General features: G+C 51.5%; 59 protein-coding genes (2 of these 59 only partly in view). 57 read left to right on the top strand and 2 right to left on the bottom strand.

From position 1 onward, the window contains the following. From BMX22_RS02385 to BMX22_RS02250, 28 genes are all read left to right on the top strand, one after another. Positions 1 to 308, top strand: partial view of a YdcF family protein gene (locus tag BMX22_RS02385; RefSeq protein ID WP_074740327.1) — the 3' portion only. Its footprint begins 457 nt before the window's first position; the window shows 308 of its 765 coding nt (coding positions 458-765); the start codon falls outside the window, past its left edge; the stop codon is at positions 306 to 308. Positions 309 to 323: 15 nt separating this feature from the next. After that, the gene (locus BMX22_RS02380; RefSeq protein ID WP_081349023.1) at positions 324 to 2,741 is read left to right on the top strand and encodes a lectin like domain-containing protein; all 2,418 of its coding nucleotides are present in this window, start codon (positions 324 to 326) and stop codon (positions 2,739 to 2,741) included. Between the two features lie 606 nt (positions 2,742 to 3,347). Continuing rightward, positions 3,348 to 4,805: an ABC transporter substrate-binding protein gene (locus BMX22_RS02375; RefSeq protein WP_074740325.1), complete on the top strand. Its 1,458-nt coding sequence runs from the start codon at positions 3,348 to 3,350 to the stop codon at positions 4,803 to 4,805. A 105-nt stretch (positions 4,806 to 4,910) separates the two neighbouring features. Next, positions 4,911 to 5,975: a carbohydrate ABC transporter permease gene (locus BMX22_RS02370; protein ID WP_074740324.1), complete on the top strand. Its 1,065-nt coding sequence runs from the start codon at positions 4,911 to 4,913 to the stop codon at positions 5,973 to 5,975. Further along, positions 5,972 to 6,865, top strand: a complete 894-nt coding sequence (locus BMX22_RS02365) for a carbohydrate ABC transporter permease (RefSeq protein ID WP_074740323.1) — start codon at positions 5,972 to 5,974, stop codon at positions 6,863 to 6,865. The genes BMX22_RS02370 and BMX22_RS02365 overlap by 4 nt, the downstream gene beginning before the upstream one ends. Positions 6,866 to 6,975: 110 nt before the next feature. Continuing rightward, positions 6,976 to 7,872 (top strand): ATPase, T2SS/T4P/T4SS family, encoded by an 897-nt coding sequence (locus tag BMX22_RS02360; RefSeq protein ID WP_074740322.1) that lies wholly within the window; start codon positions 6,976 to 6,978, stop codon positions 7,870 to 7,872. A gap of 1 nt (position 7,873) precedes the next feature. After that, positions 7,874 to 8,377 carry a stage III sporulation protein AB gene (locus BMX22_RS02355; RefSeq protein WP_074740321.1) on the top strand — a complete coding sequence of 168 codons (504 nt, stop codon included), beginning with the start codon at positions 7,874 to 7,876 and terminating at the stop codon, positions 8,375 to 8,377. Between the two features lie 13 nt (positions 8,378 to 8,390). Continuing rightward, positions 8,391 to 8,588: a stage III sporulation protein AC gene (spoIIIAC, locus tag BMX22_RS02350; RefSeq protein WP_074740320.1), complete on the top strand. Its 198-nt coding sequence runs from the start codon at positions 8,391 to 8,393 to the stop codon at positions 8,586 to 8,588. Next, complete coding sequence (locus BMX22_RS02345) at positions 8,582 to 8,971, top strand: stage III sporulation AC/AD family protein (protein WP_074740319.1); 390 nt, start codon at positions 8,582 to 8,584, stop codon at positions 8,969 to 8,971. Before spoIIIAC ends, BMX22_RS02345 begins: the two co-directional genes overlap by 7 nt. An 8-nt stretch (positions 8,972 to 8,979) precedes the next feature. Further along, positions 8,980 to 10,080, top strand: coding sequence for a stage III sporulation protein AE (locus BMX22_RS02340; RefSeq protein ID WP_074740318.1), 1,101 nt, complete (start codon positions 8,980 to 8,982; stop codon positions 10,078 to 10,080). A gap of 4 nt (positions 10,081 to 10,084) precedes the next feature. Beyond that, positions 10,085 to 10,546 (top strand): hypothetical protein, encoded by a 462-nt coding sequence (locus BMX22_RS02335; RefSeq protein WP_074740317.1) that lies wholly within the window; start codon positions 10,085 to 10,087, stop codon positions 10,544 to 10,546. Next, positions 10,530 to 11,060, top strand: a complete 531-nt coding sequence (locus BMX22_RS02330) for a hypothetical protein (RefSeq protein ID WP_074740316.1) — start codon at positions 10,530 to 10,532, stop codon at positions 11,058 to 11,060. Before BMX22_RS02335 ends, BMX22_RS02330 begins: the two co-directional genes overlap by 17 nt. Positions 11,061 to 11,070: 10 nt before the next feature. Then, complete coding sequence (locus BMX22_RS02325; RefSeq protein ID WP_074740315.1) at positions 11,071 to 11,634, top strand: SpoIIIAH-like family protein; 564 nt, start codon at positions 11,071 to 11,073, stop codon at positions 11,632 to 11,634. Between the two features lie 101 nt (positions 11,635 to 11,735). Then, positions 11,736 to 12,071, top strand: coding sequence for an Asp23/Gls24 family envelope stress response protein (locus BMX22_RS02320; protein ID WP_074740314.1), 336 nt, complete (start codon positions 11,736 to 11,738; stop codon positions 12,069 to 12,071). A gap of 20 nt (positions 12,072 to 12,091) precedes the next feature. Continuing rightward, a complete protein-coding gene (nusB, locus tag BMX22_RS02315; RefSeq protein WP_074740313.1) occupies positions 12,092 to 12,502 on the top strand; it encodes a transcription antitermination factor NusB in 411 nt (136 codons plus the stop codon). Beyond that, positions 12,495 to 13,451, top strand: coding sequence for a peptidase M22 (locus BMX22_RS02310; protein WP_074740312.1), 957 nt, complete (start codon positions 12,495 to 12,497; stop codon positions 13,449 to 13,451). Before nusB ends, BMX22_RS02310 begins: the two co-directional genes overlap by 8 nt. Then, positions 13,442 to 14,632: an exodeoxyribonuclease VII large subunit gene (gene xseA / locus BMX22_RS02305; protein WP_074740311.1), complete on the top strand. Its 1,191-nt coding sequence runs from the start codon at positions 13,442 to 13,444 to the stop codon at positions 14,630 to 14,632. The genes BMX22_RS02310 and xseA overlap by 10 nt, the downstream gene beginning before the upstream one ends. A gap of 4 nt (positions 14,633 to 14,636) precedes the next feature. Then, positions 14,637 to 14,849, top strand: a complete 213-nt coding sequence (xseB, locus tag BMX22_RS02300; RefSeq protein ID WP_074740310.1) for an exodeoxyribonuclease VII small subunit — start codon at positions 14,637 to 14,639, stop codon at positions 14,847 to 14,849. After that, on the top strand, positions 14,842 to 15,696 hold the full coding sequence (locus BMX22_RS02295; protein ID WP_074740309.1) for a polyprenyl synthetase family protein: 855 nt from the start codon (positions 14,842 to 14,844) through the stop codon (positions 15,694 to 15,696). The genes xseB and BMX22_RS02295 overlap by 8 nt, the downstream gene beginning before the upstream one ends. A gap of 37 nt (positions 15,697 to 15,733) precedes the next feature. Continuing rightward, entirely contained in the window at positions 15,734 to 17,629 is a 1,896-nt protein-coding gene (gene dxs / locus BMX22_RS02290) for a 1-deoxy-D-xylulose-5-phosphate synthase (protein WP_074740308.1), read from the top strand. Continuing rightward, positions 17,616 to 18,401 (top strand): TlyA family RNA methyltransferase, encoded by a 786-nt coding sequence (locus BMX22_RS02285; RefSeq protein WP_074740307.1) that lies wholly within the window; start codon positions 17,616 to 17,618, stop codon positions 18,399 to 18,401. Before dxs ends, BMX22_RS02285 begins: the two co-directional genes overlap by 14 nt. A gap of 12 nt (positions 18,402 to 18,413) precedes the next feature. Beyond that, positions 18,414 to 19,262, top strand: coding sequence for an NAD(+)/NADH kinase (locus BMX22_RS02280; protein ID WP_074740306.1), 849 nt, complete (start codon positions 18,414 to 18,416; stop codon positions 19,260 to 19,262). 18 nt (positions 19,263 to 19,280) lie between these two features. After that, a complete protein-coding gene (argR, locus tag BMX22_RS02275) occupies positions 19,281 to 19,724 on the top strand; it encodes an arginine repressor (protein WP_074740305.1) in 444 nt (147 codons plus the stop codon). A gap of 12 nt (positions 19,725 to 19,736) precedes the next feature. Continuing rightward, complete coding sequence (gene recN / locus BMX22_RS02270; protein WP_074740304.1) at positions 19,737 to 21,398, top strand: DNA repair protein RecN; 1,662 nt, start codon at positions 19,737 to 19,739, stop codon at positions 21,396 to 21,398. Then, positions 21,395 to 21,931: a histidine phosphatase family protein gene (locus tag BMX22_RS02265; RefSeq protein WP_074740303.1), complete on the top strand. Its 537-nt coding sequence runs from the start codon at positions 21,395 to 21,397 to the stop codon at positions 21,929 to 21,931. The genes recN and BMX22_RS02265 overlap by 4 nt, the downstream gene beginning before the upstream one ends. Positions 21,932 to 21,949: 18 nt before the next feature. Next, entirely contained in the window at positions 21,950 to 23,920 is a 1,971-nt protein-coding gene (locus BMX22_RS02260) for a beta-galactosidase (RefSeq protein ID WP_074740302.1), read from the top strand. Positions 23,921 to 23,923: 3 nt separating this feature from the next. Then, complete coding sequence (gene dtd, locus BMX22_RS02255) at positions 23,924 to 24,358, top strand: D-aminoacyl-tRNA deacylase (RefSeq protein WP_074740301.1); 435 nt, start codon at positions 23,924 to 23,926, stop codon at positions 24,356 to 24,358. 46 nt (positions 24,359 to 24,404) lie between these two features. Continuing rightward, positions 24,405 to 26,006: a peptidoglycan D,D-transpeptidase FtsI family protein gene (locus BMX22_RS02250; RefSeq protein WP_074740300.1), complete on the top strand. Its 1,602-nt coding sequence runs from the start codon at positions 24,405 to 24,407 to the stop codon at positions 26,004 to 26,006. Positions 26,007 to 26,036: 30 nt separating this feature from the next. Here the strand turns inward: BMX22_RS02250 and BMX22_RS02245 are convergent, their stop codons facing one another. Next, positions 26,037 to 26,729: an NPXTG-anchored protein gene (locus tag BMX22_RS02245; RefSeq protein ID WP_074740299.1), complete on the bottom strand. Its 693-nt coding sequence runs from the start codon at positions 26,727 to 26,729 to the stop codon at positions 26,037 to 26,039. A 350-nt stretch (positions 26,730 to 27,079) separates the two neighbouring features. Between BMX22_RS02245 and BMX22_RS02240 the strand changes: the two genes are divergently transcribed. The 29 genes from BMX22_RS02240 (at position 27,080) to gltX (ending at position 57,365) form a co-directional block, all read left to right on the top strand. Next, positions 27,080 to 27,799, top strand: a complete 720-nt coding sequence (locus BMX22_RS02240) for a hypothetical protein (RefSeq protein ID WP_074740298.1) — start codon at positions 27,080 to 27,082, stop codon at positions 27,797 to 27,799. A gap of 351 nt (positions 27,800 to 28,150) precedes the next feature. Continuing rightward, the gene (gene alaS, locus BMX22_RS02235; protein ID WP_074740297.1) at positions 28,151 to 30,781 is read left to right on the top strand and encodes an alanine--tRNA ligase; all 2,631 of its coding nucleotides are present in this window, start codon (positions 28,151 to 28,153) and stop codon (positions 30,779 to 30,781) included. 9 nt (positions 30,782 to 30,790) lie between these two features. Then, entirely contained in the window at positions 30,791 to 31,147 is a 357-nt protein-coding gene (locus tag BMX22_RS02230; protein WP_143055456.1) for a histidine triad nucleotide-binding protein, read from the top strand. A 10-nt stretch (positions 31,148 to 31,157) separates the two neighbouring features. Continuing rightward, positions 31,158 to 31,697, top strand: a complete 540-nt coding sequence (locus tag BMX22_RS02225; RefSeq protein ID WP_074740296.1) for a phosphoribosyltransferase family protein — start codon at positions 31,158 to 31,160, stop codon at positions 31,695 to 31,697. Positions 31,698 to 31,789: 92 nt separating this feature from the next. Next, positions 31,790 to 33,742 carry a ComEC/Rec2 family competence protein gene (locus tag BMX22_RS02220; RefSeq protein WP_207645871.1) on the top strand — a complete coding sequence of 651 codons (1,953 nt, stop codon included), beginning with the start codon at positions 31,790 to 31,792 and terminating at the stop codon, positions 33,740 to 33,742. Next, entirely contained in the window at positions 33,742 to 34,842 is a 1,101-nt protein-coding gene (gene holA / locus BMX22_RS02215; protein WP_074740294.1) for a DNA polymerase III subunit delta, read from the top strand. Before BMX22_RS02220 ends, holA begins: the two co-directional genes overlap by 1 nt. Further along, positions 34,839 to 35,438 (top strand): toprim domain-containing protein, encoded by a 600-nt coding sequence (locus BMX22_RS02210; RefSeq protein ID WP_074740293.1) that lies wholly within the window; start codon positions 34,839 to 34,841, stop codon positions 35,436 to 35,438. Before holA ends, BMX22_RS02210 begins: the two co-directional genes overlap by 4 nt. Beyond that, positions 35,428 to 36,810, top strand: coding sequence for a hypothetical protein (locus BMX22_RS02205; protein ID WP_074740292.1), 1,383 nt, complete (start codon positions 35,428 to 35,430; stop codon positions 36,808 to 36,810). Before BMX22_RS02210 ends, BMX22_RS02205 begins: the two co-directional genes overlap by 11 nt. Positions 36,811 to 36,821: 11 nt before the next feature. After that, entirely contained in the window at positions 36,822 to 37,922 is a 1,101-nt protein-coding gene (locus tag BMX22_RS02200) for a DHHW family protein (protein ID WP_074740291.1), read from the top strand. A gap of 5 nt (positions 37,923 to 37,927) precedes the next feature. Continuing rightward, on the top strand, positions 37,928 to 38,713 hold the full coding sequence (locus BMX22_RS02195; protein WP_074740290.1) for an SDR family NAD(P)-dependent oxidoreductase: 786 nt from the start codon (positions 37,928 to 37,930) through the stop codon (positions 38,711 to 38,713). After that, a complete protein-coding gene (locus BMX22_RS02190) occupies positions 38,703 to 39,242 on the top strand; it encodes a hypothetical protein (RefSeq protein WP_074740289.1) in 540 nt (179 codons plus the stop codon). The genes BMX22_RS02195 and BMX22_RS02190 overlap by 11 nt, the downstream gene beginning before the upstream one ends. A gap of 229 nt (positions 39,243 to 39,471) precedes the next feature. After that, positions 39,472 to 40,869, top strand: coding sequence for a pyruvate carboxylase subunit B (locus tag BMX22_RS02185; RefSeq protein ID WP_074740288.1), 1,398 nt, complete (start codon positions 39,472 to 39,474; stop codon positions 40,867 to 40,869). Between the two features lie 14 nt (positions 40,870 to 40,883). Next, positions 40,884 to 41,288, top strand: a complete 405-nt coding sequence (locus tag BMX22_RS02180) for an OadG family protein (protein WP_074740287.1) — start codon at positions 40,884 to 40,886, stop codon at positions 41,286 to 41,288. Between the two features lie 2 nt (positions 41,289 to 41,290). Further along, complete coding sequence (locus tag BMX22_RS02175; protein WP_074740286.1) at positions 41,291 to 41,692, top strand: biotin/lipoyl-containing protein; 402 nt, start codon at positions 41,291 to 41,293, stop codon at positions 41,690 to 41,692. A gap of 12 nt (positions 41,693 to 41,704) precedes the next feature. Further along, positions 41,705 to 42,925 carry a sodium ion-translocating decarboxylase subunit beta gene (locus BMX22_RS02170; protein WP_074740285.1) on the top strand — a complete coding sequence of 407 codons (1,221 nt, stop codon included), beginning with the start codon at positions 41,705 to 41,707 and terminating at the stop codon, positions 42,923 to 42,925. A gap of 650 nt (positions 42,926 to 43,575) precedes the next feature. Next, entirely contained in the window at positions 43,576 to 44,541 is a 966-nt protein-coding gene (locus BMX22_RS02165) for a D-alanyl-D-alanine carboxypeptidase family protein (protein WP_074740284.1), read from the top strand. Between the two features lie 78 nt (positions 44,542 to 44,619). Next, positions 44,620 to 45,756 carry a D-alanyl-D-alanine carboxypeptidase family protein gene (locus BMX22_RS02160; protein WP_074740283.1) on the top strand — a complete coding sequence of 379 codons (1,137 nt, stop codon included), beginning with the start codon at positions 44,620 to 44,622 and terminating at the stop codon, positions 45,754 to 45,756. Positions 45,757 to 45,899: 143 nt separating this feature from the next. Next, complete coding sequence (locus BMX22_RS02155; RefSeq protein WP_074740282.1) at positions 45,900 to 47,234, top strand: glucose-6-phosphate isomerase; 1,335 nt, start codon at positions 45,900 to 45,902, stop codon at positions 47,232 to 47,234. 61 nt (positions 47,235 to 47,295) lie between these two features. After that, positions 47,296 to 47,703 (top strand): hypothetical protein, encoded by a 408-nt coding sequence (locus BMX22_RS02150; RefSeq protein WP_074740281.1) that lies wholly within the window; start codon positions 47,296 to 47,298, stop codon positions 47,701 to 47,703. 101 nt (positions 47,704 to 47,804) lie between these two features. Next, entirely contained in the window at positions 47,805 to 48,260 is a 456-nt protein-coding gene (locus BMX22_RS02145) for a YceD family protein (protein ID WP_074740280.1), read from the top strand. A gap of 24 nt (positions 48,261 to 48,284) precedes the next feature. Continuing rightward, complete coding sequence (rpmF, locus tag BMX22_RS02140) at positions 48,285 to 48,470, top strand: 50S ribosomal protein L32 (RefSeq protein ID WP_031560699.1); 186 nt, start codon at positions 48,285 to 48,287, stop codon at positions 48,468 to 48,470. Between the two features lie 103 nt (positions 48,471 to 48,573). Continuing rightward, positions 48,574 to 49,875: a DUF512 domain-containing protein gene (locus tag BMX22_RS02135; protein ID WP_074740279.1), complete on the top strand. Its 1,302-nt coding sequence runs from the start codon at positions 48,574 to 48,576 to the stop codon at positions 49,873 to 49,875. A gap of 9 nt (positions 49,876 to 49,884) precedes the next feature. Next, positions 49,885 to 50,661: a TraX family protein gene (locus tag BMX22_RS02130; protein ID WP_074740278.1), complete on the top strand. Its 777-nt coding sequence runs from the start codon at positions 49,885 to 49,887 to the stop codon at positions 50,659 to 50,661. 10 nt (positions 50,662 to 50,671) lie between these two features. After that, the gene (locus BMX22_RS02125; RefSeq protein ID WP_074740277.1) at positions 50,672 to 51,304 is read left to right on the top strand and encodes an SMI1/KNR4 family protein; all 633 of its coding nucleotides are present in this window, start codon (positions 50,672 to 50,674) and stop codon (positions 51,302 to 51,304) included. A gap of 28 nt (positions 51,305 to 51,332) precedes the next feature. After that, positions 51,333 to 52,661 (top strand): ribosome biogenesis GTPase Der, encoded by a 1,329-nt coding sequence (der, locus tag BMX22_RS02120; RefSeq protein ID WP_074740276.1) that lies wholly within the window; start codon positions 51,333 to 51,335, stop codon positions 52,659 to 52,661. After that, the gene (plsY, locus tag BMX22_RS02115) at positions 52,661 to 53,335 is read left to right on the top strand and encodes a glycerol-3-phosphate 1-O-acyltransferase PlsY (protein ID WP_081349020.1); all 675 of its coding nucleotides are present in this window, start codon (positions 52,661 to 52,663) and stop codon (positions 53,333 to 53,335) included. The genes der and plsY overlap by 1 nt, the downstream gene beginning before the upstream one ends. 17 nt (positions 53,336 to 53,352) lie before the next feature. Beyond that, a complete protein-coding gene (locus BMX22_RS02110; RefSeq protein WP_074740274.1) occupies positions 53,353 to 54,345 on the top strand; it encodes an NAD(P)H-dependent glycerol-3-phosphate dehydrogenase in 993 nt (330 codons plus the stop codon). A 14-nt stretch (positions 54,346 to 54,359) separates the two neighbouring features. Then, complete coding sequence (locus tag BMX22_RS02105; protein WP_074740273.1) at positions 54,360 to 55,898, top strand: asparagine synthetase B family protein; 1,539 nt, start codon at positions 54,360 to 54,362, stop codon at positions 55,896 to 55,898. 18 nt (positions 55,899 to 55,916) lie between these two features. Continuing rightward, positions 55,917 to 57,365, top strand: coding sequence for a glutamate--tRNA ligase (gene gltX, locus BMX22_RS02100; RefSeq protein ID WP_074740272.1), 1,449 nt, complete (start codon positions 55,917 to 55,919; stop codon positions 57,363 to 57,365). Between the two features lie 68 nt (positions 57,366 to 57,433). On the opposite strand, the gene BMX22_RS02095 is transcribed toward gltX, so the two are convergent. Further along, positions 57,434 to 57,671, bottom strand: the end of a protein-coding gene (locus BMX22_RS02095; RefSeq protein ID WP_074740271.1) for a class I tRNA ligase family protein. It continues 1,781 nt past the right edge of the window; only the last 238 of its 2,019 coding nucleotides appear in the window; its start codon lies off the right edge, out of view — the gene reads right to left on this strand; it ends in the stop codon at positions 57,434 to 57,436.

The following is a 57,671-nucleotide window of genomic DNA, read 5'->3' as shown; positions in this document are numbered from 1 at the left end:
AGTGCATGAGAGACTATCTCATCGGGCGTGGTATAGCTCCTGAGCGTATCTTTGAGGAGGACAAGTCCACTACCACTGACGAGAACCTACGCTTCTCGCACGATATCATCAGGCAGGAGGGGCTTCCCGAGCACATAACGATAGTAACTGACGGCTTCCACCAGCTTCGTTCGGATATGAAGGCGAAAAAGCTCGGTATGGAGGCGTATAATATATCTGCGCATACCCCATGGTGGCTCGCGCCGACATACTGGGTGAGGGAGTGGTTCGGTATCGCTTACTACACCGCGCGCGATGTCATTTCCTGACAAGGGAGGTAAGTTATGAGAGCTTTTCTGAAACGTGCATTTTCAGCGGCGGCAGCTCTTAGCCTTGCCGCCTCATGTAACGGTGGTGTCGGTTTTGCGGAACTGCGAGCGTTCGCTGATGATGGCGTATCGCGTGGGTATGCACTGTCTCAGCCTGTGCCGTATATGAGAGTCAAAGGAGCAGACGGAGCTTTGGAGCTCGTTCCGCAGGCGAGTGCTTTTACTGCTGATACGGGAGAGACGGAGTTCCCGAGCAGCTTCAGTATGCGTGAGAGCTGTCCCGTATCGCCCGTGAAGACTCAGACTCCATATGGTACGTGCTGGGCACATTCTGCGATAGCGAGCGCTGAGAGCAGTGTAATACAGAGCAATATGACGGTCGACCTGTCCGAGTTCCACACGGCGTATTACGGTGCGCTGTCGGATGAAGCCTATGTCACCGACAAGGCGGGTGTGAACGAATTGCTCAACAGCGGTGGCAGTGCTCTTGTTGTCACGAACCTGTGGGCACAGTGGATAGGTCCTGCGGATGAGAGCGTTATCCCGTACGGGGATTTGTCTGCTTTCGAGAACAGCGGCGCGCTTGATGATAAGCGCGGTGAATGCGCTTATCATCTCCGAAATGCCTACAGCTTCGATTACGACAGAGAACGCACGAACGAGGCTGAGGTCAACTCGCTGATCAAGCAGTTCGTTTATGACGGACACGCTGTAGATGTTTCATTCTACTCAGACGCTGTGAAGAATTACAGCTCCGAGTTCTCGTCGTCAAATACGTACAGGAAACCGCGTTTTGCAAATCACTCGGTCGCTATAGTCGGCTGGGATGACAGCTTCCCGAAGGAGAATTTTACCAATCCTGCCGCTCGGGACGGCGCTTGGCTCGTCAAGAACAGCTGGGGCGATTCTTACGGCGAAGACGGCTTTATCTGGATATCCTACTGCGACAGGTCGCTGACGGAGTTCGCTGTGTTCGAGCTCGGTGATAAAGATGACTATACTGAGCTGTATCAGCACGACACCTATCCGCAGCTGCAAAGTCTTTCCGCATATGATGATATCGACGAGATCCGACCTTCGTATATGGCGAATGTCTTTACTGCCGACGAGGACACGCAGATAGCTGCGATAGGCACGTATATCGTTTCTCCAGATACCAACTACGAAATAACGATCTATACCGACCTCTCGGATACGGCTGACCCTTCCTCGGGAACGGCTTCATCCGTGACGAAGGGAAGCTGCGGCTATACGGGCTTTATGACGCTTGACCTCGACAGATGCGTCGAAGTAAGCGCGGGCGAAACCTTTGCGGCGGTTGTGAAGCTCTACTGCGCGGATACCCCGTTCGTAGTTCCTCTGGAGACTGTAATGTACGTCACAAACGACGAGAGCGGCGAGATCACGAGCCTCGGCAGCTATACTACCTATGACGGCATCCTCGCCTCGACAAATGCGGGTGAGAGTTTTTACAGCCTCGACGGTACGGAGTGGGTGGACGTAGTCTCGGACAATATTGTCTACACCGACGAGGAGGAGCAGGAGCTCCTTGCCGCGGTCAAGGACGACCTCTACGACGGACTCGAGGAGACTGATACCGATGAGCTAAAAGCAGCAGAGATGGCTTATGCAAGCATGGAAATGCTCTTCTCGGAGGGAACTGTCGCGATAAAGAGCGGAAATATCTCGATGAAGGTATTCGGCAGAGAGAAAGGCTCGGTCGGATTCTCGCATATGAGCGGGGCAGTGCCCGCAGGCGAGAGGGTGGAGCTCATTTCTCCCGACGGCGGTGATGTGTACTACAGCACGGGCAGAGAATACAGTCTGTATACAGAGCCGATAGAGATAACGGAGAATGTTACGCTCAGGGCGGCAACTGCTCCCGACGGCAGCGGCTGCGTATCACAGAGAAGCTTTTACCCCGAGAAGCCCGAGCTTTACTATATGAAATATGTAATATCGGACGGTACGGGCGTGACCAATAAAAAAGACGCAGGTTACCGTGCGGGGCAGGAGGAAGTTTTGCTGACTGTGCCCGAGGATACTGTCGACGTGTATCTCTACACCGATTCGTTCGGTGAGGTCGCGTGCGGTACGAACGCGGTAATGAGCTCCGAGAAGATACGAATCCCCGTCAGCAGTGCGGCTGCTTCGGCGGAGATAAAAGTTCAACGCGAGGGACTTGCTGACAATATAATAAGGATAAGAGTTATCGGAGACGCGTACAAGCTCGGCGACGCTGACGGCAGCGGTATGGTCGATGCCAAGGATGCGAGCCTTGTGCTTATGCACTATTCTTCACAGTCTACAGGCGGATCGGGAGCGCTCCCCGATGAAATGGAGATGTATTCCGATTACAACGGTGACGGCGAAATAGACGCACGTGACGCCAGCGGAATCCTCGCGTACTACTCACTGATTTCCACGAGGTGAATATAGACAAAAACGGACTTGACTGTTTTGTACCATATTGGGATATTTAGGCAATAGGTATAAAAGAAACGCGCCGTTTATGTGTAATAAGGTCAAAATACACTTTTACCGTTTTGTAACTTTTAGATTTTACAGCCTGTAATTATGTAAAAACTAACAAAAGAACGGTGTTGAAAATGTACAGAATGTTCAAAAAACGTTTACAGAACTATTCAAAGCATTGACTTTAGCTGTGAAATACGGTATATTGTAAATGCAAAAGCAATACTCCTGCAATATAGAAATAAGGCAGTTACGTATAACAACGCTCGATGATGAGGTGCCCCACAAGCGGAGGACGTCCGTCGGGGAACCGATACGGTGAGCGATGGTGTACGGATAGCGGAGGACTTCCGCAGAAAGTGTTGCTCAAACATTATTTACAGAGGCATCAGCCTTTAGTAATAGTCCTTACGGACACTACGGCAGTTCTGACGAGACGCTATGCAGCGGCGAGGACAGTCGTCGTGCGGAACAGAACGAAAGAGACAGCCACACAAATCCATCTAAACCAAAGCGTATTATATTTTTAAAATATAATATACATATTTAAGGAGGAAAATTCTAATGAACACACTTAAGAAGACATTAGCATTAGTAGCTACACTTGCAATGGCTGCAACAGCATTCGCAAGCTGCGGCGACGACGAGAGCTCCAGCTCTTCATCCAAGGAGACAACAACTAAGGAGGCTGCTTCTGAGGGCGAGACCACAACAGGTGCTCCCGAGGAGTCAACAGGTGAGATCGACGCTTCTGTTAAGACAGGCGGCGACACATTCACAGTTGCAGCTTGGAACGCAGACGACGTTCCTACTCTTATCGCTCAGTGGAAGGGTCTTTCCTATGACACAATCAAGGACGACCTCGCTGATGACAAGGTAGACGGCATTCACTTCATCTCCTTCGGTGTTGGCGGCGGCGACGCTTCCGAGCGTTATGACCAGCTCTTCAACGACGGCGGCGACCTCGACGTTTACTTCTGCGAGGCTGACTGGGCTCTCAAGTACATCAACGATGACTCCAAGACTCTTGCTCTCAGCAAGCTCGGTCTCGGCGACAGCGATTTCGCTAACATCTACAAGTACACAGATGAGATCGGTAAGGATTCCAACGGCGTTCGTAAGGGCGTTTCATGGCAGGCAGCAGCAGGCGGCTTCGCTTACAGAGCTGACCTCGCTAAGGATTACCTCGGTGCTTCTACACCCGCTGAGATGCAGGCTAAGGTTGCTGACTGGGATAAGTTCGTTGAGGCTGCTAAGACAGTTCAGGATAAGTCTTCCGGTAAGACAGCTCTCGCTGATACAGTTGGCGGTATGTGGCAGGCATTTGCTTGCGGCCGTACACAGCCTTGGGTTGTTGATAACAAGCTCGTTATCGATGACTTCTGCCAGAACTTCGCTGATACAGCTAAGGCTCTCTGGGATTGCGGCGGCGTAACAAAGAACAGCCAGTGGACAGATGAGTGGACTGCTGCTGGTTCTAACGATGCTTGCATGGGTTACTTCGTATCTACATGGGGCTTCGGTGGCTTCTTCCTCGACGCAGCAGGCGGCGAAGGCGGCGCTACATACGGTAAGTGGAACGTTTGCCAGGGCCCGCAGGCATTCTTCTGGGGCGGTACTTGGATCGTTGTTAATCCCGCAACTGACAACGGCGAAGAGGCTCGTGACTTCATCATCTCTGCAACTTCTGACGAGGCTCAGATGTCTGCTTACGCTAAGAACAAGCCTGAGTATGTAAACAACACAAAGGTTATGGATGACCTCATCTCTGCTAACACAGTATTCAACGAGAAGATCTCCAACAACTTCGCTGACAAGCAGAACTACTTCGCAGAGCTTGCTAACAACGCTAAGACAATCAACTTCAATGGTCTTATCACTCCTTACGATGCAGCTGTTAAGGGCGAGTTCCTCAACGCTGTAACAGACGAGTACCTCAAGGGTGGCAAGTCTTGGGATGATACAGTTGTAACATTCAAGAAGAAGGTTGTAGAGGCTGTTCCTGGTATCACAGTTGAATAATCCCTTAAAACAACATAACATTTAACACAAATTATGCCTACGGAATACTTATGTATTCCGTAGGTGTATATTTGTTACTAATCAATTCACGAGAGGGTGTGTGTTATGGCAACAGCTGCTCAGCGCCGCATTAAATCTATAAGCTACGCTAAGTATGGCTATATTTTCATACTGCCATTTTTTATTGTTTATCTCTTCTTCCAGTTCTGGCCGTTGATCAATACGTTCATCGTATCTTTCCACGGTAATAGTGACACAGGTCTCGATACTTTTGTCGGTGTCAAGAACTACACAGACCTTTTATTCGGTTCCAAGAACCAGTTTGCTCTCGCTACTCAGGTTCATGAGAGCTTCCTCAGAACTCTTGGCAATACGGTTATCCTTTGGGTGGGTAACTTCATTCCTCAGATCATTCTTTCTCTTTCCCTTGCGGTTTGGTTCACCGAAGCAAACCTCAAGATCCCGGGCAAGGAATTCTTCAAGATAGTTATGTATCTTCCCAATATCATCACTGCTGCTTCAGTTGCCGTACTCTTTGTACAGCTCTGCGGTCAGTCTGAGACAAACCCCGGTGCGATCAACTCCCTTCTTAACAAGATCGGTATCGTAAAGTCGCTTCCCGGTAACAAGGTCGATTGTATCCCCTTCATTGAGGGTATTTGGCCTTCACGTATAATCATCATGTTCATCCAGACATGGATGTGGTTCGGTAATACCATGATCATGCTCATGTCCGGTATCCAGGGTATCAACCCCTCACTTTTCGAGGCTGCTGCTATTGACGGCGCAAGCTCGGGACAAGTTTTCCGCAAGATCACTCTGCCCCTCCTTACTCCCATCATGGCTTATACTCTTGTTACATCTATGATCGGTGGTCTTCAGATGTTCGATATTCCTTACCTCTATAATAAGGACGGTAAGGTCGGCGAGCACGTTGAGACTATTGCTGCTCTTATTTACAGCTACTTCCACGTTGCTGACCTGAATCAGAGTAAGCTCGGTTACTCAGGTGCTGCGTCAATTCTTCTGTTCTTCATCACTCTTATCCTCGGCTGTATCGCGTTCTATATGACTCGTGATAAGGACGAGATCGCTAAGAAGAAGCAGAGAAAGAAGATCGCAAAACAGCTCAAGGCAGAAAGTAAACAGTTTGGAGGTTTTTCAATATGAGTAAAATGAATTCAGTCTATGGAAAAACCAAGGATAACTACAGAACAAAGATCATTCTCAAGTCGGCTATCCTCTTTATCTGGTTCACTATCCTTACAATCATCTGTTTATTTCCGATATATATCCTTCTCGTAAACGCAACACGTGACCATACTTCTATTGCTAACGGTATCAGCTTCATTCCCAGCACTCACATCTTTGACAACTACAAAATGGTTACAAGTGCCGACTACAGACTGAACTACCGTGCTCTTTATGGTTACAGAAACAGCTTGATTATCACTTGCTGTTCGTGCTTCCTTACTGTTTTCTTCTCAGCTCTTACAGCTTACGGTATCCATGTTTACGATTTCAAGCTCAAGGAGATCTCCTATGCGGTTGTTCTTCTTGTAATGATGGTTCCTATGCAGGTAACATCAGCAGGTTTCCTGAGCTTCATGTCCAAGATCCACCTCACAAATACATACTGGCCCCTTATTCTTCCCTCTATTGCAGCTCCGGGTGTAGTATACTTTATGAGGTCGTATATGAAGTCTTCATTCCCGCTTGATATCGTTGAGGCTGCTCGTATCGACGGCTGCGGCGAGTTCAGGACATTCGTTTCTATCGCTATCCCGATGATGAAGCCCGCTATAGCTGTTCAGGCTATCTTCGCTTTCATCGCAAGCTGGAACAACTTCTATACTCCTAACATGATCCTTATCAATGTTAAGGTCAGCAAGAAGACCCTTCCTATGATGATCTCGGCTATTCAGTCGTCTGACCGATTCAATGATTACGGTGCTATTTACCTTGCTATCGCAATGGCTATCATCCCGATCATTATCGCTTACGTATTCCTCTCGAGATTCATCATCGCAGGTGTTGCTCTTGGTGGTGTAAAGGAATAATTTCACTTATAAACAGCGTACTTTGGTACGCTGTTTTTTTTTCGCCTTGATGCTCTCTTTGTTCTATTACTCTTTTGCTCTGCATACACTGTAGTAAAGGAGCGATGAAAATGAATGAACGTACAAGCCTTGAGATAATTGCAGATCACCTCAGCGAGAGGCTGAGAGTGACGCTTTTGCGCTCAGTCGGAGCTATAAGCAGCGAAGTTACGGAGATACGGCTTTATCTGGGACAACCTGTTGCCGCTGTCTTTCCTGACAGGATAGCTTTCCTTACGGGGAACTCTCTCACCGCAAGCAGCAGCAATACCTCCTGCGTGAGGTGTACTGCTGAGGATATTCGTAAGACCATTGATTCCGTCACACATTTTTCATTCCACAGTCATGTCAGCGAGTTCAGGCAGGGTTATTTTATCGTAGGAAATGGTATTCGTGCGGGTATATCAGGCGTGTATAACTTGGACGGAATAATAACTGAGGTCACGGGTATCAGTTTCCGTATCTCACGCTGTGTTATTGGCTGCGCGGACGAGCTTGTCGGTCTTATTGACGGCGGGCTCCTCATCTGCGGAGGTGTGAACTCGGGCAAGACTACGCTTCTTCGTGATATCAGCCGTATGATCGGCAGACGAAAGAAAGTCGCTCTCATTGATGAGCGCGGTGAGATAGCTGCTGTTTCGGGCGGACAGTTTGGCAGCGATGTCGGCGTGCTTACAAATGTGATGAGCGGTTGTCCGCGTAATATAGGTGTTGTCTCTGCTATACGCTCTCTCTCGCCTGACTGGATCATATGTGATGAGATAGCCGATGATTCCGATACCGAGGCTATGCTCGCGGGGGCGGGCTGTGGGATCAGCTTCATCGCGACTGTCCATGCGAACAGCTTCGAAGCACTGAAACGCCGTCCCTTTGCGAAAAAACTCCTTTCAGCAGGTCTCTTCGCAAGAGCAGCTTTTCTTGCGGGCGCGTCATCTCCCGGGAAAGTTCTCGATGTGAGGGAGCTCTGATATGATGATGAGATTTGTCGCTTCCGCTGCATTTGCGGCTGCGGGCGGGATAGTCGGCTTTGCGTTTGCAGAAAAACTTCGACGCGAGCAGAAGTTATGTGCGCTGATAGTTAGGTTGCTGCAAAGGACAGCTTTCCTTGTCGGCTACAGGTGTGATGATGTCTACTCTGTGTGTGCGGAACTCAGGCGTGACAGCGAGCTCTCGGCACTCACGTTTTTGGAGTCTTTGCCTAAGAGCTTCGAGAGTGGAGAAAACTTTCGCATTTGCTGGGAAAATGCAGTCAGGTCGGCAGGATTTGCTGATGACGAAGAAGATGTACTTCTCAAACTCGGCAATATAATTGGTCGCAGTGACAGCGAAAGTCAGGTCGATTCGATTCGCTGGCTCGAGCACACGCTCTCAGAGACCGAAAAGAAAAGAAGCGAGGCGTACCTCCGCAAAGGGAGACTCTACCGCAGCGTGGGGCTTCTTTTCGGCGTTATGGTCGGTATCCTTGTGATATGAAAGGACGTTGGCAATGGACATAGACCTTATTTTTAAAATTGCAGGAGTGGGGATAATCGTTGCTGTGCTCAATCTCGTTCTGAAGCGCGCAGAGCGTGAGGAACAGGCAATGATGACTACTCTTGCTGGACTCATTGTTGTGCTCCTTATCATCGTGCGGGAGATAGGCGGGCTGTTTGACACTGTGAAATCTGTTTTCGGACTATGGTAGAGAATGCTTTTTCAACTGCTGTTTTCTGCGTTGCTTCTGCGATATTGGCTGTTCTTCTGCGGCAGTATGTACGCGAACAGTCGTTGTTTATTTCTCTTGCAGCTTGCGTCGCAGTTACCGGAGCTCTCTTTGGGATGCTCACACCCGTGCTTGACGATATTCGTGATATCTTCCTCGATTCGGGGCTCCCCGAGAGCTACATATCACTTGTTTTTAAGGCGACTGCAATCTGCCTCATCACGCAGATAACCTCCGACCTGTGCAGGGACAGCGGTGAGACTGCTATCGCTTCAGCGGCTGAACTGTGGGGGCGGGGAGCGGTGACTTTCATCAGCCTTCCTCTCGTTAGGACTCTTATTTCGCGTATCACCGAGATTTTGTGAGGTGTGGCATGAGAAATACTATTATTGCGGCTTTGAGCTTTGTGCTCTTGCTGGCGGTTGTCGTGCCGTATACTGCGATTGCGGACGAGCCCGATGAAGTCTATGCAGAAGTAACAGAACAGCTTGATGATGCTCTTGCGGAGTTTGACCTCGGTATCGGCTATGACGACATTTCTTCGCTAAGCTTCGGTGAGCTGGCGTCTGTCGTTAGTGACAGGGTCGAAGCTCGTCTTGCTGCTCCGATAAGGCTTCTTTCCGCGATCATGCTTGTTATCGCGGCAGCTTCGGTGCTCCGAGCTTCGGCAGGCAGCACACTTGGAGGTACATCGGGCAGTAACTATGATATGGTCTGCGTTACGGCAGCAGCGGCGGTGACTGCTCCGCAGCTCATAGACGTTTATCGCTCTACCGTTGAGGAGATAGAGCTTTGCGGCGGATTCATCATAGTCTTTGTTCCCGTGTTTACAGCTGTATCGGTGATGTGCGGCGGGGCGGCTTCCGCTGGCGTGTACCATATGCTGATACTCGGCGCTTCGGAGCTCATAACCGAATTGTCCGAGAGCTTGCTCATGCCGATACTCGGTGCGACTACTGCACTCTCCGTGACGGGGAGCGTTTTTCCCGATTCAGCGCTCGATAGCGTGGTCGGACTGCTCAAAAAGGCGCTGACTTGGAGCATCACCCTTGTTATGGGGCTCTTTACGGGATTTGTAACGCTCAAATGCACCATAGCGGGAAAGGCTGACGGAGTTGCAGTGAAGGCTGTAAAATCACTTATTTCGGGAGCTGTGCCGATCGTCGGCGGAGCTGTTTCCGATGCATATGCCACAGTCAAGGGCAGCTTTGAGATTATCGGCAGCACCGTCGGTGCGGCAGGTATTATCGGTATCATCTTGCTACTTCTTCCGAAGGTACTGGAGCTGTTCGTGTATCGCGGCGTAATGCTGCTCGGAGCTGCCGCAGCAGATATGTTTGGTGCACCGTCGGTGTCAAAGCTGCTTAAAAGTCTTGACGGAGGTCTTGCAGCGGCGCAGTGTGTACTGGTGTGCTATTCGCTGATGTTCGTGATATCATCGGCGATACTGACACAGTCTATTGGACAGGGGTGAGTTTATGGACATAAAAGCAGCAGTGCTTGCAGTGTGTTCGGTCACGGCGGCAAAATGCCTTATTGGTCAGACGGCAGGCAGCTTAAAAATGAAGGGGCAGCTCAAGCTGATACTGGACATACTCCTCGCGCTTGTGATAACAGCGCCTTTCGTGAGCGGCTTTTCTGATCTTGCTCTTCCGGAGATAGGTGCATATGAGCTCTCGGATACGGAATATCAGCAGGAGCTGTATGACCGTGCTCTCGCAGAGCAGACTGCCACGAATGTGGAGAATATCCTTATAGAGCAGTTAGCCGCCGCAGGGATAGACTGCAAAAAAATCTCAGCGGAGGTTAATATTTTGTCTGACGGGAGCATATCTATTAGTAGAGTGACGGTGGACACAGAAGATATCGCGGGCGCAGCGGAGGTCATACGATGCACGCTCGGGGACGAAACGGAGGTCGTGAATGAAGAAATTTGGTAAGCTCGGAGAACTGCTCGGGAGCAAGAATTCAGCGATAGCCGTCACAGCTCTCGGGACAGCGGGGCTGCTTCTGATACTTATATCATCTTTTCTGTCGGACAAGAAGCAGACCTCGCCGCAGCTTCCCGAGTCTCCTGTTTCAGCGGCGTCACAGTCTGAGAGCTACTGCCGTGAGACCGAGAACAGGCTGCGTGACTTCCTGCGCCGTATAGACGGGGCGGGAGAGGTAGAGGTGTATCTCACGGTCGGGACGGGCGAGCGCTATGTCTATGCTGCCGAGGGCAGGAAGAGCAGTCAGGATAACAGAACGGAGGAGGAGAAAAAATATGTTATGACAGGAGGGAGCGGGCAGCGCGAGCCGCTCGTTGAGATGGTGGAGGTACCTGCTGTAACAGGAGCCGTGGTCGTATGTACGGGCTGCGGCGACCCTGCGGTCGAGGAGCGGATATATAAGGCTGTATCGGCTGCTCTGGGAATATCCACCGCAAGAATATACGTTACTAAGATGAAATGAGGAGCAAACTATGAAAAAACCAACTATAATCATCGGAAAGAAGCAGATAATCATGACCTGCCTCACGCTCATGCTGGCGATAGCGGTCTACATAAACTATACGACAACACCTGCTAAGTTCACTAAGAATGGCGAGTCGGTGAAGGTCGCGGAAATGGGTGATACGGTCAACTACGGCGATACCGAGTTCGTGAACGCGACACCGGAGAGCGGCGAGGCTCAGCAGGTCGATTACTTCGCGCAGGCAAGGCTCGACCGCATGAACGGACGTGATGAAGCTGTACAGACTCTCCAGACAATAATCGGCGGAGGCGACCTCACCGAGGACGAAATGGTGGTCAATGCTCTCGACGCAGTGGAGGTCTCGAAGCTGATAGAGAGCGAGGGAACTATCGAATCCCTCGTAAAAGCACAAGGCTTCGAGGACTGTGTGGCCTATCTCGACGGTGAGTCCGCGAAGGTAGTGGTCAAGACCGAGGGGCTCGATAAAGCGCAGGCGGCAGCAATAAAGGACATTATTCTCGGCGAAACAGAAATTTCTTCTGAAAATATAAGAATTTTTGAGGTAAAGTAGTTGAATATTCTGAATTTTTTTGGTATAATATAGAAGCGGGAGTGTATATTATACTTTAATTAAAAAATGCACTCAAATCTTCGCGCAACGGAGGTACAAAAATGGCTGATGTTAAAAAGAGCGCACAGAGCAAGCTCAGCATCTCGGAAGATGTTATCATCACCGTTGCCAGACTTGCCGCCCTTGAGGTAAAAGGTGTGGCAGGTCTTGACGGTGATATAACCAAGATGAGCAAGCTCAAGAAGAACGGTCCGATAACCGTAGGTGTCATCGGGGACGTCGCGGCTCTTGATATAAAGATAAAGGTCAAGAACGGCTACAAATCTATCGCAGTGGCGGAAGATGTGCAGACCGCGGTCAAGGAGGACGTTCAGAATATGACGGGCGTTGCGGTGGCGAGAGTCAACGTCATCGTTAACGGCGTGGTATTTGAATAAAAAAGAAAAGGAGAGATGAAATGTCAAGAAGAGATGTGAGAGACAGCGCGTTCAAGCTCGTTTTTGAACAGCTTCTGCGCGACGATGATATTCAGGAGCTCTATGAGATAGCTGAGGAGATAGATGAGATAACCGTGAATGACGAGGTAAAACAGCTCGTTGACGGCACACTCGTTCATGCGGAGGAGCTCGACAGTATCATCGGGAATTACAGCAAGTCAAGAAAGCTTTCACGTATTTCCAAGCTCAATCATGCCATACTGCGCATTGCGCTGTATGAATGCATTTACGATGAGAATACTCCTATGAGCGCGGCTATAAGCGAAGCAGTAAAGCTCGCGATGACCTACACCTACAAGGAGGATGCCTCCTTCATCAATGGTGTGCTCGGAGCTTTCTCCCGCGACCGCGGAGAGGCTGAAAATGCCTGAACATATCGGTATAGACACCAGTAATTACACGACTTCGGTCGCAGTGTACATCAGCGGCGAGAACCGCGTTATACAGCGGAAAAGACTGCTTCCTGTGAAGGAGGGCGAGCTCGGGCTCAGACAGAGTGACGCCGTTTTCCATCACACGAAGCAGCTCCCTGAGCTTATAGAGGAGCTTTGCGGCGAGTATCGTCCCACAAGGTCGGCAACTGTTGCGGCGTCTGTAAGACCACGCAACGTCGAGGGCTCATATATGCCGTGCTTTCTCGTCGGAGAGGGCTACGCAAGAGCGTATTCGGCGTCGACAGGCACCGAGCTGTACACGACTTCTCACCAGATAGGGCATATCCTTGCGGCACTCTATTCCGCTGACAGGCTCTCACTCGTCAGAGAACGATTCATAGCCTTCCACATCAGCGGCGGTACGACAGACTGCCTGTTGTGTGAGTCTGACAGCGACAGCGTTCTCAGTATCACTGAGGTCGGTAATTCGCTCGATCTGAAGGCGGGACAGGCTGTTGACAGGGCGGGAGTTATGCTCGGACTTCGCTTCCCGTGCGGTGCGGAGCTCGAAAAGCTTGCAATGAATGCGGATAAGCGGTTCAAGGTCAAGCCCGTCATCAAGGACGGCTGCTGCTGCCTTTCGGGTGTCGAGAACAAGTGTCGGGAGATGCTCGGGAACGGTGAAAAGCCCGAAAATATTGCGAGGTACTGCCTCGACTTCGTAGCCGAGACCATTCTCGCGATGACCGATCGTGCTATCGAAAGATTCGGCAGTCTGCCGCTCGTTTTTGCGGGAGGCGTTATGTCGGACAAGCTCATACGCGACAGGATAGTTGCCCGTTATCCGTCAGCGAGCTTCGCAGCTCCTGAGTTTTCATGTGATAATGCTGCGGGAGTCGCGATATACGGTTATCTGAGACAGGCAGGTGATGATGTATGCCTGTAGTAACGGTAACACAGGTCAACAGGTATATCGGGTCTAAGCTCAAAGGCGACAGGATATTGCAGGGCATTATGGTCAAGGGCGAGATATCGAACTTCGTCAGGCACTTCAGGAGCGGTCACTGTTACTTCTCGCTCAAGGACAGCGAGAGCTCGCTTAAAGCAGTGATGTTCGCGGGGGCTGCTTCTCGGCTGAGATTTCTTCCCGAGGACGGTATGTCCGTTGTAGTTTCGGGAAGCATATCGGTGTTTGAACGCGACGGAGCCTATCAACTCTACGCTAACGATATCATTCCCGAAGGTGCGGGCAAGGCGAGCGTTGAGCTCGAACAGCTGAAGCGCAGGCTCGAAAAAGAAGGCATCTTCTCGGAGGAGCACAAGCGTCCGCTGCCGCATATGCCCAAGAAGATAGGCGCGGTCACATCGCTCAGTGGCGCGGCTGTGCGCGATATCATCAATGTGCTGACGCGCCGCTATCCGCTGTGCGAGCTGTACGCAGTCAATGCGCTCGTGCAGGGGGAGGGGGCTCCCGAATCAATATGCAGAGGTATTCTCAGAGCCGAGCAGGCGGGCTGCGACGTGATAATCGTCGGACGCGGCGGAGGCTCGGCGGAGGACCTGAGCGCATTTAATTCAGAGCAGGTAGCGAGGACGGTATACGGCTGCAAAGTTCCTGTTATATCAGCGGTAGGTCATGAGGTAGATTTCACTGTCTGTGACCTTGCAGCGGATATGAGGGCACCGACTCCTTCTGCGGCGGCGGAGCTTGCGGCTCCCGAAATAGGGACGCTCAGGGAGACGATAGAGCAGTACGTCCGCAGAGCTGAAAAGGCGGTAAAGTCGTTGTACGGCAGGTCGGCTGAGAGATTCACGGCAGTCAGTGCAAGGCTGACGGCACAGTCTCCCGCGAACAGGCTCGTGCTCACGGAAAAGAACCTCGACCGCTGTGAAGAACGGCTCGGAGCGGCGCTTGAAAAGCTCATGGACAGGCGCGGTGCAGAGCTCAGCGAGAAGATGGCGCGGCTCGAAGCGCTCAGTCCGCTGAAGGTGATGGCTCGCGGTTATTCGCTCGTATACAGCGGTGATGAGCTCGTACGGAGCTCGGAAACGCTCAGCGCGGGAGATACCGTAACGCTTCGTTTCGACAGCGGCGGTGCCGAGGCGCAGTTAACTAAAAAATGGTGAATGTATGAAAAAAGACACAAGCTTTGAAGAAAATCTGAAATTGCTCGGCGGCATTGTTGCTGAGCTTGAAAAAGGCGATATACCACTCGAAAAAGCAGTCGAGCTGTACGGAGAGGGAGTGAAGCTCTCAGCCGTTTGCAGGAAGCAGCTCGACGAAGCGAAAATAAAAATAACGGAGGATGACGGAACTGCACCGTCGAATGAGAAAAATGGGTAACTTTGAAGAAAAAAAGGCGAAATACCTCAAACTGACAGACGAAAAGATATTAAAGTACAACAACTACAGCAACGACAACCGTCCGCAGATGGAGCTCATCGACGCGATGAACTACTCACTCAAGGGCGGCAAGCGTATCAGACCTATGCTCGTTTACGCATTCTGCGAGGCTCTCGGAGGCAATATCGATAATGCTGTTGCTCCCGCGTGCGCAGTTGAGATGATACATACTTCTGCATTCATTCACGACGACCTTCCCGCTCTCGACAATGACGATATCCGCAGGGACAAGGAGGCAAGCCACAAGAAGTTCGGCGATGCTCTTGCTATCCTTGCAGGTGATGCTCTTTCTGTGCTTCCGTTCGAGGTCATCGCCGACGCCCCCGAGCTCACTGCTGACCAGAAGATCCTCATTATCTCCGTGCTCGCTAACTCTGTCGGCAGAGACGGAATGATAGGCGGGCAGGTCATCGACATTGAGAGCCGCAAGCGTGATGACGTCACAGAAGAAGAGATAATGAATATGTACCGCTGTAAAAAAGGTCAGCTCATCGCTGTATCCTGCGTTATCGGTGCTATCTGTGCCGAGGGGACCAACGAGAACCTCAGAGCAGCTGCTGAATTCGGTCTGAGGGTCGGTCTGTCATATCAGATAATCGACGATATACTCGATGCTGAGGAGGGCAAGCCTGCCGATACTGCGTCTATAGTTACTCTCCACGGTATTGATAAGGCACGTGAAATGGCTAACAAAATAACAGCCGAGGCCCTCGAGTGGATAGACAACATAGATGATAACGGGTTCCTCAAGGAGCTCACCGAATATCTGCTTGATCGTACAAAATAAACAAGGAGCTGCGGAGCTCTGGCTCCGCTGAGTTAAAATGAACGGATTTATAAACAACGGAAACAGGGTGAGCCTCTCGGAGCTCAAGCTTCCGAGTGACCTGAAGGAGCTATCGCTCCAGCAATGCAAGTATCTGTGCTCCGATATCCGCAATCTGCTGATCTCGACGGTATCAAAAACGGGCGGACACCTTGCTTCCAATCTCGGCGTGGTCGAGCTTACTTTGGCTATCCATCGTAATTTCAACTCGCCCGAGGACAAGATCGTATGGGACGTAGGACATCAGGCGTATGTTCATAAAATACTGACGGGACGTGCGGACAAGCTAAGCTCGCTTCGTCAGGAAGACGGAATATCAGGTTTCCCGAAGCCCGAGGAATCTGTACACGATTCGTTTATCGCGGGTCACAGCAGCACCTCTGTATCCGTTGCCTGCGGCATTGCAGAGGCTATGAAGCTTCAGGGACGCGATAACTATACCGTGGCTGTCATCGGTGACGGCGCTATGACAGGCGGTATGTTCTATGAGGCGATGAATAACTGCTGCTGCAAGCAGGAAAGCAACCTCATTGTTATCCTCAATGATAACAATATGTCTATTTCCAAGAGCGTCGGCTCGCTCGGACAGTACCTAACTTCACTGAGAAATTCAGAAAAATACCTTGATACCAAGCGCTGGGTCGAGAAAAATCTCAATCAGATACCCGTGGTCGGAAAGACTGTGACAAAAGGTATGAAGGCGGCTAAAGATTCGATAAAGTCTACTATTCTCGAGCGCACCATGTTCGAGGATATGGGCTTTATCTACCTCGGACCGATAAACGGTCACAGCCTCACGGAGCTCGAACAGGTCATGCATATGGCAAAGAGCTACCACAAGCCCGTATTCATACACGTCAAGACCACAAAGGGCAAGGGCTACCTCCCCGCTGAGAAAAACCCGGGAGAGTACCACGGTATTTCCAGATTTGACATAGAAACAGGCAACCCCGAAGTCGCGGCAAGCGACAGCTACTCAACAGTTTTCGGCAAGGAGCTCGTCGCTCTCGGCGAGCAGGACGACCGCATCTGCGCGATAACTGCGGCGATGAAGTACGGCACGGGCTTGCAGTATTTCTGCAAGCGTTTCCCCGAGCGCTTCTACGACGTCGGTATCGCAGAACAGCACGCTGTCACATTTGCGGGCGGACTCGCCTCAATGGGACAGATACCCGTATTTGCAGTGTATTCGACTTTCCTCCAGCGCGCATACGACCAGCTCATACACGACGTGGCGATAGGAAAGCTCCACGTTGTTCTCGGTGTAGACCGCGCAGGAATAGTCGGCGAGGACGGCGAGACGCATCAGGGACTTTTTGACGTCGCTATGCTGACGTCAATACCGAATACGGTGATATATTCGCCTTCATGCTACGAGGAGCTCAGGCTCTGTATGAAGAAGGCTGTATACGCAAACAAGGGGCTTGTTGCTGTGCGTTATCCCCGTGGAGCTGAGTCCGTTTCCTTCAACAGAGACTACATCAGCACCGAGCATATCTTCATGCGCGGCGATAACTGCGACACCCTCATCATAACCTACGGCAGGCTGTATAACGAGGCTTACAAGGCTCAGAGCCTGCTCACGGAGAGAGGTATCAACTGCGATATCCTCAAGCTGACAAAGATATTTCCCGTTCCACACGACGTTATCGGCGAGATAAAGCAGTACAGGCGTATCGTCTTCTTCGAGGAGGCTGAGCGGCAGGGAGGTATTTCCGCTCTGTTCGGTGATCTCCTTATGGAGGCTCGCTACGTCGGTGATTACAGCCGCGTGACTGCCGACGGCTTCATCAAACAGGCGTCAGTGAAGTCGGCGCTCGCAAAGCTCGGTCTCACAGCGGAAAAAATGGCAGACTATGTCTGTCGCAGGAGCTTGGAAGATGGCAAGGCTTGATTCCGAGCTCGTTTCACGCGGCATCGCAAGGAGCCGCGAACGTGCAAAAGAAATGATAAAGGCTGGCGCAGTTACCGTCAACAGTCGGACTGCAAAAAAAGCCTCGGATGAAGTGGCTCCCGCAGACGTTATCGAGTCCTCGGAGCAGGAGATCTACGTCGGCAGAGGTGCGCTGAAGCTCGAAAAGGCGGCGCAGGCTTTCGGGCTTGATTTCACAGGAAAGGTCTGCCTCGATATCGGCGCATCGACAGGCGGATTCACTGAGTATATGCTCATGCACGGTGCCGCTGAGGTGTACGCTGTCGACGTCGGGCACGGACAGCTTGCGGACTCGCTCAGACAGGACAGCCGCGTAGTCAATATGGAGGGAACTGATATCCGCGAGGTATCTCCCGAAGAGATAGGCGGGAGCGCGGACTTCATCAGCGCAGATGTGTCGTTCATCTCGCTGACGAAGATACTGCCGAAGATGTATGAGCTTCTGCGTGAGGACGGCACTGCCGCCGTACTCGTGAAGCCACAGTTTGAGGCAGGCAGGAGCGACATCGGCAAGCACGGCGTGGTACGGGACAGGAAAGTCCACGAACGTATACTCAGCGAGATAGACAGCTTTGCAAGGCTCATGGGATTTGTACCCGTGAGCTGTACGTTTTCGCCCGTCCGCGGTGGGAGCGGAAATATAGAATATTTGTTGGAACTCAGAAAAATAGCAGAGACTCCGTCGTTTTGCGACTATAAAAAAACGGTGAACGAGGCGTTCACCGCCCTTTGATTGGAGGAAAAAATGAAAGCCGTACTGTATCCGAACTTTCAAAAGAAAAATGCGCTCAGCTGTGCGCGTGAGACCTGCGATGTCCTTGACAGGGCGGGTATTGAGGTCTGTGTCAGCGGTAAATTCCGTGATGATTTCAAGGACAAGCGCGTCACCTTCGAGGACATTGGCACATCCGCGCACACTGCCGACATTGTCATCGCTATCGGCGGTGACGGTACGATCCTTCGGTGTGCAAAGCATCTTATGGGTACGGATACGAAAATGCTCGGAATAAACACCGGTACGCTCGGCTTCATGGCAGGACTTGAGGCTGACCAGCTCGACAAGCTTGCTCTCCTAACTACAGGCGAGTACACTGTTTCCGAGCGCATGACCATTGATGTCGTTACTCACGGCGAGGACGGCGACCATACCTATACGGCTCTGAATGAGGTCTCAGCACGCTCGGCAGGGTTCAGGATAAGCGATTTTGACGTCTGTTCGGACGGCTATCTCATCGGCAGATACCGCGCGGACGGAGTGCTCTTCAGTACCCCATCGGGCTCGACTGCATATGCTCTTTCGGCAGGGGGACCGGTTATCGAGCCGGACCTCGAATGCATCGAAATGACGCTGATATGTCCGCATTCACTCTTTTCACGTGCGACTCTTTTTTCCAAGGACAGGAGGCTGACGCTCACGGACAGAACATCCAGCGACAGGTTGGTGGTAAGCGTTGACGGTGAGATAAAAAAACAGCTCGGCGACGGTGAATCCATAGAGATAATGCGCGGACGAAATACGCTGAGATTCGTTGACCTCATCGGCAACTCCTTCCACGAATCATTGTGCAGGAAGCTCTGCCGACCTCTGAAATAGACAATAACGGAGATTTTTATGAAGAACCGCAGACATGATATCATACTTGAAATAATAGGTGAAAAGCCTGTAACTACGCAAGAGATGCTGATACAGTACCTCGCGGAGAAGGGGATAAAGACCACTCAGGCGACCCTCTCACGCGATATCCAACAACTCTCGCTCGTGAAGCAGCGCGACGAGAACGGAATATACAGGTACACGCTCCCTGCGGCGGCAGTTGCGGAGAAGAGCATTTTCTCGGAGTCGGTCGTGTCGGTCGACTACGCTATGAATACGATAGTCCTGAAGTGCCGCGCGGGAATGGCTCAGGGCACCTGCGCCGCTATCGACTCCGTAAACCATGAAGGTATAGTCGGAACTATAGCGGGCGACGATACGATATTCATTCTTGTTCGGACAGAGTCCGACGCGAAGAAGCTGTGCAAGAAATTCAAGAGCGAGGTTTTCCCCGGAAGGTAGTGTAGCACTCAGATGTTGAAGGAATTATATATCAAGAATCTTGCCGTCATAAAAGAGGCGGTCATACCGCTCGGCGGCGGGCTGAATATCTTCACCGGCGAGACCGGCGCGGGAAAGTCTATACTTATCAACGGTATAAATGCCGTGCTCGGTCAGCGCAGCAGCAAGGAGATAGTCCGCACAGGATGCGACAAGGCGATAATCACAGCTCTGTTCACTCATCTACCAGCGGAGGTAGAGGCGAAGCTCGATGAGCTTGGATTCGACCACGATGATGACGAGATAACTGTCACGCGCGAGATAAGCTCCGACGGCGGAAGCGTAGCGCGTATCAACGACCGTACCGCTTCCGTGGGGCTGCTGAGGGAGATAGGTTCGCTGCTGATAAATATTCATGGGCAGCATGATAATCAGATACTGCTCGACAGCGAGAGGCATTTGCAGATACTCGACGACTTCGGCGGAGATAACTCACTGCTTTCGGCGTACAGAGCGAGCTTCCGCAAGCTTCAGCAGACCGCGCGCACACTCGGTGAACTGAAGAAGAAGGAGCAGTCACGCCTTGAGCGCAGCCGTACACTGAATGAGATCATCGACGATATCGGTGAGCTTGGACTCACCGCGGGCGAGGACGATGAACTTGAGCGAGAGTATCAGGCTGCCAAGGATTCCGAGAAGACGATGATTGCCATAAATAACGCAATATCGGCGATAACAGGCGAGGGAGCTGCCAATGAGCTTCTTGCCTCCGCAGAGGGTGAGCTCTCGGGTTTTACGGAGATCAACAAGAGCCTTGCACCGCTTTATGAGAGACTCTCGGCGGCGGAGATAGAGCTTGCGGACATTGCCTCCGAGCTCGAGCACGCCGCAGGAAAGATAGAGCTCGACGGGCAGCGCCTCGATGAGACAGCCGAGCGTCTCGGCGTGATAAACAAGCTCAAGCGAAAGTACGCGACCGACTGCGAAGGGCTCGTCAAGCTCTACGATGATGCTTGCGCAGAGATGTCCGCACTTGACGGCTGCGGCGACGAGATAGCCGAGCTTGTCAGGGAGCGCGAACAGCTCCTGCACGAAGTTACAGAACAGGCGAAGGCATTGTACAACTACCGCGAGGAGGTCGCGGCTCGCTTCACGGAGCGCGTGACTGCGGAGCTCTCGTTCCTCAATATGGAGGGCGTCATCATCAAAGTCCGCCACGAAAAAGGCAAGCTGACGGTCAACGGCATGGACAGCGCAGAGTTCCTAATTTCTGCAAACAAGGGCGAGGAGCCAAAGCCGATATCGAAGATAGCTTCGGGGGGCGAGCTCTCGCGTATAATGCTTGCGCTCAAAAGTGTCATCGCCGACAAGGACAGCATCCCGACGATGATATTCGACGAGATAGATACGGGAGTCAGCGGCAAGGCGGCGCAAAAAATAGGCATAAAGCTCCGTCAGATAGGCAAGGTCAGACAGGTCATCTGCGTGACGCATCTGTCGCAGATAGCGGTCATGGCGGACGACCACCTCATGATCGAAAAGAACGTCGTCGGCGACCGCACCGAGACAAGTGTGACACATCTTGAACTCGACGGAAGGATAGCCGAAATCGCACGTATTATGGGCGGCGACCAGCCCAGCGCTCTCATGCTCGAGAACGCCGAGGCTGAGATAAGAAGGGCGGCGGAAATATGAAGATCTACTCCACCCGCCACGGTCAGACGGAATACAACAGGCTTGACATCATTCTCGGTACGACAGACCTGCCGCTTAATGAGACAGGTCTTGCGCAGGCACGGGGACTTGCGGAGGAGGTCGAAAAGCTCGGGGATGTGGACATTATCATTGCCTCTCCGTTGCTGAGGGCTCAGACCACCGCGAGCGCGGTTGCCGAGCGGTGCGGACTTCGGATCGTCACCGATGAGCGGCTGCGTGAGTGGGATTACGGAGAGTTCGAGGGCAAGTCTCGCTATACCGAGGGATTTGCAGAAACTAAACTCGATTTCGGCGTAAGAATGGGGAAAACAGGCGAGTCTGTCATGCAGCTCGCACACAGGGTCTACTCTGCACTCGACGACATCATCGCTGAGTACAACGGCAGAAATGTGCTGATAGTCAGCCACGGTGGAGTATGCCGTATCATCGAGACCTATTTCAATGATATGACTGCTGAGCAGTTCGCGGGCTGGTTCATGGGAAATTGTCAGATAATCCGATATAATATTTGATTTAACAGGAGGGACATCATGAAAATTGGTGTTGATTACTACCCCGAACAGTGGGATAGAGATATGTGGGAAAAGGACGCCGAGACTATGGCGAGAACAGGAGTCAAGCTCATTCGAGTTGCCGAATTTGCATGGTCGAAGCTCGAACCCCGCGACGGCGAGTTCGACTTTACATGGCTCGACGACGTTATCAGGATATTCTCGCGCTATGCGATAGGTACGGTGCTCTGCACACCTACCAACTGTCCTCCGCTTTGGCTGTATGAGGCTCACCCCGAGATAGTACGTGTCGGGATCGACGGCAAGCGCATCCAGACGGGTATACGCGCTCACCGCTGTATCAACAATCCCACTCTGCGCTTCTATGCAAAACGTATAACCGAGCAGATGATACGTCATTATTCGGGCAATCCCGCAGTGGCTGCGTGGCAGATAGATAACGAGCTCGAAGCTTACAGCTGCACCTGCGATGTCTGCAAGGCACAGTTCCGCGACTGGCTCAAAGATAAGTACAATGACCTCGACGGCGTGAACAAGGCATTCGGTACGAGCGTATGGAGCGGCGAATACAGCTCCTTTGAGCAGATAATGCCTCCGAACGCTTACCCGAAGGCATGGCAGAATCCCGCGCTGTGTCTTGACTGGTACCGCTTCTGCAACGACAGCGTTGCAGGTTATCTCAAAGACCTCATGATGACGATAAGGCTCGAAGATACGAAGATACCCGTAACTACAAATACGTGGTTCTGTGAGAACACTCCCGATTTTTACAAGCTCTTCGACCTCATGGACTTCGTCTCCTACGACAACTATCCGCCGATACGTATACCCGTTGACCCGAACGAGTATTACTCGCACGCCTTCCACCTCGACCTCATGCGAGGCGTCAAGGAAAAGCACTTCTGGGTCATGGAGCAGCTCAGCGGACCTACGGGATGTTGGATGCCGATGTCGCCTGCGCCGCGTCCCGGACAGATAAAAGGCTACGCTTTGCAGGCTTTTGCTCACGGAGCGGATACAGTGCTGCACTTCCGCTGGCGAACTGCAACTACAGGCGCGGAGATGCACTGGCACGGGATACTCGACCACAGCAATGTCCCCAACCGCAGATTTGTTGAGTTCTCGGAGCTCTGCAAGAGCGTCTCACAGCTCAGCATTCTCGACAATACTGAGATAATCTCCGACATCGCGATTCTATACTCGCCCGAGACCGACGAGGCTTTCAAGATACAGCCGCAGGTAGAAGGTTTCCACTATCTGGAGCAGCTCAAGGCTTTCCATGCCGCATTCACTCACTATGGCGCGAATATCGACGTTGTATCGCCTGATACCGATATCTCGGGCTACAAGCTCGTTATCGCTCCGTCGCTCTACGTGAACAGAAAGTCTGTCACCGAGAACCTCTACCGCTATGTCATCAACGGCGGTACTCTTGTACTCACGACGAGGAGCGGAGTCAAGGACGAGCACAACAACTGCATTATGGACACGCTTCCGACCGTGTTCAAGGAGCTCATCGGTGCGGAAATAACCGAGTATGACCCGATAGGAAATGATATGCAGGTAATACGCGACTTCGCGGGCAATGAGTTCAGGTGTTCGCAGTGGTGCGACCTTCTCCAGCCTACGACAGCGAAGGCTTATGCCGAGTACAATGAGGGCTACTACAGGTGCATTCCTGCGGTGACGATGAACAGGTACTGCAACGGTGTAGCGTATTACGTCGGCACTGTATGCAAGTCGGATTTCTATGAGAGCTTTGCTTCCAACCTTATGATGCAGACGGGTGTGCCGAAGCTCAAGGGGCTTCCGCACGGAATTGAGGTCACTACCCGCACTAACGGCAGAGACGAATACATCTGCTTCTTCAACAACACGGATAAGCCCAAGACAATACCGCTCCCGAAGCCGATGTACAGTATGATATCCTCGATGGGTAAGGACAAGCTTGAACTCCAGCCGTTTGAGATGGACATCGTAAGGAAGTAAGCCATGCGTATAGTATTACAGAGAGTTACTTCCGCGAGCGTGACCGTTGACGGCAGAGTCACGGGGAGCATAGGTACGGGTTATCTCGTACTGCTCGGTGTCGGACAGGGTGACACCGAGGACGACTGCCGCAGACTTGCTGACAAGCTGATAAATCTGCGCATATTCTCGGACGAGAATGGCAAGATAAACCTTTCACTATCGGATGTGGGAGGGGAACTTCTCATAGTTTCGCAGTTCACGCTCTATGCCGACTGCCGCAAGGGCAACCGTCCGAACTTTATACAGGCGGGCAAGCCCGATGAGGCGGAGCGTCTTTACAATTACTTCGCGGATTACTGCCGAAGCAAGGGCAAGCACGTCGAGACAGGCATATTCGGCGCAGATATGAAGGTTGAGCTCGTTAACGACGGACCGTTCACTATAGTTTTGGAATAAGAATATGATCACCTCATACGGGCATAATCTGTATGAGGTGATTTTTATGCGCAGACGCTCCGAGCGCGGCATTCTTATTCTTACAGCGGCTTTTTTCCTGATGTTCACTGTGATAGTCTGTAACTATATGCGCCTTTCACAGGAGCGCGAGCACGTCCGCACCGCAGAGGAAAGCTCATTCATTACAATAAACGCGGGCGACACGCAAGGAACGGTATACGACCGCAATTTCGTTCCTCTCACAAATGCGGAGAGCTCCGTTGTCGCTGTAGCTGTGCCCTCAGCAGTTACGCTCGACGAGCTGTACGACTACGCCGCGGACAAGTCCGACCTCAGTGAGAGGTATTCCTCGGGCAAACCATTCGCGTTTCGGTGTGTGCGGCGAGGCGAGGACACTGCGGGGGTGACCTTTTTTGAAGTACCTGTCCGATGCAGCAGAAATATGACTGCTCCTCACGTTGTCGGATATCTCTCGGAGGGCAGGGGGGCTACGGGGATAGAGTATGCATATGACAGGATACTGCGCGGTGGCAATATGGAGAACAGCGTAACATACTCGACTGACGGATTCGGCAATATCCTCATAGGAGCAGGCAAGGATGTCATCCGCAGCACAAAGCAGGAAACGGGTGTTGTGACTACGATCGACTCCCGTATTCAGCGAATTTGTGAGCGGGCAGGACGAAGTATCGACAAAGGCGCGATAGTCGTCACTGACGTGGATACAGGTGAGATCTTAGCCCTCGCGAGCTTTCCTGGGTTCAGTGTTGATGACATCGGTGCGGCTCTCACGGACGAGCGAAGCCCTCTCATTAATCGTGCGCTCTACTCATACAGCGTTGGTTCGGCGTTCAAGCTCGTAACCGCCTGCGAGGGACTGAATGAGGGGCTCGGGGGCTATGTTTATGAGTGTACGGGCAGTATCGACGTCGGCGGGCAGGTATTCCGCTGTCACAAGTATGACGGCCACGGTGTGCAGATGATGTCGGAGGCGATGACTAATTCCTGCAATACCTACTTCATAGCACTCAGTCAGCTTCTCGATACGCAGAAGTACCGTTCACTCGCATCTGAGTTAGGCTTTGGGAAGGAGATATACCTCTGCGCCGGAATGACGGCATCTGCGGGAGTCCTGCCAACGCGTGAAGAACTTCTTATCCCCGCTGAGCTCGCGAATTTCTCGTTCGGACAGGGCAGGCTTACAGCCACGCCTTTGCAGGTGAACGCTCTCACCTGCGCGATAGCGAACGGAGGTGAGCTGCCAATGCTGTCAATAATGCGCGGGATCACGGTCGACGGCGAGAGCGTCGGGAATGAGAAGCCTCCGCGGCGTTCGCGGGTAATGAGTGCAGAAACTGCCGCGGAGCTGCGAAAGATGATGATAGAGGCTGTCTACCTCAATGACGCTTCCAAGGCGCGTCCGCAGTATATCCGCGTGGGAGCAAAGACCTCCACCGCTCAAACGGGACGCTTCGGCGATGACGGAGAGGAGTTATGTCATGCGTGGATAACAGGCTTTTTGCCGTCGAGTTCGCCTACGTATGCGGTGACTGTTCTGGTCGAGGACGGCGGCTACGGCAACGATGCGGCAGCCCCGATATTCGCAGAGATAGCAGACGGCATAATAAACGAAAAAGCGGCACCGTAAAGGTGCCGCTTTCTAAGAATTATCGGTTAATTAGTCCTCTTTCTTTCTGAGAACGAATGCAGTAGCAACTGCTGCGCCGACGCCTGCGATAGCGATAGCGGGGAATGCAACGCCTGTCTTGGGAGAATTTGCGGCTGTTGTAGCCTTAGCAGTAGTTGAAGAAGCAGTAGTTGTAGCTGTAGTAGTTGTTGTTGTGGAAGTTGTAGTGCCCTCAGTAGTTGTAGCCTCGGTAGTAGTTGTCTCAGTCTCACCGTTGTCAGCTACGAGACGAGCAGTACCGCCGTTGCCGATAGAAATTTCCTTTGAATCGCTGTGATAGTAGCCGCCGAAGCTTAACTCATCGCCAACGTAGAATTTAACAGTATCAGCTACAGTGCTCTCGATAGTCTCAGTGCCTATCTTTACTGTACCTGTAGAAGTCTTGCCCTCAGCGTCTGTGTAAGAGAAGGTGCTGTCGTCCTTTATCTCTACAACGCCGTTGTCCTTGGCAGCCTTATCAACGGAAGTGTTGCCGTCAGCTACCTGATACTTCCACTTGCCGACGATGTCAGCAATCTTGATAGAGGACTCAGCCTCTGTTGCAGCCTCTGTGGACGCTTCTGTCGAAGCCTCAGTGGAAGCCTGAGTTGTGGGCTCCTCTTCTGCAGCGAACGCGCTCATTGAGCCTGCGAGAGTGAGTGAAGCTGCCATAACTGCAGCGATGATAGAAATTGACTTTTTCATAATCATTCTCCTTTTCATTTATCCATGTTTCGGGGGATTCCCCCTCGTACAACCATAATATAGCACAACAGATCCTAAAAATCAAGCATTGCAATGAATTTTTTGCAGTTTATTTGCATTTTCCGCAAAAATCTATAAATTTCGGACAGCAAGCTAATAGTTTTTATGTTATTTTTCTGTCAAAGCAAGTTATATTTTTGTCAGGTTATACATGGCGGAAAATCCACGTTTTTCGGCATTTGCACAGATAGTGACAAATTCACGCTTGACTTTACTTCGATTTTATACTATAATGAAATAAATAATGTCGGTAATTATTGTAATACCGCTGAATAAGGAGTATAATCACAATGAAAAAGGGAATATTTGCAATTTGCATGGCGGCTGTTATGCTCACAGGCTGCGGAAGCACCGCGGGCTCGTCCGAGAGCAGCAAGAATGACGCCCCTGCGACAACAGCGGCAGCTCAGCAGGAGACGGAAGCAAAACAGGAAGAGAATACTCAAGAGACAGAATCATCGGTTTCTTTGGAAGTGGGGGAGTATCATAACTGGAATGGTATTGATATGCCGTTTCCCAAGGGATGGGAAGTTGATGATATAATTGATAGAACCGGTATGATTTGTCTGACCGGTGGTTCAGAGAGTGCTCCGGTGTATTATGGAATGGATTTCCACTTTGATGAAAAATTACAGGATGTGTCACAAGGGCACACGCTTGATGAATTGCCTGAAGAATTACTTTTTACTATGCAGCCTTTTATGCATCGTAAATGTAAACAAGATACAAACGGAGATTTTTCAAAAGTTGCAGTGGATTCCAGTACCGAAGTGGAGTTTTTAGGATTTCCCGCTCTTTGTCGAACAGGCACATTCAATTGTTATGGTGATATAACGATTTATTATAAAGCATATTACGCATATTTAGATTTCCCGAATTTTGGGGATGAAGGTAAGCATGTACCGTCTTTTTGGATGGCATATACGACATCAAATGATATAGATGCTCTTTACCTTATGGAAAAGGCTGCCGACCTTCCTCTTACGAAAGCAAAGCTCCACGAAGAATGAGACAAAGCACCTGCTTAGGCGGGTGCTTTTGCTGATTTGAGCGAAAAAAACGAAAAAGCTCTTGACTTTTCATGCCCGCGGATATATAATATATGTGTATGGCGTCGACGGGATTGACTGCTTTGGCGCGCCTTTCAGAGAGAAAGCGGCAGGTGCGAGCTTTCAGGCGCAGGGCAGGTGCTTACCCCGAGCCTCCGCGGGAAACTGCGGCGTATTTCTGCGTTAAAGAACTATGAGGAAGGGGCAGTATGCTCCTTTGAATTTGGGTGGTACCACGAGAGCCTTCGTCCCATTTGGCGGCGGGGCTTTTATATTTTGTCCCGTAAAACATTTATAAAAGGAGTAATCATCATGCAGTGGACAGGTCTTAACGACTTACGTGAAAAGTATCTTTCGTTCTTCGAGAGCAAGAACCATACGAGAATGGCGAGCGCTTCTCTTGTGCCGCAGGGCGACAAGAGCCTCCTGCTCATCAACTCGGGTATGGCTCCTCTGAAGAAGTTCTTCCTCGGACAGGCTACACCTCCGAATGTGAGAGTGACTACCTGCCAGAAGTGTATAAGAACTCCCGATATCGAGAGCGTCGGCAAGACGGCTCGCCACGGCACATACTTCGAGATGCTCGGCAACTTCTCCTTCGGCGACTACTTCAAGCCCGAGGCTATCGCATGGGCGTGGGAGTTCCTCACAAAGGTACTCGAGATACCGGCAGACCGCCTCTGGATAACTATATATGAAAGCGACGATGAGGCTGAGCAGATATGGGAGAACAACATCGGTATCCCTCATGAGAGAATAATCCGTCTCGGCAAGAAGGACAACTTCTGGGAGCACGGCTCAGGTCCGTGCGGACCCTGCTCTGAGATCCATTTCGACCGCGGCGAGGCTTACGGTCCGTTCGAGAACTTCGAGCAGGCGAGCGACTGCGATCGCGTCATAGAGATATGGAACCTCGTATTCAGCCAGTTCGACAGCGACGGCGAGGGGCACTACGCCGAGATGAAGAACAAGAATATCGACACGGGTATGGGACTTGAGCGTCTTGCGTGCGTTATGCAGAACGTTGACAATATCTTTGAGGTAGACACCGTTCAGAACATAATGAAGCACATTTCGCGCATCGCAGGCGTTGAGTACAAGAAGGATCACAAGACCGACGTTTCGCTCCGCGTTATCACCGACCACATCAGAAGCACTACATTCATGGTAGGCGACGGTATCATGCCCTCAAACGAGGGCCGCGGCTACGTTCTGCGCCGTCTTCTCAGACGCGCTGCACGTCACGGAAGACTTCTTGGTATAACCAAGCCCTTCCTCTGTGAGGTGTGCGACACTGTTATAAATGAGAACGCATCTGCTTATCCCGAGCTCGCCGAGAAGCGCGACTACATCAAGAAGATAATCGGTGTCGAGGAAGAGGCTTTTGCCAAGACCATCGACAAGGGCACAGAGATGCTCAATGGCTTCACCGAGGCACTCGCGGCAGAGGGCAAGACTGTCCTCTCTGGTGACGATGCATTCAAGCTCTCCGATACATACGGTTTCCCGATAGACCTTACCGAGGAGATATGCGAGGAGAAGGGGCTCACTGTTGACCGCGACCGCTTCACCGAGCTCGCAAAGGAGCAGAGAGCTCGCGCCAAGGCTGACCATGCCGCAAAGGCAGGCTCGTCATGGGCTGACAACAGCATCAAGGTCGACGCTCCCAAGACCGTATTCACGGGATATACCGACTTCGAGGCAGAGAGTGCGGAGATACTTGCTATCTATAAGGACGGTGCGGAGGTCGATTTCGCAAATGAGGGCGACGACGTTGTCATCGTGCTCGACGTTACTCCGTTCTATGCAGAGAGCGGCGGACAGGTCGGTGATACAGGCTCTATCAGGAGCGGCGAGAATATCGCCTCCGTAGCTGATACGATAAAGAGCGAGGGTCACTTCCTCCACGTTGCCACTGTCGAGCAGGGCACGCTCAGCAAGGGCGACAAGGTAACAGCCGCTATCGACAGAGAACGCAGATGGGCTATTATGCGCAATCATACCACAGCTCACCTTCTTCAGTTTGCTCTCCGTCAGGTGCTCGGTGACCACGTTCATCAGGCTGGTCAGCTTGTAAACGAGAACGCCTGCCGCTTCGACTTCAACCACTTCTCCGCTATGACGACAGAGGAGATAGCAAAGGTAGAAGAGCTCGTAAATGCCGAAATAATGAAGGCTGTTCCGGTAACTATGAAGGAAATGCCTATCGAAGAGGCAAAGAAGCTCGGTGCTATGGCTCTCTTCGGCGAGAAGTACGGCGATACCGTAAGAGTAGTGACTGCTGACAATTCAGTCGAGTTCTGCGGCGGTACTCATATTTCAAATACATCACAGATCGGGCTGTTCAAGATAGTTTCCGAGAGCTCGGTCGCAGCAGGTGTAAGACGTATAGAGGCTGTAACAGGTCTGGGAGTGCTTGCTCTGCTCAATGACTTCAAGGAGACTATCGCACGCTCTGCAAAGGCACTCAAGCTTGCAAATGTAAGCGAGCTCCCAGAGAAGTGTGCGGCAGTTGCCTCCGAGCTCAAGGAGAAGGACAAGAAGCTCGAGAGCCTCAATCAGCAGATAGCCAACGCAAAGACTGCCTCACTCTTTGACAATGCCAAGGAAGTCGGCGGAGTTAAGCTCGTTTCAGCACGTCTTGACGGAACAGCTCCCGATGCGCTCCGCAAACTCGGCGACAGTGTCAAGGACAGGAACGAAGCTGTTATAGCTCTCTTTGCAGGTACGATCGGAGAGAAGGGCACCTTCTACTGCGTATGCACCAAGGAAGCTGTTGCAAAGGGCGGAAACGCAGGTACTATCGTCCGCGAGATAGCTACCGTTACAGGCGGCAAGGGCGGCGGCAAGCCCGACGGAGCTATGGCAGGTGCCGGCGACATCAGCAAGATCGACGAGGCTCTTGCACAGTTCGAGAGCGTTGTTTCAGGCATCATAAAGTAAAGGAGTATTATTATGGACTGCTTATTCTGCAAGATAATCGACGGAGAGATACCCAGCACAAAGGTTTACGAAGACGAGTACGTTTACAGCTTTAAGGACATAGCTCCCATAGCTCCCGTACATTACCTCATAATCCCCAAGGCTCACATCGCGAGCGCTAATGATATCACTGAGGAGAACTCCTCGCTCGTTGCAAAAGTGTTTGAGGCTGCTGCCAAGATAGCGAAGGCTGAGGGCATTGAGAGCTACCGCATAATCAATAACTGCGGCGACGACGCAGGTCAGACCGTTAAACATATGCACTTCCATATGCTCGCGGGAGTGAAAATGGGCTGGGGGCCCGAGTCCCTCGGCAAGACCGAATAAGGAGGACGCCATGGCTGCGACCTACAAGATGACTATAGCGGGGCTGGAACGCGAGCTTCCGATATGCCCGCTCAACGACAAGCTCGATATAGCGGCATTTGTTATGTTTTCGGACGTGGAGCTCACAGTTGCTTCCGCTGCGGAGCTGCTCAAAAAATGCCCCGACTTCGATGTGATACTTACAGCAGAGTCGAAGGGCATACCGCTCGGATACGAAATGGCTCGTCAGAGCGGCAAGCCGTATGTGGTGGCGAGGAAGTCGGTGAAGCTCTACATGACCGAACCGATATCCGTAAAAGTGAAGTCTATAACCACAGCCGCAGAGCAGACGCTCTATCTCTCGGCCGAAAAGGCAGCCATGCTTCGCGGAAAGCGCGTGCTCATCGTCGATGATGTTATCAGTACGGGCGAGTCGCTTACGGCGCTCGAGAGGCTGACCGAGGCTGCGGGCGGTGATATTGCTGCAAAGTCGGCAGTCCTTGCAGAGGGCGACGCCGCAGACAGAGCTGACATAGTATTCCTCGAAAAGCTGCCTCTTTTCTTTAAATAAAACATATGAAGCGGAAAATTATCGGAGCGGCAGCAGCATATTTGTCGGGATTGTTTTTCGCTTCATTTTTTATGGACGCGAAAGGCTTACTGATGTATACTGCTGCGGGGGTGCTCGCGGTACTGTACGGCAGGCGAAGGGGATTTAAAACGGTCGACTATACAGTCATCGGCGGATTTTTCGCCTTTGGCGTGTTTATGAACCTTTTTTACAGCTATGCCGTTTTCACCCCCGCACAGCTTTACAGCGGACAAACCGACAGCTATGTCGGTGAGGTCGAGGATGCCGACATATATGACGGCGATCGCGTAGCATACACCCTGTACGGACGCTCAGGAAGCGGTCGGCTCATGAGGATAAGGCTTTTCACGTCCGACATAGGTGCAGACCTCGGTGACACCGTTTGTATCGGGGAGTGTACCTTTGTCAAGCCTGAGAGCGACTACCTCTTCGACGCCGAGACCGTATATAAGTCCCGACACATCGCGCTGGATGCTCCTAAGGTGAAGGACATCACAGTTCAGCACAGGGACGGCTTTATGTTCCGCCGACTTCGCAGGGATTACCGTGAGAGCATGGTCGCGGAGTTCCGAACCGTAATGGGCGACGACTGCGGAGCCTTCCTCGCGGGGATGATTTTCGGCGAGAAGCGGTACCTCGACGGAAATACACGCTCGGCTTTGTACAGGACAGGTATCGGTCACGTCCTCGCTGTATCGGGACTTCACGTATCTATCATCGCGGGACTGATAATGCTTTTGTTGAACAGGCTGCGTGTGAACAGATTTCTTTCTTTCGCGGTCGTGAATGTGTTGATACTGCTGCTGATTGCTCTTGCAAATTACCCGATATCTGCACTGAGAGCTGCGATAATGCTGGATATCATGTACTCGGCACGCCTGTTCCGCAGGCAGAGCGATCCTCTCAATTCGATCGCGGTCGCGGTTCTGATACTCAGCATTGCCGACCCGTACTGCGTGTACAATTCGGGCTTTATGCTCTCGATAGCGGGTACAGCGGGTATAGCTGTCTTTGCGCCGTATATGACAAAGGAAATGGAGCGCGAAACTGCTGTTCAAAGGCTTATGACAGCCCTTGTCACTTCGATATGCACTACACTGAGCGTATTCCCGCTGTGTATGTACTATTTCGACGAGACCTCACTCATCTCGCCTTTCGCGAACATTCTTCTTCTGCCCATGTGTACGGCGGCAATGGTGCTTGGGCTTCTGCACTTGCTGACATTTGGTCTGCTGCCCGTACTTCCGATATCAGCAGGGATAATAAAGCTCATACTGCTGATATCGGACGGCATAGCCTCTGTCCCGATATTCTACACTTCCGATGATATGGGGCTCCTCAGCGGACTGCTACTGATATCTGCGGGTGTCATCATCGGAGTTCACCTCTTCCGCAGGGACAGGCATTTGCTTGCGGTAATGACCGTGTGTGCAGTCGTGCTCTTCTCCGTGACTTCTTCCGCTGCGGGAATAGTCCGCAGGAGAGCCTTCCGTGCGGCAGTCCTTGGTTCGGGGAGCAGTGCTGCTGTCGTGATAACTCACGGCGGACACACGGACATAGTCGACCTTAGCGGTCACTACCGCTCGGCTGAGTACGTCCGCAGATATTTGACGGTCAACGGCATATCCGCAGCGGATACGGTCCTGCTGACTAAGAATGTGCAGTCATGCTATTCGGCCTATGAAAAGGAACTGGGATTATTCCCGTCGTATACGAGCATAGTTACAGGCAGTACGAAGGTATACTGCGGTGATGCGCAGACAGCCGAAGAGCCGCTGACTTTTGAGAGCGGCGGCTGCGAGCTGGCATACTCCGACGGTGAGCTGTTTGTCTCGTACAGCGGCATGGAGATGTCGTTCCGACCGACCCCGGGCAGCGGCGGCGTGACCGTTTACTATGGCAGGCACGCATCAGGAGTCCCCGAGCGTGGCTTATCCGATGATAAAGACGACGAACTGCTGACGGGTAACAGCTTTGAGATATCCTGTTCCCGCGGCGGAGACTATAAGATAAGGAGGCTGTAATGCCGAAAACAGATGTAAAAGGGCTTACAGCAGCTCTTAAAAAGGACGGGCTCAGCAGAGTCTACTATATATTCGGCGCTGATGTTACAGGCGTTGAAAAGGCTACGGGCCTCATAATAAAGGAGGCACTCGGAGAGAATGCCGATATCGCACTCACTAAGCTAAAAGGCAGTGAGCTCGATATATCAGAGCTGTATGATATGGTGCAGATGGCGCCGATGATGTCGGACTACAACTGCATACTCATCAACGATTACAACTGCGAGAAGCCTGTGGAAGATATGCGCGGCAGGACCGCCGACAGCTATAACAAGCCGCTTCTTGAGGCGATAAAGGATATCCCTGACTACACAGTTGTGATTTTCAACGTCACGGGCTTCGAGGTCGGAACGCGCCGCGATTTCCGTTCAGGTGAGACTATCATCACCGACAAGAACAAGAAGCTCGCTGACTTTGTGCAGAAGAACGGTACTGTCGTTGAATCGGCGCTGAAGACGTCTGTCGAGCTCTCGCGTCTCATCGTAGATAAGGTAGCGGCAAGAGGCGGGATGATATCCGCAGACAATGCCAAGGAACTTGCGGAGATGTGCCTCTGCGACGAGCTGACGATAACAGGGGAAGTCGAGAAGCTCTGCGCCTATGCGGACGGGAATGAGATAACGCGTGATATGCTCGACGAGCTTGTCCATGAGCAGAACGATACGACAATATATACTCTCGCGAACGCCGTTGCGGCAAAGAACTCAAAAGCTGCATTTGAAGCCGTTCAGCAGCTCAATCTTGACAACGACAACAGGGGAGCGGTGCTCTACGCGATAACGAGCGTCTTCCTTGATATGTACCGTGCCGAATGCGCGAAGCGGGCGGGTATCCCCATGGATACGGCTGCTGATGATTTCAAGTACGGCAGCCGCCGTTTTGCAATGAAGAACGCCTACCGTGATTCGGGAAAGTTCGGACTTGAAAGACTGCGCGCCTGCCTCATTATCCTGCGCGACACTAACGTAAAACTCAATTCATCGCCTGTCGACCCCCGAGTAGCGATTGAACAGGCGATAGTGCGTATGCTCACTCTGCAAACGCAGGGGAGGAAGCGATGATAAAGATTAACGAGGCTATTATCGTCGAGGGCAAGTACGACAAGATAAAGCTGTGCTCGATAGTTGACGCAGTGATAATCGTAACGGGCGGCTTCGGCATATTCAAGGACGAGGAAAAGCTCGGACTTATCCGCTATTATGCCGAAAAGACGGGCGTTATCATCCTCACCGATTCCGATAGTGCGGGTCGTCGTATACGCGGCTATATCAAGGGTGCAATAAAGAACGGGAGCGTTAAGAACGTCTACATCCCCGATGTGTTCGGCAAAGAAAAACGAAAGGTCAAGCCATCGGCGGAGGGCAAGCTCGGCGTCGAGGGAATAGACACCGCTACGCTGCTTGCCGCATTCGAGAAAGCGGGTATCACAGCAGGAGAGCGCACAGCTCCGCCCGATATTACGAAGCTGACGCTGTATGAGCTCGGGCTGAGCGGCGGGAGCAACAGCAGCGAGCTCCGCAAACGTCTTCAGAAGAAGCTCGGCTTGCCTTCGCTCTTGTCGGCTGCCGCTCTTACCGAGGTGCTCAATACGATGATGACTGCATCAGAGCTCGCCGAAAAGGTAGATGAGCTAAAGGAGGAAGAAAATGGAATATAGCAGCCTCCTTTTCATATACGGATTCCTTCCCGTTTCGCTGATACTGTATCATATAACGCCGAAGAAGCTCAAGGAAGGCGCAATGTTCCTCCTGAGCGTGATATTCTGTTCATTTTTCGGAGTGGAATACCTTCTTTTTATCGCAGCATATATCCTCGTCAATTACACTGTCTTACGTCTGACAGACGTCCTGCGAAAAAAGAATGCGATAGCTTGTTTTATCCCGTTTGCGTTCGGTATGGTGTTCGATATCTTCGCTTTGTTTGCTTTCCGCACGGAACGCTTCTCAGCGGTATACTCAATGTTAAGACTGCATGAGGGCTTTTTCCCCGTAGGCATATCACTGTTCACGCTCTCGGCACTCGGCTATCTCATCGACGTGTACAACGGACGGGTCAGCTCCGAAAAGAGCATCGTCCGATATTCGCTGTATATAATGATGTTCCCGAGGCTCCTCATGGGACCTGTTCTCCGCTATGATGTGTTCACTCGCATTATGAACAGCCGCAGAACAGGCGCAAACGAGCTCGGAAAGGGACTGACCCTCTTCATCAAGGGATTGGCAAAGAAAGTGCTTGCCGCAGACACTCTCTACGCGCTGTACATCGCGGCAGCTGCCTACGATACGGGTGAGATGTCGGCAGTGACTGCATGGCTGGGGATAACTGCCTATATCCTTTGCCTTTACTTTACGCTTTCAGGCGTGTCTGATATGGGGGCAGGCATCGGATACTGCTTCGGATACAGGTTCCCGCAAAGCTTCAATTACCCGATGTTCAGCAGCAGGATACGCTACTTTGCAGCGAAGTGGCACGTTCAGGTAATACACTGGTTCAGAAACTACATTACCAAGCCATTTGCCTCACAGATGAAGAGCCGTTACATAAGCAAGCTCATCTTCATAGGAGCGTGGACAGCAGCAGGCTGCTGGTACTCCTTCACCGTCAGCGGTGCGATTTGGGGAGCTCTTATGGGCACGGCGATAGTAGTCGAGGGCAGACTCAGAAAGTCTCGTATGCTGAAAGCTACAGGTATAATCTACACATTTCTGCTCGTGACCGTATTCTCCGTGTTCATTGCAAGCGATACTGTCTCGGACGCTTTCGGGTATCTTTTCGCAATGATAGGCGGGAATCGTCTTCTTACGGACACGCTGACACTTTATCTTCTCAAGTCGTATCTCGTTGTATTGCTCGTGACGATGTATGCCTCGACCGACCTGTTCAGGAATATGCTGCTCCGCTCACGCAGGGTGTTGCTGAGGAAGGTATTCTCCGCACTGACTCCTGTAGTGATGGTTGTGCTTCTGGCGGTGTGTACGGCTCTTATCTCGTCGTCAGGCAGCTCCGAGATGCTGCTCATGAGGCTATAGGGGGGCGGAAAATGAATAACATAACAAGCAAGCTCACAGCCCTTGCAGTGAGCGTATTCATCATATTCTTCGGAGCCGCTTCATTTGCACCGAACGATAAAGCGGTTATTCCCGAGTTTACGTGGGATAATACAACAGGAGGCAGCTGGGGAAGGGAATTCAGCACGTTTGCTGCTCAGCACTTCGCATTCAGTGATACTTGGCGTTCTGTCGGTTCTCGTATCGACTCGAAGATAAGCGGTGATATCGTGAACGGCGTATATATCGCTGATGACCGCCTTATCGCTGCCGATATCTCCGAGCGCGAGGACGCTGAGGATAGCTCGGCTGTCATCAATTCGTTCGCCGAGAGCTATGACGGTACTGTTTATTTCGTCGCCGTTCCTACATCTGCGGGAGTTTACGGCGACGTGCTTCCCGCTCATCTTTCTCGCGTGACCGAGAAACAGAAGACTGAGCACCTTTACGAGCAGCTCAGCAGCGATATCAGACGTGTTGACGCATACAATCTTATGAAAATGCTGAGCGACGACCGCATATACCTCCGCAGCGACAGCAAGTGGACGATGTACGGCGCATACTGCCTGTACAGAACGGTCGTACAGAAGCTCGGTTCTCAGCCCGTATCGTATGACAAGTATACGATACGTCACGTCACGGATGAATACTGCGGCGACCTCTACAGAAGGACGCTCTATATGAAAAACGAGCCCGATATGCTTGACATTTACGAGTACGCCGACGGTGCGCAGGTCACGGAGTGCGTAAGTATCGGAAATGACGGCTCGGAGCACGAGTGCTCGCTATATGATGTCTCTGCGCTCGGTTCCGACGATATGTACAGGCTCTACCTCGGCGAGAGAGAACCCCTCGTGCGGGTACACACTGACGTAAACAACCAACGCCGTCTTCTTCTGATAGGAAGTGAGTGTGCGGCGTGCTTTGTGCCGTTCCTGACGCAGCATTACAGCGAGATAACGGTATTTTTCCCCGAGTATGCCGACAGACCGCTCGAGGAGTTCACAGACCCTAACGAATGCGAGCAGACACTTTTCCTGCTCGGTATAGATTCAATAAACAGCGAAAAGCTAAGCATGATAGAAATGAGGTAACAAAAATGAAAGCATTGATAACAGGCGCAACATCAGGAATCGGTATGAGTATGGCACGCAAGCTCGGCAGACGCGGCTGGGAGCTCATACTCACGGGCAGAAACGAGGCGGCACTCGAGCAGCTGAAGTCAGAGCTCGGGAGTGCAGAGACGATTGTTGCCGACCTATCAAAGCGCGAAGATGTATTCAAGGTTTATGAATTTGCCAAGGACAAAGACGTGGATATGCTCGTGAACAACGCAGGCTATGGTATATTCGGCAGGTTCGACAAGACAGACCTCGACGACGAGCTGAATATGATAGACGTAAACATCGTCGCGGTACACATACTGACAAAGCTCTTCCTGCGCGACTTCAAGGAACGCGACCGCGGCATCATACTCAATGTAGCCTCGTCCGCAGGCTTCATGACGGGGCCGCTGCTCTCATCTTACTATGCATCCAAGAACTACGTGGTAAGGCTCAGTCTTGCGATAGCGGAGGAGCTCCGCCGCGACAAGTCCAACGTCAGCATTACGGTGCTCTGCCCCGGACCTGTAGATACCAACTTCAACAACCGCGCCGGCGTGAGCTTCAGTGTAAAGCCGATAACTCCTGACTACGCGGCTGAATTCGCGCTGAGGAAGGCATTCGACCGTCAGCTCATTGCTATCCCAGGTCTTGGCGTAAGGGCAGCTGTATTCGCTTCGCGCTTTGCTCCGCACAAGCTGCTCTCCGCTGTAGTATATGGTATACAGCACAGTAAGAAGACTGCCGACGGCACCGAAAAGGCTGTGACAAATGAAGGATAAGAGCTACAGGGTAGCCCTTGGAGGGATAGTATCGGCGCTGTGTCTCGTGACGATGTTCCTCGCGGGAATAATTACGCCCCTGTATATCGTTCTGCCGCTCATTGCGGGAGTTATGCTGCTCATCATCGTGGAGGAGGTCAGCATAAGCTGGGCTATGCTGACATACGTCGCAGTGAGCCTGCTGTCGCTGTTCATCACCGCGGACAAGGAGGCTGCGCTCCTGTTTATAATGCTGTTCGGACACTATCCTATGCTGAGATTCTTCCTGCAAAAAATACGTTTCGGCTTAATACGGCTGATACTGAAGCAGACAGTGTTCAACTCGTGTGCGCTGAGCTTTTTCTACGTGACAGTTTACATCTTTGGTATCAAGCAGATGATCGAAGACATGAACGACTTTGGCAAGTACGGAGCGATAGCGCTTCTGGTATTATGCAACGTGATATTCCTGCTCTATGACTTCAACCTTGACGTCGTGTACAAGGTCTACATCAAGAGGATAATGCCTCGATTCAAGAAAAAACGTTGAGAAAAGCTGTCCTTGCGGGGCAGCTTTTTCAGATGCCATATGAAAAAAATATCGCAAAAGAAATAAAATAAATAAAAAAACTTGAAAAAACACTGGAAAAACGATTTCATATATGTTATAATAAATTTTGATTGGGTCATTTGCAAGGACGCACAGACCCTTTACTCCTTCGGGGGTGAAAAGTACAGTATCTCTGCAATGCAGAGTTTAAAATTTAGGAGGCTTGTACATGAAAAAAGTGCAACTGACAGAAACAGTTCTTCGCGACGCTAACCAGTCGCTGATGGCAACACGTCTGCCCTATTCCGACTACGAGGGTATCCTCTCGGAAATGGACAAGGCAGGCTACTACTCCGTAGAGTGCTGGGGCGGAGCAACATTTGACTCCTGTCTCAGATACCTCGGTGAAGACCCGTGGGAGAGACTCCGCGGACTGAGAAAGAACCTTCCGAACACCCGTCTGCAAATGCTTCTGAGAGGTCAGAACCTCCTCGGCTACAAGCACTACCACGACGACGTAGTTGAGAAGTTCATCGAGCTCTCAATTAAGAACGGTATCGACGTTATCCGTATCTTTGACGCTCTCAACGACTTCCGTAACATCGCAACAGCTCTCGAGTGTACCAAGAAGTATGCAAACGAGAGAACTGTCGCTTCGGGTTGTATCTCATACACACAGAGCCCCGTACATACCGTTGACAAGTACATCGAGATGTGCAAGGAGCTCAAGACAATGGGATTCGATACTATCTGCCTCAAGGATATGGCAGGTACGATGTCCCCCTACGAGGCAGAGCACCTCATAAAGGGCATCAAGGACGCTATCGGCGACATGACCCTCATCCTCCACACCCACTGCACAACGGGTATGGCTTATATGACTATCACAAAGGCTATCGAGTCGGGTATCGACGTTATCGACACCGCTACATCCTGTTTCTCGGGCGGTACTTCACAGCCTGCAACGGAGACGATGTTCTATGCCCTCAAGCAGTACGGTATCGACTGCGGGCTCGACGAGGACGTCATCAACAAGGTAAACGACTACTTCAAGCCCATAAAGCAGAAGTACGTGGACAGCGGCCAGCTCAACCCCAAGAGCCTTGCTACCGACGCTCAGGCGCTCGTATACAAGGTGCCCGGCGGTATGCTCTCGAATATGATAGCTAACCTCACAGATATGCACGCAATGGACAAGTTTGATGCTGCTCTCGCAGAGATTCCGAAGGTCAGAGCAGACCTCGGCTATCCTCCGCTCGTAACTCCTCTCTCGCAGATGGTAGGTAATCAGGCTGTAACGAATGTCCTCATCGGCGAGCGCTACAAGAACATCTCCAAGGAAGTTAAGAACTACATCAAGGGCGAGTACGGTATAGCTCCCGCACCTATCAGTCAGGAACTCCTCGACAAGGTTCTTGAGGGCGCAGAGCCTGTTGACTGCCGTATCGAGGATGCAAAGCGCACAGGCGAGGACTTCGCAGCTGCTAAGGAAGCTCTCGGCGACCTTGCACGCTCTGAGGAAGATGTAATGAGCTACATCTGCTACCCCGACCAGACTATGAAGTTCCTCAATGACCGCAAGGCTAAGGAGGAAAATGAAGCAGTTTACACCATTGAGGAAATGTAAGGAGGCTTCACACGATGAATATCAATTTTACACTTCTTGCCGCTCAGACAGCTGACAGCGGCACGAAAATGGAGATAGGCGACGCCGCGATAACTGCGGTATTCGGCTATGCAGTCGTTTTCTTCGGACTTGTTCTGCTGATGATAGTTCTCTACATCACAGGCGGCATATTCAAGAGCAAGGACGCCAAGGTCAAGGCACAGGAGAAGGCAACTCTTGAGAAGGTCAAGAAGGAAGTCGAGGCTAATCCGCTGACCGTGACTCCGCTCGCGCTTCCGTGCGCACCGGGCTCGGCAGGACACGTAAAGCTCCACGGCGTACCCGATAAGGACGCTGCGATGATAATGGCTATAGTTGCCGATAAGATGCAGACTCCGCTCAATGAGCTTCGCTTTATTTCCATCAAGGAGGTCAAATAACAATGAAGTATAAGGTAACACTTAACGGAAAGACATATGAAGTAGAGGTCGAGAAGGGCAAGGCGATGCTCCTCGATGAGTATGAGGCTCTCGCACCCGCCCCTGCCGCAGTACCGGCTGCACCCGCAGCCGCTGCAGCTCCCGCCGCAGCACCCGCTCCTGCCCCTGCTGCTCCCGTGAACCTCGCAGCAGGTGAGACGGTAGCAGCTCCTATGCCGGGCAATATCCTCCGTGTTGACGTAGCACAGGGCGACACAGTCAAGGCAGGACAGATCCTCGTAATACTCGAAGCTATGAAAATGGAGAATGAGATAGTTTCTCCCAAGGACGGTACCGTTGCTCAGGTAGTTACCAGCAAGGGCGCTGTCGTAGACACAGGCGCTCCGCTCGTGATAATAGCGTAAGGAGGGCAAACGATGAACATAGTTGAGACCCTTGAAAAGCTGTGGAACGATTCGGGCTTTCAGAGCTTTTTCGTAGGCGAGGGCTGGAAGAACCTCGTAATGATAGCGATATCATGCGTTCTTCTCTACCTCGGAATCAGAAAAAAGTTCGAGCCGCTGCTGCTTGTCGGAATCGCATTCGGCTGTCTGCTCGTAAACCTTTCCTACTTCGGCCCCGAATCAACCGATGCACTCTACCACCCCGAGCTGTGGAAGGACTTCCTTGATGAGGAGAGCCCGTTCTATCACAGCTACGGCAACATCATGGCGCACGGCGGACTTCTTGATATCCTGTATATCGGCGTAAAGGCAGGTATCTATCCCTCGCTGATATTCCTCGGCGTAGGCGCTATGACCGACTTCGGTCCGCTTATCGCAAACCCGAAGAGCCTCCTTCTCGGAGCTGCGGCTCAGATGGGCGTATTCCTTGCATTCTTCGGAGCTGTATGCCTCGGATTCACAGGCAATCAGGCAGCATCTATCGGTATCATCGGCGGTGCTGATGGTCCTACCGCTATCTTCCTCACAACAAGACTTGCTCCCGAGCTCCTCGGACCTATCGCAATCGCGGCTTACTCGTACATGGCGCTCATTCCTATGATACAGCCTCCGCTTATGAAGCTCCTCACTACCAAGAAGGAGCGCGAGGTCAAGATGGAACAGAACAGAAACGTTACCAAGACCGAGAAGATCATCTTCCCGATAATCGTAGCAATGTTCGTTATCCTTCTTCTTCCCTCGACGGCACCGCTCGTAGGCTGCCTCATGCTCGGCAACCTCTGGAGAGAGTGCGGCGTTACCGAGCGTCTTTCCGATACAGTACAGAACGCTCTCATGAACATCGTAACAGTATTCCTCGGAATCTCTGTTGGTGCAACAACAGCGGCAAGCAGCTTCCTCAACATCAAGACCCTGATGATAATAGCACTCGGACTTACAGCGTTTGCTTTCTCAACAGTCGGCGGACTTCTTGTCGGCAAGCTGATGTACCTGCTCACAGGCGGCAAGGTAAACCCGCTCATTGGTTCTGCGGGTGTATCGGCAGTACCTATGGCGGCACGTGTTTCTCAGATGGAGGGACAGAAGGCGAATCCCTCGAACTTCCTCCTCATGCACGCTATGGGACCGAATGTTGCGGGCGTTATCGGCTCTGCAATTGCGGCAGGATTCCTGCTTGCGGTATTCGGTAAGTAAACTTAAACACAAAGTTTTCATCAGACCGTTCGGAGTGCTTATCCGAGCGGTCTGTTTCGCCCTGAAAAGGCACGCTTCGTCGTAATGCACAACCCCATTTTGGAGATATACACAAAACATATTTTCCGTTTTTGGGCTCGCTAAGCCTTTTCAACCCCAATAAACATCAAATCAACATTGATTCAACAGATTTGCCCCGAGTTATCAACGGTGAAAAGTTGAATGGTTGAAAACTCAAAGTCTCCGTTTGTGCAAATCGGAGACTTTCGTTTTTTTGGTTGACAATGGCGATATTTTGTAATATAATGTAAATTACAGATATAAAGAAAGTTTTGACGGATAAAAAGAAAAACAAATAGTCAGAACGTTGCAAGGTGTAGAACGAACAAGAGAAAGGAACGCATTACCTGAAATGTCCGATGTTAGGGTAAGCATAACTTTTTCCATTCGTTTCGGTCTGCGAAACAGCGGAAAATGTTATGCTTTTTTATTTTTGGTGCATTCAGTCGCAGCAGTTATGAGCGGACAGGTAAGTGCGTAAATGAAACGGATAAATCCTTGCAGTCGAAAATAAAAAGGAAGATGTGACTTCCACGCCTGCGGCAGCGCAGGTCAAGTGTATGAACGAAAGATATGGAGGATGAAATAAAATGGGAAAGGTACACGTAAATAAGGGCAGAGTTGCTCTTGCTCTTATTGGAGTCGTAGTATCAATGACAGTGGTTGACAGCGTGAGAAGAGAATTTTTCAGGGTCAACACGAGCAGCAAGGTGACAGTTCACGGCGACTTTATCTCGAAGTCAGCTTCCGCTGCGTCGGACGACAATACGGTGCCGTTCACCCTTGACGAGAACGGACAGCCTACGACAGAATTTAACGGTGTAAGATTTGTCGGCAAGACCGAGCAGCAGCTCACAGCAGATAAGATCTCACAGGGACTTCTTGTCCTTGCCGATGCGGAGCATCCGGTTGCCGAGGGCAGCAAGAGCGAGATGATAGACCTGCTCGGCTGCAAGAATGACAGCTATACTCTTATCGAAGAGGGCATAATGCTCAACACAGATGCTGCTGAGGCGCTCAACAGCTTGATGATGGGCTATGAAAACGCAACGGGACTCAACGACTTCGTTGTATATGGTACTACCGAGACCTATACAGGGCAGGGTTCATGCTGCCCGAAGGCTTTCCCCGAGAGCGTAACAGGCAACACGGTCGACCTTGCACTGAATGGCTGCGGCTCTGTCATAGCCTTTGACGGCTACGACGAGGAGGGCTGGATTGTCGAGAATTGCGCTAAATACGGCTTTATCGTGAGATATCCGCAGGGCAAGCAGGAAAAGACGGGACAGGCTTTCTGTCCGTGGCATCTCCGCTATGTAGGCAAGCTCCACGCAGCAGTAATGCAGCGCAATGACCTCTGCCTCGAGGAATATCTTGAATTCCTCAAGAGCTATACTGTAGATGCTCCCTTTGAGTTCTCTTATGAGGGTGCGGGATACGAGATCTACTACATACCTTCGGAAAGCGACACGACGACAGCGATAGTGCCTATTTCGGGCAACTACAGCATATCGGGCAACAACACGGACGGTTTCATAGTTACATACAAGAAATAACGCGAAGCGGCTCAATTGAGCCGCTTTTTACGTCATATCATACGTTTTTCGGTCATATCATTACGGTGAGGTGATGATATGAAGAGATTATTCACATTATTTGCTGCAATTCTGATGCTCCGAACGCTTATCCCGTTTGCAGCTTTTGCCGCGGATGAACCTACTGATTCTGCACAGGCGTATATACTTGTCGAGGAAGCAACGGGTACGGTCCTCGCAGGTAAAAATGCTGATACGCCCCTGCACTGCGGATATCTGAGCAAGCTTATGGCTCTGCTGCTCGTAGCCGAGGACATTGAAACGGGGAAATACCGCCTTGACACAGAGTTGAATGCGTCTGAGTCCGTCCGCGGCACAAAGGGAGCTGTGATATGGCTGGAGCCAAATGACAGGCTTACAGTCGAGGAGCTGCTCAAATCTGTGATTATCGGCAATGCAAACGACGCGATGACCGTGCTCGCTGAGGCATCGGAGCGGAACATCGAGGGCTTTGTTTCGCGTATGAACAGCGAAGCTTTCGATATGGGGCTGCGGAATACCGCATTTTATAATCCGTACGGATACTACGACGAGCGGGAGTATTCTTCTGCCCGTGATATTGCGGAAATATGCCGTGCTCTTGCAAAATACGAATTTCTGCGCCAATATTTTCAGACATGGCGCGACTTTGTCAAGAACGGAACGGTTGAGCTGGTCAGCGAAAATACGCTCTCGCGTACCTACGAACGGCATATCGGATTCAAAGCGTGTCACTCCGACGAGGCGGGCTTTTGCACTGCGGAGGGCGGCATCAACGACAGAGGTACGTGCTATATTTCGGTAGTGCTCGGAGCCCCTGATGCGGAAACTTCGCTCACAGCGGCGAAAAAGCTGATAAACCGCGGATTTACGGACTATAAGGTCACAGCGACCATGTTTCCCGACGAGATGCTGATGCCGATGAAGGTACGCAGGGGAGAGGACGCAGCTGTTGAGATACGCCTCCGTGAGCAGTTGGGGATAGTCGTGCCGCGCGGAGTGAATGAGCTGGGGACGATAACAGTCCTCCCCGAGTACATCGCTGCGCCCGTAAAAAAGGGGCAGAGGATAGGTACGGCAGGCTTCTACAGCGGCAAGGAGCTTGTCTGTGAGGCAGATATAGTTGCGGCAGATGACGTTCCCTCCTTGAGCTATGGCTTTGTCTTTGTGAAAACCTTGGCAAAACTGCTGAATTAGACTTGTTGAAATTGGCTACAAAGTACAAAAGTGGAATTAGTTTGATAAAGGTACTTGAAAAATTCTTTAAAATATAGTATCATAAGATTGGTAATTTATAATGTGCTGCATACTATATGTAGTGCATACTGGAGGTAAATCAAATGTCATTAAAGCTTAACACAAAATATCTGGCTGACTTTGTCAATGCTGATGAGCTCACAGGTATCAAGGCTCAGGTCGAGGCTGCGGCTCAGACTCTCCACAGCAAGACGGGTCTCGGAAATGATTTTCTGGGCTGGGTAAGTCTTCCTACAGACTACGATAAGGAGGAATTCGCTCGTATCAAGGCTGCTGCCGAGAAGATAAAGAGCAATTCCGATATCCTCATCGTAATAGGTATCGGCGGTTCTTACCTTGGCGCGAGAGCTGCTATCGAGCTCCTCAAGTCGCCCCTTTACAATAACATGAAGAAGGACACCCCCGACATCTACTATGTAGGCAACAGCATCAATCCTACATATCTCAGCGAGATAATCTCTCTCTGCGAGGGCAAGGACTTCTCTGTAAACGTAATTTCCAAGTCGGGCACAACTACCGAGCCCGCTCTAGCATTCCGCATCTTCAAGAAGATGGTAGAGGACAAGTATGGCAAGGAAGAAGCTAAGAACCGTATCTTTGCAACTACCGACAAGGCAAGAGGAACACTCAAGAACCTCTCCGATGCTGAGGGCTACGAAACATTCGTTATTCCCGATGACGTAGGAGGACGCTTCTCAGTACTCACAGCCGTTGGTCTTCTTCCCATTGCAGTTGCAGGATGCGATATCGACGCTCTTATGAAGGGCGCTGCAAAGGCTCAGGCTGACTTCTGCGCTGACTTCGACAACAATGACTGCTACAAGTACGCAGCTCTCAGAAACATCCTTTATCGCAAGGGCAAAGCTGTTGAGATGCTCGTTTCCTATGACCCCAGCTTCGTAATGATGAGCGAGTGGTATAAGCAGCTCTTCGGCGAGAGCGAAGGCAAGGACAACAAGGGTATCTTCCCCGCGTCCGTTACTTTCTCGACCGACCTCCACTCCATGGGTCAGTATATACAGGACGGCGCACGCATCATGTTCGAGACGGTCGTTGACATCAAGACCCCCAAGCAGGACCTTTTCCTTGAACCCGATGCAGAGAACCTCGACGGTCTTAACTTCCTCACGAACCAGAATATGTCCGTAGTCAACAGGAAGGCATTCGAGGGAACAGTTCTCGCTCATACTGAGGGCGGAGTTCCGAATATCATCCTCGAGCTTGATGATACTACCGAAGAGAGCGTTGGATACATGATATATTTCTTCGAGAAGGCTTGTGCGATCTCAGGCTACGTTCTCGGAGTAAATCCCTTCAACCAGCCCGGTGTTGAGAGCTACAAGTCGAATATGTTCGCTCTCCTCGGAAAACCCGGCTACGAAGGCGCAAAGGCTGCACTTGAAGCTAAGCTCGGCTAATCGCTGAGTTTACTATAAACTAAACTATCACACTGCCGCAAGGCAATGGAAGGAGTAAACTATGATAAAACTCATCACAGGAAAAAAGGGTACAGGCAAGACAAAGATACTCATTGACCAGATCAACGACGCAGTAAAGGCTACAGCAGGAAACGTTGTATGCGTAGAGAAAGGCTCTACAGTAAGATACTCTATCAGCCGCAAGGTTAGATGGTGTGATACAGAGTACTACGCTATTGAGGGCTACGATACATTCTACGGCTTCATTGCAGGTCTCCTCGCAAGCAACTACGACATCACACACATCTACATCGACGGAATCTTCCGCATCGGCGGACGCGATTACGATGCGTTCGGCAAGCTCCTTGAAAAGCTGGACAAGCTCACAGGCGATGACGTATCTGTTATCTTCACTGTTTCTGCTGACGACAGCGAGCTCCCCGAGAGCGTAAAGCAGTTCCTCAAGTAAGAATAATTGGGTAATTGCCTTAAAAAAATCGGGAAGAGCTATTGACATATCCCGTCAATTAGTGTATAATATATTTTATGGTGCTCTGAAGGATTTGTAATATGAAGATCAACCTAAAACAACTTTTCAGTATCGTCGGAGAATCCCGTGATTTTGCCTATGAGATAGGCGTGGACGAGCTTTCCGATATCCGCGGCTACAGCTTTGCCTCACCTGTATCGGTGAAGGGGCGGCTGTATAACAGGGCAGGCGTTGTCTACCTTGAATATTCCGTGGAGCTGACGCTCCTCGTCACCTGCGACAGATGTCTGAAGGAGTTTGAAAGAGCGTATCACTATGATTTCGACCATATTGTCGTTCCTTCTGCAAACAGCGATAACGATGACTATATCGTTGCCGAGGGCGAGAGCATTGAGCTGAATGAAGCAGCAGTGACAGACCTTCTGTTGCAGCTCCCCACCAAAAACCTCTGCAAAGAGGACTGCAAAGGACTTTGCATGGTGTGCGGCTGCGACCTGAACGAATCGACCTGCGAGCATATCAATACCGAGCTGTGAAGCTCTATATAAGGAGGTGCCAAAATGGCTGTACCGAAGAGAAAAACTTCCAAGGCAAGACGCGATAAGAGACGCAGTGCTGTATGGAAGCTGGAGACACCTGCGATGTGCAAGTGTGATAACTGCGGCGCATACAAGGCTCCGCACAAGGTCTGCAAGAACTGCGGATTCTATAAGGGCGTTGAGGTTCTTAAGATCGACGCTGAATAATCGGCTAATTCCGATACATGAGGAGGAGAGGAGGCAGAAGTCTTCCTCTCCCTTTTTGCTATAACCGATTCTATCATCTTGATTTGCTGGCAGGGGAGAGCTTATGGTAAAGATAAATAGTGTTTCTGAAGGCTCTCCTGCGAGTAGGTGCGGGGTCCGCGAGGGTGACTTGCTTTCAGCGATAAACGGACATCCCGTAAAGGATGTACTCGACTATATGTACTATGCTGCCGAGACAAGGGTCACGCTTGATATCGTCCGCCACGGCGAAGAGCTTACCTTCCGCATCGAGAAGGACGAGTATGACGACCTCGGGCTCGAGTTTGAAACTTTCCTTATGGATAGCAAGCAGCGATGCAGCAATAACTGCGTATTCTGCTTCATCGACCAGATGCCTCCGGGAATGCGTGAGACGTTATACTTCAAGGACGACGATGCCCGTCTTTCCTTTTTGCAGGGCAACTACGTTACGCTCACGAATCTCAAGCAAGAGGATATCGACCGCATAATCAAGATGAAATTGAATATAAATGTGTCTGTCCACACGACGAACCCCGAGCTGCGTGTGAAGATGATGCACAATAGATTCGCGGGTGAGAAGCTGAAATTCATACGTCAGCTCGCGGAGAACGGCATCAAGCTGAATTGTCAGGTCGTATGCTGTCCGGGTATGAACGACGGCGACGAGCTGCGCCGCACGCTCAGTGATCTCGGTGAGCTTATGCCGAATATCACGAGCATGGCGGTCGTGCCCGTGGGAGTTACGAAATTCCGTGAGGGACTTTACCCGCTGACTACTTTCAACAAGCAGACGGCAGGCGAGACCATAGACATAATCGGTGAGTACCAGCAGCAATTTCTCGAAAAATTCGGGACGCGGACGGTTTTCCCTTCGGACGAGTTCTTTCTCATCGCCGAGCGCGATATACCTCCCGCCGAGTTCTACGAGGACTACTCCCAGTACGAAAACGGCGTGGGAATGCTCCGCTCGCTGATGGACGAGTTCACGAAAGCACTTGAGATAGCCGAATGGGAGGGCGGAGAGCGGCACGTTACGATAGCTACGGGCTACAGTCCCTACCCGATAATCTGCCGCCTCGCAAGAAAGGCAGAGGAGGCTTTCCCTCAGCTGAAATGCGACGTGGTACGCATACGCAACGACTTTTTCGGAGACACTATCACCGTTACGGGACTCATCACCGCTCAGGATCTTATAGCACAGCTAAAGGGACGCGACCTCGGCGACGAGCTGCTCATTTCCTCGGCAATGCTGAGGAGGGACAGCGACGTCTTCCTCGATGATATGACGGTTTCCGACGTCGAGCGCGAGCTGGGAGTGCCTCTGCGGAGCTCCGACAGCGACGGCTACGAACTCCTCGACGCGATAATGGGTGTGACCTATTAAGGAGGACATATGGAGAAAACGGGCAGATTCAAGGTCATAAACCGCGACGCTATAAAGTACATCATCATATTCTTCATGCTCACGGGACACATCATGGCGTGGCTTAGTATCGGTGATACGCCGCCAGACGGTCTGTTCGCGGACTGTCCGCTGTGGCAGAGGATATTCATCGAGCTCAGCCTTATCACTCCGCCCGTGATGTTCTTCTTTGTGGCGGATGGCTTCAAGTACACGCGCTCGCGGAAGAAATATGCCATGCGGCTGCTGATTTTCGGCTGTATTACGCAGGTGCCGTTCTATCTGCTGTGGTTTGAGTTCTACGGCTGGTGGCAGACGAATGTGATGTTCGGACTGCTGTTTGGTCTGCTCGCACTGTGCGCGTGGGAGAGCCGCTTCAAGCTATGGCAGAGGATAGCTCTTGTGATACTCTGCTGCCTCGGCTCGCTGGCGATAATGACAGAGTGGATGCTGTTCGGACCTGTCATCATCTTCGGACTTCACGTCTTCCGCGAAAAGCCGAAGGCAAGGGCGATTTGGTACTTCTCAGCGTGGGCGGTATACCTCGCAGTATCGTCGGTACCGTCGCTCATAACGGATTTTACGCCGATAAGGCTCGAGGTCACGCTCGTACACATCTTCGACTTCATCGCAGCGTATCTGCTGATGACGGTCTTCTACAGCGGCAAAAAAGGGCACTTCCCGAAGTTCTCGAAGTGGTTCTTTTACATATTCTATCCCGCACATATTTTGCTTGCGGTAATACTGAGACTTATAATGAAAAAATGAGGTGGACAGTGTGCTGAATGCATGGAACACATATAAGCAGGCGCTTTTCACGAAAATGCCGTCTCTGAGAGACAACCTCAACGCTTGTGCGACTCTCGACAAGCTCATTGCCGCTGAGCAGGCGCTGGGGATCCGCTTTCCGATCGAGCTGAAAGAGCTCTACTTTGCAAATAACGGCGATGACCCGGAGGCAATGTGCGGTGTGATACTTGGCTTTCACTTCCTGAGTCTTGACGAGGTGGTTTCCGAGGTCGGACACTGGGCAGAGCTTGCAGGAAAAAATGGTTTCGGTGAGGATAGCTCATTCACCTCGAAGCCCGAGGGGTTCATCAAGAGACAATATGCAAATGCGAAATGGATACCGATATGTGCAGACGGAGGCGGAAACTTCATCGGTCTTGACCTCGACCCGGATACAAAAGGACGGGTCGGTCAGATCATCAACTTCGGCAGAGACGAGCAGCATAAGGAAGTTTTCGCGTACAGTCTCAATGCGTTCTTCGAGCGCCTTACAAGGATAGTCAACAGCGACCAGTTCTACATCGGCGAATTTGACGGCGAAGAAGTGATCTTCCTCGGTGTTGACAGCGAGGACGGTGCTCACCTCACCGATTACCTCAAAAAAGAAGATTCGGTGAAATAACAGATACATAAGAAAGGAGCGTGATACTATGTCACTTCCGATAGTAGCAGTAGTTGGACGTCCGAATGTCGGCAAGTCCACGCTGTTCAACAAGTTGATAGGTCAGCGCCTCTCCATAGTGGAAGACACCCCCGGAGTTACGCGCGACCGCATCTACTCAAAGTGTGAGTGGCGCGGCAAGGAGTTCATGGTCGTGGACACGGGAGGCATAGAGCCCGACAGCGACGATGTTATACTCGCGCAGATGAGAAGACAGTCGGAACTCGCCATAGAAAAGGCGGACGTGATAGTTTTTGTCACGGATATACGCTGCGGAGTCACCGCGGACGACTACGCCGTTTCGGAGATGCTGATAAAGAGCGGCAAGCCGATAATACTGGCAGTAAACAAGGTGGACAATCTCGGCGAGCCTCCGCTCGAGCTTTATGAGTTCTACAACCTCGGACTCGGCGAGCCCTTCCCGATATCGTCGGTCCACGGTCACGGCACGGGCGATATGCTCGACGCGATATACGAGTACCTCCCCGACGCAAATGAGGAGGAGTACAGTGATGACCATATAAAGGTCGCAGTAATAGGAAAGCCTAATGCGGGTAAGTCCTCGCTGATAAACAGGATAGCAGGCGAGGAGCGTGTTATCGTCTCCGACATAGCAGGTACGACGCGTGACTCCACGGACACCGTCATCGAGAACGAGTACGGCAAGTTCGTGTTCATAGATACCGCGGGCATTCGCAAGAAGTCGAAGGTCACGGACAAGGTCGAGCACTACAGCGTGCTCCGCGCGTATATGGCTGTAGACCGCGCTGACGTCTGCGTGATAATGCTCGACGCGACGGAGGGCTTTACAGAGCAGGACTCAAAGGTCGCTGGATATGCCCATGAGCAGGGAAAAGCTTGTGTTGTCGCCGTCAACAAGTGGGACCTTGTTGAGAAGGACGACAAGACAATGCAGGAGTTTCGTACAAAGCTTGAAAATGATTTCAGCTTCATGTCGTATGTGCCGTTCGTGTTCATATCCGCAAAGACGGGACAGCGCATAAACAAGCTTTACGAGCTGATAAAGTACACCTACGGACAGAATAGTATGCGAATATCAACAGGTATGCTCAACGATGTTCTTGCATATGCTACTACAAGGGTGCAGCCGCCGTCCGATAAGGGCAGGAGACTGAAGATATACTATATGACTCAGCCGTCGACTAAGCCGCCTACGTTTGTCACGTTCGTGAACAGAGCAGACTTGTTCCACTTTTCCTACAGAAGATATATTGAAAACCAGATACGTTCGACATTCGGACTTGAAGGAACACCTGTGCGTTTTATAGTCCGTGAAAGAGGAGGAAACGATAAATAATGAAAGTGTTATTCGCTCTTATAATTGCTGCCGCGATAGGCTATCTGCTCGGCAGCCTTAATTTCTCAATAATCGTAGTACAGCTCGTCAGAGGCAAGGACATCCGCACCATGGGCAGCCGCAATGCGGGACTCACCAACACCTACCGCTGCTGCGGACCTGCCTGCGCGGGACTTACTCTCCTCGGTGACCTGCTGAAGGGAGTAGTTGCGGTTGCACTTGCACGCCTTGTGGCAGGCTGGCTCAAGGTAGGGTTCCTGCCTGATAATGACGTACACTATATTGGCTATATTGCGGCATTCTTTGCTATAATCGGACACGTTTTCCCTGTTTACTACGGCTTTAAGGGCGGCAAGGGCGTCCTTGTTGGAGCAGCTTCCTTTATTGCTCTCGATTTCAGAGTATTTATCGCTCTTCTGGCAATATTCATCGTAACGCTCGCACTTTGCAAGTTCGTATCGCTTTCGTCCATAATAGCGACTGCGTACGGACCTCTTGCTGTGTTCCTCATGTCTTGGATAGTCAACGGCAGCGGCTTCGGCAGGAGCTTCCTGTATCTGATACTGTCGCTTCCTATGGCTGTGATGATAATCTGGATGCATCGTTCAAACATCGAGCGCCTTATGAACAACACCGAGACGAAGTTCTCGTTCAGCTCGAGAATCGCTGACTGAATAAAGGGGGATATCTTATGGCAAAGATAGTTATACTCGGCTCGGGAGGCTTCGGTCTCGCAATAGCTATAATGGCAAAGCAGTGTGGCAAGCACGACGTTACCGTATGGTCGAAGTTCCAATCTGAGATAGACGACATACGTGCCCACGGCGAGCACCAGCAGAAGCTTCCTGGGGTTCAGATACCAAACGAGATAGTGCTTACGAGCGATATCTCGTGCATAAAGGGTTGTGACATTCTCATATTCGGCATACCCTCGTCGTTTGTGAGGGGAGTAGCAAAGGAGGCTAAGCCCTACATCGACGACCACATGACCATAGTCAACACCGGAAAAGGTCTTGAAGAGAACAGTCTGAAGCGCCTCAGCGAGGTCATCGAGGAGGAGCTCGGCGTGAAGGACCTCGTGGTCCTTTCGGGACCTTCCCATGCGGAGGAAGTCGCACGCTGCGTACCCACGACTATGGCTTGCGCTTCTAAAAATGCGGAAGCTGCCAAGTACATACAGTCAGAGCTCGGCAACAGCTTTCTCAGGCTCTATCTCAATGACGACGTTATCGGCTGCGAGCTCGGCGGCGCGCTCAAGAATATCATCGCGCTGTGCTGCGGTATCTGCGACGGTATGGGCTACGGCGATAACACCAAGGCTGCGCTCATGACGCGCGGTATACATGAGATAGCGCGACTCGGAAAGGCTTGCGGAGCTAAGGTAGAGACATTCAGCGGCCTCACGGGCATTGGCGACCTTATCGTCACCTGCACCAGTATGCACAGCCGAAACAGACGTGCGGGCATACTTATCGGACAGGGCATATCTCCCGAGGAGGCGGTAAAGCGCGTCGGCACTGTTGAGGGCTACTGCTGCTGTAATGCGGCGTATCAGCTCGCAAAGAAAATGGGCGTTGAGATGCCCATAACGGAACAACTCAACAAGGTGCTCTTCGAGGGCGGAGATGTCAGGGACGCACTCGGCAAACTGATGAACCGTCCCCAGATATACGAAGTTTTTTGAACGGAGGAACACACATGGCAGAATTACGTGAGTACAGGGGACATATCCGCAACCGTAAGCAGCTCTGCGATGAGCTCGGCATAGGCGGCGGAATGTCCGCTAAGGAATGTGAGAAGCAGATAATCGTCAAGGCATACGAAAAGTGGGGACGCACAATGGGCGACCACATCTTCGGTATGTTCGCGTTCTGGCTGTATGATGAGAAGGAGGACAAGATTTTCGCCCTCCGCGACCAGTTCGGAACAAAGCCGTTCTACTATTACGTCACCGCTGACGGCAGACTTCTGTGCTCGCTTTCCATACGCACGATAATGGAGCAGGAGGGCTTCGTCAAGGAGCTCAACCGCGATATGCTCCAGATATATATGTCGCTCACCTACGTTGCGGGCGAGGACACCTTCTTCAAGGGCGTGAAGAAGCTCATGCCCGGTCACTGGCTCGAATTCAGGGACGGTAAGCTTGAACTCGGCAGATACTGGACTCCGACCTTCAAGCCCGACGAGAGCAAGTCCTGCGATGAATGGGCGGATGAGATACATTCTACGCTTTCGCACATCTTCACTGAGGTCAAGGACGAGGACGAGACCGTTGAATCTTTCCTCTCAGGCGGTGTGGATTCATCCTACGTGCTTGCTATGAGTGACGCAAAGCGTGCGGATTCCTGCGGCTACGACGAGGAGCGCTTTGACGAATCGCGAGTTGCCGCAAAGACAGCGGAGCTTCTCGGAGTTGAGCACTCTGTCGCGAATATACAGCCCAAGGACTTCTTTGATATCGTGCCCTATACGATGTACAATATGGAGCAGCCTCTCGGCGATGCTTCTGCTATAGTGTTCACGCTCGGCTGTATCGCGACTGCCAAGCATACCAAGATATGCTACTCGGGCGAGGGCGCCGATGAGTTCTTCGGAGGGTACAATATGTACCGCAATGCCGAGAAATACGGCGATAACCTCAAGACCTTCTATGTCGGCAATACCAACATCATGAAGGAGGACGAGAAGCAGCGCATACTCAGAACCTATGATCCCAATGTTCTTCCCATAAACCTTGTAAAGCACATCTACGACGAGACTGAGGGATTTGACCCGCTGACCAAGATGTCCGATGTGGATATTCAGATATGGCTTGAGGGCGATATCTACCTCAATGTCGACAAGATGAGCACTGCCGCGGGGCTCGAGATTCGTATGCCGCTCACTGACCTGCGTATCTTCGACATTGCGTCGCGTATGCCGTCGCGCTTCAAGGTCAATGAGGAGCAGAACAAGGTAGCGTTCAGAACTGCCGCTGCGAAGGTACTTCCCGAGGAGATAGCCTTCCGCAAGAAGCTCGGTTTCATCGTTCCTGTGAGGATATGGCTCGCGGATGAGAACTACAACGCCGACGTTAGAGCAAAGTTCAACAGCGACTATGCTGCCGAGTTCTTCAATATCGACGAGATAAATGCCATTTACAGCGACTATGTCGGCGGAAATTCCGACAACTGGCGCAAGGTCTGGACAATATATACCTTCCTTGTATGGTACGAGGAATACTTCATCAAAAGATAAAATAGCGAGGAAATAAAGATGTCAAAAACTATCACTACAAGATTTGCTCCGTCACCGACGGGCTTCATGCATATCGGAAACCTGCGTACTGCGCTGTATTCCTACCTGCTTTCAAAGTCGCAGGGCGGCAGGTTCATACTCCGCATAGAGGATACAGACCAGGAGCGCTTTGTTGAGGGAGCGGTGGACGTTATCCTCAAAACGCTCGAAATGACGGGAATCGACTACGACGAGGGTCCCGTTGTGGGCGGAGAGCACGGTCCGTATATCCAAAGCGAGCGCCTGCCTATCTACAAAGAGTACGCGGAGAAGCTCATCGCGAGCGGTCATGCCTATTACTGCTTCTGTACTCCCGAGCGCCTTGAATCACTCAAGGACGACAAGGGGATAGGCGGCTATGACGGTTATTGCCGCGACCTCCCGAAAGAAGAGGTCGAGAAAAATCTTGCAGACGGTGTTCCCTATGTTATCCGCCAGAAAATGCCGCTCGAAGGTACTACTTCATACGTTGACGAGGTCTACGGTGAGGTAACTATCGACAACTCCGAGCTCCGCGACCAGATAATGATAAAGGCAGACGGCTATCCGACGTATAATTTCTGCCACGTAGTAGACGACTACCTCATGGGCGTTACCCACGTTGTACGCGGAAACGAGTACCTTACCTCCACGCCGAAATACTGCCTCCTCTACGATGCATTCGGCTGGGAGCGCCCGACCTACGTGCATCTCCCGCTCCTCATGGGCAAGGACGAGGACGGCAAGGTATCGAAGCTTTCAAAGCGCCACGGTGCGGTAAGCTTCCAGGACCTCGTTGCGGACGGCTATCTGCCCGAGGCTATCGTCAACTATATCGCGCTCCTCGGCTGGTGTCCCAAGGACACGAATCAGGAGTTCTTCACCATGGATGAACTCAAAGCGAACTTCTCAATGGAGGGGCTCAGCAAGTCTCCCGCCGTGTTCGACTATGAGAAGCTCAACTGGTTCAACTCCGAGTACATCAAGAAAATGGACGACGAGAGCTACCTCGCAAAAGCTCTGCCTATACTTGATGAGCTCTGTCCCGCCTACATCGACACGAAGAAGCTCGCAGGACTGCTAAAATCGCGTATCTACGCCTTCTGCGAGATAAAGGAGCGAATCGGGTTCGTGCTTGACAGGCTCGATATGGACAAGGAGCTCTATACAAATAAGAAGAACAAGACAACTCCCGAGAGCTGCAAGGAAGTCCTCGCGGACTGTCTGCCGCTTCTGAAAAATGCCGAGAGCTGGGACAACGATACGCTGTTCGAGCTGCTCAAAGGCTACGCCGCTTCCACAGAGAAGAAGGCGGGAGCTGTTATGTGGGCTATACGTATCGCTATTGCGCGTCTTGGAGTTACTCCGGGCGGAGCTACCGAGCTTATGGAAGTATTCGGCAAGGAGGAGAGTATTGCTCGAATCGAACTTGCGCTTTCTGAGCTGTAAGCTGTTTGAATCTAACAGATACAAAAAGACCTTTACCGTTTATCGGTAAAGGTCTTTTCTATGAGTTCTTATTCCTCGCTGTTCTGTGTGAACTGGCTCTCGTGACGTGTGAAGAAATCCGTGCGCGGAGGCAGGAATTTCAGCTTATGCTGCTTGCCCGTGAAGTAGGTGAGGGGCTCGAGGATAGTATCCCACGACCATATGCGCTCATCGACCTCGAGGTACTCGCGGAGCTTTTCGGTGCCGAATGGAGCCATCGGGTGCAGGAGTACTCCGGCAATACGTATCATATAGAAGAGGTTCGCA

It is taken from the genome of Ruminococcus sp. YRD2003, from assembly GCA_900109435.1.
Classification (GTDB): domain Bacteria; phylum Bacillota; class Clostridia; order Oscillospirales; family Ruminococcaceae; genus Ruminococcus; species Ruminococcus flavefaciens_G.
This window is presented reverse-complemented; position numbering and strand designations above follow the sequence as displayed.

Bases quoted from the DNA above. Each gene is read 5' to 3' on its own strand.
- BMX22_RS02380 (WP_081349023.1), top strand. From the start codon at position 324: ATGAGAGCTTTTCTGAAACGTGCATTTTCAGCGGCGGCAGCTCTTAGC.
- BMX22_RS02375 (WP_074740325.1), top strand. From the start codon at position 3,348: ATGAACACACTTAAGAAGACATTAGCATTAGTAGCTACACTTGCAATG.
- BMX22_RS02370 (WP_074740324.1), top strand. From the start codon at position 4,911: ATGGCAACAGCTGCTCAGCGCCGCATTAAATCTATAAGCTACGCTAAG.
- BMX22_RS02365 (WP_074740323.1), top strand. From the start codon at position 5,972: ATGAGTAAAATGAATTCAGTCTATGGAAAAACCAAGGATAACTACAGA.
- BMX22_RS02360 (WP_074740322.1), top strand. From the start codon at position 6,976: ATGAATGAACGTACAAGCCTTGAGATAATTGCAGATCACCTCAGCGAG.
- BMX22_RS02355 (WP_074740321.1), top strand. From the start codon at position 7,874: ATGATGATGAGATTTGTCGCTTCCGCTGCATTTGCGGCTGCGGGCGGG.
- spoIIIAC (WP_074740320.1), top strand. From the start codon at position 8,391: ATGGACATAGACCTTATTTTTAAAATTGCAGGAGTGGGGATAATCGTT.
- BMX22_RS02345 (WP_074740319.1), top strand. From the start codon at position 8,582: ATGGTAGAGAATGCTTTTTCAACTGCTGTTTTCTGCGTTGCTTCTGCG.
- BMX22_RS02340 (WP_074740318.1), top strand. From the start codon at position 8,980: ATGAGAAATACTATTATTGCGGCTTTGAGCTTTGTGCTCTTGCTGGCG.
- BMX22_RS02335 (WP_074740317.1), top strand. From the start codon at position 10,085: ATGGACATAAAAGCAGCAGTGCTTGCAGTGTGTTCGGTCACGGCGGCA.
- BMX22_RS02330 (WP_074740316.1), top strand. From the start codon at position 10,530: ATGAAGAAATTTGGTAAGCTCGGAGAACTGCTCGGGAGCAAGAATTCA.
- BMX22_RS02325 (WP_074740315.1), top strand. From the start codon at position 11,071: ATGAAAAAACCAACTATAATCATCGGAAAGAAGCAGATAATCATGACC.
- BMX22_RS02320 (WP_074740314.1), top strand. From the start codon at position 11,736: ATGGCTGATGTTAAAAAGAGCGCACAGAGCAAGCTCAGCATCTCGGAA.
- nusB (WP_074740313.1), top strand. From the start codon at position 12,092: ATGTCAAGAAGAGATGTGAGAGACAGCGCGTTCAAGCTCGTTTTTGAA.
- BMX22_RS02310 (WP_074740312.1), top strand. From the start codon at position 12,495: ATGCCTGAACATATCGGTATAGACACCAGTAATTACACGACTTCGGTC.
- xseA (WP_074740311.1), top strand. From the start codon at position 13,442: ATGCCTGTAGTAACGGTAACACAGGTCAACAGGTATATCGGGTCTAAG.
- xseB (WP_074740310.1), top strand. From the start codon at position 14,637: ATGAAAAAAGACACAAGCTTTGAAGAAAATCTGAAATTGCTCGGCGGC.
- BMX22_RS02295 (WP_074740309.1), top strand. From the start codon at position 14,842: ATGGGTAACTTTGAAGAAAAAAAGGCGAAATACCTCAAACTGACAGAC.
- dxs (WP_074740308.1), top strand. From the start codon at position 15,734: ATGAACGGATTTATAAACAACGGAAACAGGGTGAGCCTCTCGGAGCTC.
- BMX22_RS02285 (WP_074740307.1), top strand. From the start codon at position 17,616: ATGGCAAGGCTTGATTCCGAGCTCGTTTCACGCGGCATCGCAAGGAGC.
- BMX22_RS02280 (WP_074740306.1), top strand. From the start codon at position 18,414: ATGAAAGCCGTACTGTATCCGAACTTTCAAAAGAAAAATGCGCTCAGC.
- argR (WP_074740305.1), top strand. From the start codon at position 19,281: ATGAAGAACCGCAGACATGATATCATACTTGAAATAATAGGTGAAAAG.
- recN (WP_074740304.1), top strand. From the start codon at position 19,737: ATGTTGAAGGAATTATATATCAAGAATCTTGCCGTCATAAAAGAGGCG.
- BMX22_RS02265 (WP_074740303.1), top strand. From the start codon at position 21,395: ATGAAGATCTACTCCACCCGCCACGGTCAGACGGAATACAACAGGCTT.
- BMX22_RS02260 (WP_074740302.1), top strand. From the start codon at position 21,950: ATGAAAATTGGTGTTGATTACTACCCCGAACAGTGGGATAGAGATATG.
- dtd (WP_074740301.1), top strand. From the start codon at position 23,924: ATGCGTATAGTATTACAGAGAGTTACTTCCGCGAGCGTGACCGTTGAC.
- BMX22_RS02250 (WP_074740300.1), top strand. From the start codon at position 24,405: ATGCGCAGACGCTCCGAGCGCGGCATTCTTATTCTTACAGCGGCTTTT.
- BMX22_RS02245 (WP_074740299.1), bottom strand. From the start codon at position 26,729: ATGAAAAAGTCAATTTCTATCATCGCTGCAGTTATGGCAGCTTCACTC.
- BMX22_RS02240 (WP_074740298.1), top strand. From the start codon at position 27,080: ATGAAAAAGGGAATATTTGCAATTTGCATGGCGGCTGTTATGCTCACA.
- alaS (WP_074740297.1), top strand. From the start codon at position 28,151: ATGCAGTGGACAGGTCTTAACGACTTACGTGAAAAGTATCTTTCGTTC.
- BMX22_RS02225 (WP_074740296.1), top strand. From the start codon at position 31,158: ATGGCTGCGACCTACAAGATGACTATAGCGGGGCTGGAACGCGAGCTT.
- BMX22_RS02220 (WP_207645871.1), top strand. From the start codon at position 31,790: ATGTATACTGCTGCGGGGGTGCTCGCGGTACTGTACGGCAGGCGAAGG.
- holA (WP_074740294.1), top strand. From the start codon at position 33,742: ATGCCGAAAACAGATGTAAAAGGGCTTACAGCAGCTCTTAAAAAGGAC.
- BMX22_RS02210 (WP_074740293.1), top strand. From the start codon at position 34,839: ATGATAAAGATTAACGAGGCTATTATCGTCGAGGGCAAGTACGACAAG.
- BMX22_RS02205 (WP_074740292.1), top strand. From the start codon at position 35,428: ATGGAATATAGCAGCCTCCTTTTCATATACGGATTCCTTCCCGTTTCG.
- BMX22_RS02200 (WP_074740291.1), top strand. From the start codon at position 36,822: ATGAATAACATAACAAGCAAGCTCACAGCCCTTGCAGTGAGCGTATTC.
- BMX22_RS02195 (WP_074740290.1), top strand. From the start codon at position 37,928: ATGAAAGCATTGATAACAGGCGCAACATCAGGAATCGGTATGAGTATG.
- BMX22_RS02190 (WP_074740289.1), top strand. From the start codon at position 38,703: ATGAAGGATAAGAGCTACAGGGTAGCCCTTGGAGGGATAGTATCGGCG.
- BMX22_RS02185 (WP_074740288.1), top strand. From the start codon at position 39,472: ATGAAAAAAGTGCAACTGACAGAAACAGTTCTTCGCGACGCTAACCAG.
- BMX22_RS02180 (WP_074740287.1), top strand. From the start codon at position 40,884: ATGAATATCAATTTTACACTTCTTGCCGCTCAGACAGCTGACAGCGGC.
- BMX22_RS02175 (WP_074740286.1), top strand. From the start codon at position 41,291: ATGAAGTATAAGGTAACACTTAACGGAAAGACATATGAAGTAGAGGTC.
- BMX22_RS02170 (WP_074740285.1), top strand. From the start codon at position 41,705: ATGAACATAGTTGAGACCCTTGAAAAGCTGTGGAACGATTCGGGCTTT.
- BMX22_RS02165 (WP_074740284.1), top strand. From the start codon at position 43,576: ATGGGAAAGGTACACGTAAATAAGGGCAGAGTTGCTCTTGCTCTTATT.
- BMX22_RS02160 (WP_074740283.1), top strand. From the start codon at position 44,620: ATGAAGAGATTATTCACATTATTTGCTGCAATTCTGATGCTCCGAACG.
- BMX22_RS02155 (WP_074740282.1), top strand. From the start codon at position 45,900: ATGTCATTAAAGCTTAACACAAAATATCTGGCTGACTTTGTCAATGCT.
- BMX22_RS02150 (WP_074740281.1), top strand. From the start codon at position 47,296: ATGATAAAACTCATCACAGGAAAAAAGGGTACAGGCAAGACAAAGATA.
- BMX22_RS02145 (WP_074740280.1), top strand. From the start codon at position 47,805: ATGAAGATCAACCTAAAACAACTTTTCAGTATCGTCGGAGAATCCCGT.
- rpmF (WP_031560699.1), top strand. From the start codon at position 48,285: ATGGCTGTACCGAAGAGAAAAACTTCCAAGGCAAGACGCGATAAGAGA.
- BMX22_RS02135 (WP_074740279.1), top strand. From the start codon at position 48,574: ATGGTAAAGATAAATAGTGTTTCTGAAGGCTCTCCTGCGAGTAGGTGC.
- BMX22_RS02130 (WP_074740278.1), top strand. From the start codon at position 49,885: ATGGAGAAAACGGGCAGATTCAAGGTCATAAACCGCGACGCTATAAAG.
- der (WP_074740276.1), top strand. From the start codon at position 51,333: ATGTCACTTCCGATAGTAGCAGTAGTTGGACGTCCGAATGTCGGCAAG.
- plsY (WP_081349020.1), top strand. From the start codon at position 52,661: ATGAAAGTGTTATTCGCTCTTATAATTGCTGCCGCGATAGGCTATCTG.
- BMX22_RS02110 (WP_074740274.1), top strand. From the start codon at position 53,353: ATGGCAAAGATAGTTATACTCGGCTCGGGAGGCTTCGGTCTCGCAATA.
- BMX22_RS02105 (WP_074740273.1), top strand. From the start codon at position 54,360: ATGGCAGAATTACGTGAGTACAGGGGACATATCCGCAACCGTAAGCAG.
- gltX (WP_074740272.1), top strand. From the start codon at position 55,917: ATGTCAAAAACTATCACTACAAGATTTGCTCCGTCACCGACGGGCTTC.